51 protein-coding genes and 1 tRNA gene (2 of these 52 only partly in view) are annotated in these 56,523 nt (G+C 70.4%); 22 read left to right on the top strand and 30 right to left on the bottom strand.

Annotated elements, in window-relative coordinates:
* The 6 genes from nikE to AB4078_RS00525 all read right to left on the bottom strand — a co-directional run.
* Window positions 1-1,648 carry the 5' portion of a nickel ABC transporter ATP-binding protein NikE gene (gene nikE, locus AB4078_RS00550; RefSeq protein ID WP_441975536.1) on the bottom strand. The gene continues 38 nt to the left of window position 1, outside the view, so only the first 1,648 of its 1,686 coding nucleotides appear in the window; the start codon lies at window positions 1,646-1,648; its stop codon lies off the left edge, out of view.
* Window positions 1,645-2,508 carry an ABC transporter permease gene (locus tag AB4078_RS00545; protein ID WP_441975535.1) on the bottom strand — a complete coding sequence of 288 codons (864 nt, stop codon included), beginning with the start codon at window positions 2,506-2,508 and terminating at the stop codon, window positions 1,645-1,647. The genes nikE and AB4078_RS00545 overlap by 4 nt, the downstream gene beginning before the upstream one ends.
* A complete protein-coding gene (locus AB4078_RS00540) occupies window positions 2,505-3,452 on the bottom strand; it encodes an ABC transporter permease (protein WP_441975534.1) in 948 nt (315 codons plus the stop codon). The genes AB4078_RS00545 and AB4078_RS00540 overlap by 4 nt, the downstream gene beginning before the upstream one ends.
* A 34-nt stretch (window positions 3,453-3,486) precedes the next feature.
* Window positions 3,487-4,968 (bottom strand): ABC transporter substrate-binding protein, encoded by a 1,482-nt coding sequence (locus tag AB4078_RS00535; protein ID WP_441975533.1) that lies wholly within the window; start codon window positions 4,966-4,968, stop codon window positions 3,487-3,489.
* Between the two features lie 274 nt (window positions 4,969-5,242).
* Complete coding sequence (locus AB4078_RS00530) at window positions 5,243-5,710, bottom strand: DUF3237 domain-containing protein (protein ID WP_441975532.1); 468 nt, start codon at window positions 5,708-5,710, stop codon at window positions 5,243-5,245.
* The gene (locus AB4078_RS00525) at window positions 5,707-7,368 is read right to left on the bottom strand and encodes a CocE/NonD family hydrolase (RefSeq protein WP_441975531.1); all 1,662 of its coding nucleotides are present in this window, start codon (window positions 7,366-7,368) and stop codon (window positions 5,707-5,709) included. The genes AB4078_RS00530 and AB4078_RS00525 overlap by 4 nt, the downstream gene beginning before the upstream one ends.
* Before the next feature lie 192 nt (window positions 7,369-7,560).
* Here AB4078_RS00525 and AB4078_RS00520 point away from each other — a divergent pair, with 192 nt between their 5' ends.
* The 6 genes from AB4078_RS00520 to hrpB all read left to right on the top strand — a co-directional run bounded on the left by AB4078_RS00520 (window position 7,561) and on the right by hrpB (window position 14,779).
* A complete protein-coding gene (locus tag AB4078_RS00520) occupies window positions 7,561-8,139 on the top strand; it encodes a TetR/AcrR family transcriptional regulator (RefSeq protein WP_441975530.1) in 579 nt (192 codons plus the stop codon).
* A 255-nt stretch (window positions 8,140-8,394) separates the two neighbouring features.
* Window positions 8,395-8,823, top strand: coding sequence for a MarR family winged helix-turn-helix transcriptional regulator (locus tag AB4078_RS00515; protein ID WP_441975529.1), 429 nt, complete (start codon window positions 8,395-8,397; stop codon window positions 8,821-8,823).
* A 128-nt stretch (window positions 8,824-8,951) separates the two neighbouring features.
* Window positions 8,952-9,644 carry a DUF222 domain-containing protein gene (locus AB4078_RS00510; protein WP_441975528.1) on the top strand — a complete coding sequence of 231 codons (693 nt, stop codon included), beginning with the start codon at window positions 8,952-8,954 and terminating at the stop codon, window positions 9,642-9,644.
* A 141-nt stretch (window positions 9,645-9,785) separates the two neighbouring features.
* Window positions 9,786-10,289 (top strand): HNH endonuclease, encoded by a 504-nt coding sequence (locus AB4078_RS00505; RefSeq protein ID WP_441975527.1) that lies wholly within the window; start codon window positions 9,786-9,788, stop codon window positions 10,287-10,289.
* Between the two features lie 197 nt (window positions 10,290-10,486).
* Window positions 10,487-12,103, top strand: coding sequence for a flotillin domain-containing protein (locus tag AB4078_RS00500; RefSeq protein WP_441975526.1), 1,617 nt, complete (start codon window positions 10,487-10,489; stop codon window positions 12,101-12,103).
* A gap of 72 nt (window positions 12,104-12,175) precedes the next feature.
* Window positions 12,176-14,779 (top strand): ATP-dependent helicase HrpB, encoded by a 2,604-nt coding sequence (gene hrpB, locus AB4078_RS00495; RefSeq protein ID WP_441975525.1) that lies wholly within the window; start codon window positions 12,176-12,178, stop codon window positions 14,777-14,779.
* Here the strand turns inward: hrpB and AB4078_RS00490 are convergent.
* The 9 genes from AB4078_RS00490 to mmuM all read right to left on the bottom strand — a co-directional run bounded on the left by AB4078_RS00490 (window position 14,776) and on the right by mmuM (window position 25,444).
* Window positions 14,776-15,510, bottom strand: coding sequence for an ABC transporter permease (locus AB4078_RS00490; RefSeq protein WP_441975524.1), 735 nt, complete (start codon window positions 15,508-15,510; stop codon window positions 14,776-14,778). The two genes, hrpB and AB4078_RS00490, sit on opposite strands and share 4 nt — an antisense overlap.
* A complete protein-coding gene (locus AB4078_RS00485) occupies window positions 15,507-16,280 on the bottom strand; it encodes an ABC transporter ATP-binding protein (protein ID WP_440735066.1) in 774 nt (257 codons plus the stop codon). The genes AB4078_RS00490 and AB4078_RS00485 overlap by 4 nt, the downstream gene beginning before the upstream one ends.
* A 204-nt stretch (window positions 16,281-16,484) precedes the next feature.
* On the bottom strand, window positions 16,485-17,072 hold the full coding sequence (locus AB4078_RS00480) for a TetR/AcrR family transcriptional regulator (RefSeq protein ID WP_441975523.1): 588 nt from the start codon (window positions 17,070-17,072) through the stop codon (window positions 16,485-16,487).
* A gap of 54 nt (window positions 17,073-17,126) precedes the next feature.
* On the bottom strand, window positions 17,127-18,629 hold the full coding sequence (locus tag AB4078_RS00475) for an L-serine ammonia-lyase, iron-sulfur-dependent, subunit alpha (protein ID WP_441975522.1): 1,503 nt from the start codon (window positions 18,627-18,629) through the stop codon (window positions 17,127-17,129).
* Complete coding sequence (locus tag AB4078_RS00470; RefSeq protein WP_441975521.1) at window positions 18,626-20,194, bottom strand: sensor histidine kinase; 1,569 nt, start codon at window positions 20,192-20,194, stop codon at window positions 18,626-18,628. The genes AB4078_RS00475 and AB4078_RS00470 overlap by 4 nt, the downstream gene beginning before the upstream one ends.
* Window positions 20,191-21,048 carry a response regulator transcription factor gene (locus AB4078_RS00465; RefSeq protein ID WP_441975520.1) on the bottom strand — a complete coding sequence of 286 codons (858 nt, stop codon included), beginning with the start codon at window positions 21,046-21,048 and terminating at the stop codon, window positions 20,191-20,193. Before AB4078_RS00465 ends, AB4078_RS00470 begins: the two co-directional genes overlap by 4 nt.
* A 27-nt stretch (window positions 21,049-21,075) precedes the next feature.
* A complete protein-coding gene (locus tag AB4078_RS00460) occupies window positions 21,076-23,157 on the bottom strand; it encodes a glycosyltransferase family 39 protein (protein ID WP_441975519.1) in 2,082 nt (693 codons plus the stop codon).
* Window positions 23,154-24,431, bottom strand: coding sequence for a glycosyltransferase (locus AB4078_RS00455; RefSeq protein ID WP_441975518.1), 1,278 nt, complete (start codon window positions 24,429-24,431; stop codon window positions 23,154-23,156). Before AB4078_RS00455 ends, AB4078_RS00460 begins: the two co-directional genes overlap by 4 nt.
* Window positions 24,432-24,487: 56 nt before the next feature.
* Window positions 24,488-25,444 carry a homocysteine S-methyltransferase gene (mmuM, locus tag AB4078_RS00450; RefSeq protein WP_441975517.1) on the bottom strand — a complete coding sequence of 319 codons (957 nt, stop codon included), beginning with the start codon at window positions 25,442-25,444 and terminating at the stop codon, window positions 24,488-24,490.
* A gap of 62 nt (window positions 25,445-25,506) precedes the next feature.
* Here mmuM and AB4078_RS00445 point away from each other — a divergent pair, with 62 nt between their 5' ends.
* Complete coding sequence (locus AB4078_RS00445; RefSeq protein WP_441975516.1) at window positions 25,507-26,316, top strand: IclR family transcriptional regulator; 810 nt, start codon at window positions 25,507-25,509, stop codon at window positions 26,314-26,316.
* Here AB4078_RS00445 and AB4078_RS00440 read toward each other — a convergent pair.
* The 3 genes from AB4078_RS00440 to AB4078_RS00430 all read right to left on the bottom strand — a co-directional run bounded on the left by AB4078_RS00440 (window position 26,310) and on the right by AB4078_RS00430 (window position 29,781).
* Entirely contained in the window at window positions 26,310-27,059 is a 750-nt protein-coding gene (locus AB4078_RS00440; RefSeq protein WP_440735057.1) for an IclR family transcriptional regulator domain-containing protein, read from the bottom strand. The two genes, AB4078_RS00445 and AB4078_RS00440, sit on opposite strands and share 7 nt — an antisense overlap.
* A gap of 74 nt (window positions 27,060-27,133) precedes the next feature.
* Window positions 27,134-28,261 (bottom strand): alanine racemase, encoded by a 1,128-nt coding sequence (alr, locus tag AB4078_RS00435; RefSeq protein WP_440735056.1) that lies wholly within the window; start codon window positions 28,259-28,261, stop codon window positions 27,134-27,136.
* On the bottom strand, window positions 28,258-29,781 hold the full coding sequence (locus AB4078_RS00430) for an amino acid permease (protein WP_440735055.1): 1,524 nt from the start codon (window positions 29,779-29,781) through the stop codon (window positions 28,258-28,260). The genes alr and AB4078_RS00430 overlap by 4 nt, the downstream gene beginning before the upstream one ends.
* A gap of 288 nt (window positions 29,782-30,069) precedes the next feature.
* On the opposite strand from AB4078_RS00430, the gene AB4078_RS00425 reads away from it, so the two are divergent.
* Entirely contained in the window at window positions 30,070-31,125 is a 1,056-nt protein-coding gene (locus tag AB4078_RS00425) for a homoserine dehydrogenase (RefSeq protein ID WP_441975515.1), read from the top strand.
* Window positions 31,122-32,537 carry an aldehyde dehydrogenase family protein gene (locus AB4078_RS00420; RefSeq protein ID WP_441975514.1) on the top strand — a complete coding sequence of 472 codons (1,416 nt, stop codon included), beginning with the start codon at window positions 31,122-31,124 and terminating at the stop codon, window positions 32,535-32,537. Before AB4078_RS00425 ends, AB4078_RS00420 begins: the two co-directional genes overlap by 4 nt.
* Before the next feature lie 34 nt (window positions 32,538-32,571).
* On the opposite strand, the gene AB4078_RS00415 is transcribed toward AB4078_RS00420, so the two are convergent.
* A complete protein-coding gene (locus tag AB4078_RS00415) occupies window positions 32,572-33,000 on the bottom strand; it encodes an Lrp/AsnC family transcriptional regulator (protein ID WP_440735052.1) in 429 nt (142 codons plus the stop codon).
* A gap of 104 nt (window positions 33,001-33,104) precedes the next feature.
* Between AB4078_RS00415 and AB4078_RS00410 the strand changes: the two genes are divergently transcribed.
* Window positions 33,105-34,304, top strand: coding sequence for a trans-sulfuration enzyme family protein (locus tag AB4078_RS00410; protein WP_441975513.1), 1,200 nt, complete (start codon window positions 33,105-33,107; stop codon window positions 34,302-34,304).
* A gap of 149 nt (window positions 34,305-34,453) precedes the next feature.
* On the opposite strand, the gene AB4078_RS00405 is transcribed toward AB4078_RS00410, so the two are convergent.
* The 3 genes from AB4078_RS00405 to AB4078_RS00395 form a co-directional block, all read right to left on the bottom strand.
* Complete coding sequence (locus AB4078_RS00405) at window positions 34,454-34,729, bottom strand: hypothetical protein (protein WP_441975512.1); 276 nt, start codon at window positions 34,727-34,729, stop codon at window positions 34,454-34,456.
* Between the two features lie 244 nt (window positions 34,730-34,973).
* Window positions 34,974-35,046 (bottom strand) — tRNA-Arg (locus tag AB4078_RS00400).
* A gap of 114 nt (window positions 35,047-35,160) precedes the next feature.
* Window positions 35,161-35,814, bottom strand: coding sequence for an asparagine synthase (locus AB4078_RS00395; protein WP_441975511.1), 654 nt, complete (start codon window positions 35,812-35,814; stop codon window positions 35,161-35,163).
* 135 nt (window positions 35,815-35,949) lie between these two features.
* Between AB4078_RS00395 and AB4078_RS00390 the strand changes: the two genes are divergently transcribed.
* Window positions 35,950-36,801 (top strand): SDR family NAD(P)-dependent oxidoreductase, encoded by an 852-nt coding sequence (locus tag AB4078_RS00390; protein ID WP_441975510.1) that lies wholly within the window; start codon window positions 35,950-35,952, stop codon window positions 36,799-36,801.
* 4 nt (window positions 36,802-36,805) lie between these two features.
* Here the strand turns inward: AB4078_RS00390 and AB4078_RS00385 are convergent, their stop codons facing one another.
* The 3 genes from AB4078_RS00385 to AB4078_RS00375 all read right to left on the bottom strand — a co-directional run bounded on the left by AB4078_RS00385 (window position 36,806) and on the right by AB4078_RS00375 (window position 39,609).
* On the bottom strand, window positions 36,806-37,516 hold the full coding sequence (locus AB4078_RS00385; RefSeq protein WP_440735046.1) for a GntR family transcriptional regulator: 711 nt from the start codon (window positions 37,514-37,516) through the stop codon (window positions 36,806-36,808).
* A gap of 89 nt (window positions 37,517-37,605) precedes the next feature.
* A complete protein-coding gene (locus tag AB4078_RS00380) occupies window positions 37,606-38,136 on the bottom strand; it encodes a gluconokinase (protein ID WP_441975509.1) in 531 nt (176 codons plus the stop codon).
* 15 nt (window positions 38,137-38,151) lie between these two features.
* Window positions 38,152-39,609 carry a GntP family permease gene (locus tag AB4078_RS00375; RefSeq protein WP_441975700.1) on the bottom strand — a complete coding sequence of 486 codons (1,458 nt, stop codon included), beginning with the start codon at window positions 39,607-39,609 and terminating at the stop codon, window positions 38,152-38,154.
* Between the two features lie 143 nt (window positions 39,610-39,752).
* On the opposite strand from AB4078_RS00375, the gene AB4078_RS00370 reads away from it, so the two are divergent.
* From AB4078_RS00370 to AB4078_RS00360, 3 genes are all read left to right on the top strand, one after another.
* Complete coding sequence (locus tag AB4078_RS00370) at window positions 39,753-40,475, top strand: FadR/GntR family transcriptional regulator (RefSeq protein WP_441975508.1); 723 nt, start codon at window positions 39,753-39,755, stop codon at window positions 40,473-40,475.
* A gap of 240 nt (window positions 40,476-40,715) precedes the next feature.
* A complete protein-coding gene (locus AB4078_RS00365) occupies window positions 40,716-41,999 on the top strand; it encodes an alpha/beta fold hydrolase (protein ID WP_441975507.1) in 1,284 nt (427 codons plus the stop codon).
* A 111-nt stretch (window positions 42,000-42,110) separates the two neighbouring features.
* The gene (locus AB4078_RS00360) at window positions 42,111-42,941 is read left to right on the top strand and encodes a VOC family protein (protein ID WP_441975699.1); all 831 of its coding nucleotides are present in this window, start codon (window positions 42,111-42,113) and stop codon (window positions 42,939-42,941) included.
* Window positions 42,942-42,966: 25 nt separating this feature from the next.
* On the opposite strand, the gene AB4078_RS00355 is transcribed toward AB4078_RS00360, so the two are convergent.
* The 3 genes from AB4078_RS00355 to AB4078_RS00345 are packed head-to-tail and all read right to left on the bottom strand — an operon-like array spanning window position 42,967 to window position 48,139.
* Window positions 42,967-44,952: a DUF2264 domain-containing protein gene (locus tag AB4078_RS00355; protein ID WP_441975506.1), complete on the bottom strand. Its 1,986-nt coding sequence runs from the start codon at window positions 44,950-44,952 to the stop codon at window positions 42,967-42,969.
* Entirely contained in the window at window positions 44,949-46,121 is a 1,173-nt protein-coding gene (locus AB4078_RS00350; RefSeq protein ID WP_441975505.1) for a substrate-binding domain-containing protein, read from the bottom strand. Before AB4078_RS00350 ends, AB4078_RS00355 begins: the two co-directional genes overlap by 4 nt.
* Window positions 46,118-48,139 carry a heparinase II/III domain-containing protein gene (locus AB4078_RS00345; RefSeq protein WP_441975504.1) on the bottom strand — a complete coding sequence of 674 codons (2,022 nt, stop codon included), beginning with the start codon at window positions 48,137-48,139 and terminating at the stop codon, window positions 46,118-46,120. Before AB4078_RS00345 ends, AB4078_RS00350 begins: the two co-directional genes overlap by 4 nt.
* A gap of 143 nt (window positions 48,140-48,282) precedes the next feature.
* Here AB4078_RS00345 and AB4078_RS00340 point away from each other — a divergent pair, with 143 nt between their 5' ends.
* The 8 genes from AB4078_RS00340 (at window position 48,283) to AB4078_RS00305 (ending at window position 55,153) form a co-directional block, all read left to right on the top strand.
* On the top strand, window positions 48,283-49,302 hold the full coding sequence (locus AB4078_RS00340; protein WP_441975503.1) for a hydroxyacid dehydrogenase: 1,020 nt from the start codon (window positions 48,283-48,285) through the stop codon (window positions 49,300-49,302).
* 66 nt (window positions 49,303-49,368) lie between these two features.
* Window positions 49,369-50,643 carry an ABC transporter substrate-binding protein gene (locus AB4078_RS00335; RefSeq protein ID WP_441975502.1) on the top strand — a complete coding sequence of 425 codons (1,275 nt, stop codon included), beginning with the start codon at window positions 49,369-49,371 and terminating at the stop codon, window positions 50,641-50,643.
* A gap of 93 nt (window positions 50,644-50,736) precedes the next feature.
* Window positions 50,737-51,663 carry a carbohydrate ABC transporter permease gene (locus AB4078_RS00330; RefSeq protein ID WP_441975501.1) on the top strand — a complete coding sequence of 309 codons (927 nt, stop codon included), beginning with the start codon at window positions 50,737-50,739 and terminating at the stop codon, window positions 51,661-51,663.
* Window positions 51,663-52,571, top strand: coding sequence for a carbohydrate ABC transporter permease (locus AB4078_RS00325; RefSeq protein WP_441975500.1), 909 nt, complete (start codon window positions 51,663-51,665; stop codon window positions 52,569-52,571). Before AB4078_RS00330 ends, AB4078_RS00325 begins: the two co-directional genes overlap by 1 nt.
* Window positions 52,568-53,284 (top strand): DUF624 domain-containing protein, encoded by a 717-nt coding sequence (locus tag AB4078_RS00320; protein ID WP_441975499.1) that lies wholly within the window; start codon window positions 52,568-52,570, stop codon window positions 53,282-53,284. The genes AB4078_RS00325 and AB4078_RS00320 overlap by 4 nt, the downstream gene beginning before the upstream one ends.
* A 76-nt stretch (window positions 53,285-53,360) precedes the next feature.
* Complete coding sequence (locus AB4078_RS00315; protein ID WP_441975498.1) at window positions 53,361-53,756, top strand: VOC family protein; 396 nt, start codon at window positions 53,361-53,363, stop codon at window positions 53,754-53,756.
* Between the two features lie 51 nt (window positions 53,757-53,807).
* Window positions 53,808-54,188 (top strand): MerR family transcriptional regulator, encoded by a 381-nt coding sequence (locus tag AB4078_RS00310; RefSeq protein ID WP_440735033.1) that lies wholly within the window; start codon window positions 53,808-53,810, stop codon window positions 54,186-54,188.
* Window positions 54,185-55,153: an aldo/keto reductase gene (locus tag AB4078_RS00305; protein WP_440735032.1), complete on the top strand. Its 969-nt coding sequence runs from the start codon at window positions 54,185-54,187 to the stop codon at window positions 55,151-55,153. The genes AB4078_RS00310 and AB4078_RS00305 overlap by 4 nt, the downstream gene beginning before the upstream one ends.
* 64 nt (window positions 55,154-55,217) lie before the next feature.
* Here AB4078_RS00305 and AB4078_RS00300 read toward each other — a convergent pair whose 3' ends face one another.
* The gene (locus AB4078_RS00300; RefSeq protein ID WP_441975497.1) at window positions 55,218-56,024 is read right to left on the bottom strand and encodes an isocitrate lyase/PEP mutase family protein; all 807 of its coding nucleotides are present in this window, start codon (window positions 56,022-56,024) and stop codon (window positions 55,218-55,220) included.
* Window positions 56,025-56,137: 113 nt separating this feature from the next.
* On the bottom strand, window positions 56,138-56,523 hold the final stretch of the coding sequence (locus tag AB4078_RS00295; RefSeq protein ID WP_441975496.1) for an FUSC family protein. 724 nt of this gene lie beyond the right edge of the window; only the last 386 of its 1,110 coding nucleotides appear in the window; its start codon lies beyond the right edge, outside the window; it ends in the stop codon at window positions 56,138-56,140.

Raw genomic sequence — 56,523 nt, 5'->3', positions numbered from 1 at the left:
CAGGAAGGGCCGCGGTGCGGGCGGTAATCCGGCGGCGGGGCTTCCACCCTTCCCTCGGGATCGAGTCGAGGAGGACCCGCGTGTACTCGGCCCGTGGATCGTCGAGCACATCATCGACCGGCCCGCGCTCCACGACACGGCCATCGCGCATGACGATGACCTCGTCGCACAACCGGCGGATGACGGTGAGGTCATGAGTGATCATCAGCAGGGCGACGCCCGTTGTGAGCCGGATGCGTTCGAGGAGCGTGAGGATCTCCACCTGGGTTGTCCGGTCCAGTGCCGAGACGGCTTCGTCCAGGACGAGGATTCGTGGCTCCGCAGCGAGTGCGCGAGCAATGGCGACGCGCTGCCGCTGGCCCCCGGAGAGCGAGCGGGGACGGGAATCGAGGAGCGCCTCGTCCAGCCGCACCGCTGACATCAGTTCCGCGATGCGCCGCCGGATCGCAGCGTCATCATCACCGGGGCGGTGCACGCGCAGGGTCTCCGTGAGCGCTTGCCGTATGCTTTGCCGGCGGTCGAGCGATTGATACGGATCTTGGAAGACCATCTGCACGACCTGGGCGCGAGCACGCCGCTCGGCTGCACTGCGAGCAGGGGCGCTCCAGTCTCGCCCCTCGACCTCGACGGAACCAGCATCCGCCGCCTCGAGGCCGCAGATAATGCGAGCGGTGGTGGATTTGCCGGAACCGGATTCTCCGACGATGCCCAGGGACGCTCCGGGGGCGAGTGACAGACTCACATCATCGACAGCCTGCAGGGTCTCGTGTCCGCGACCGCGCGCGGTCCGCACCTGATAGGACTTCCCGAGACCGTCCACGACGAGGAGCGGAGCCGCGTCGCTGTCCGTCTCCGCGGGCCGTGCGTCGTCCAATGAGGCCGACAGGAGGGTACGGGTGTAGTCCTCTCGTGCATCGGCGCGCATTGTCGCGGCATGCAGCGTCTCGATTGTCGTGCCTTCGTTCATCACGACGATCCGGTCGCACACCGCGGAAGCCAAGGCGAGATCGTGCGTGATGAAGAGCAGGGCGAGGTCACGATGGCGACGCAGATCGCCGATGACCGCCATCACTTCCTCTTGAGTGGTGACATCCAGCGCAGTGGTGATCTCGTCTGCAAGCAAGAGCACAGGATCCATGGCGAGGGTGGCTGCGATCATGACGCGCTGCAACAATCCCCCGGACAGTTCCCCGGGATGTTGCCGGAGCCGACGCTCTGGTGAGGTCACACCGACCTCATCGAGCAGTTCGACCGCGCGACGTTCCGCGTCATCGCGGCGCACCCCGGCGACGGTCACAAGCGCCTCGGTGAGGAAGTCGCCGATCGTGCGCAACGGGTTCAGATGTGCGCGAGGCGTCTGGAACACCATGCCGATACGCCGGGCGCGGAGCTCCCGAAGGTCCCGCGCGCCCAGTCCGGCGAGGTCCTGTCCTTCCACGCTGATGGTGCCGGTGGTGACGAACCTCTCGGGAAGCAGGCCCGCGATGGCGCGCACGCTCAGCGACTTCCCGGAACCGGACTCGCCGACGAGTCCGACCGCTTCACCAGCTGCGACGGAGAGCGTGCAGTTACGCACGAGCGGTTGCAGGCCATCTGGGCCGGGCATGGCTACACCAAGCCCCTGGAGCTCCAGGACAGCAGCGGTCATCGTTCCTTCTCCTCTGCCCAGATGGTGGCCCGGGCGCCGAGCACCCCGACGGCCAGGACCGTGACGACGATCAGCGCCGCCGGGAACACGGACTGTTCAGGGGCACCTTGCAGCAGCCCGGGTTGACCACCGGCGATCATGGCCCCCCAGTCGGCCGAGGGTGGCTGTGCGCCGAGGCCGAGAAACGAGATCGCAGCGAGGTCGAGCATGGCATAGCCGAATCCGACCGTGGCCTGCGCTGCGATCACGGGTATCAGGGCGGGGACCAGGTGTCGAAAACAGATCGCGGCATTGGACACGCCCTGGATTCTCAGTGCGGCGATATATGGCAGAGCCAGTTCCCGGGACGCGGCAGTTTGAGTGAGACGAGCGACGACGGGTATGTACGCGACCGAGAGTGCGAGAATCGGGGCGAACTGGCCCTTGCCGAACATCGCCACCGCGAGCACCGCGAGGACGAGCCCCGGAATCGCGAAGATCACATCGACGAGCCGGGCGACCGCGCCGCGGACAACACCACCGAACCATGCGGCCGTGATCGAGAGCGTCACGCCAAGAACCGTCGACAGCAGGACCACGACGACAGGGCCGAAAAGGCTGGGCGCCGCCCCGACCAGAACCCGGGAGAAGATGTCCCGGCCGAGATCGTCGGTGCCGAACAGGTTTGCCGCGGTTGTGGGTCCGTCGATCGGTCCCGCATGGAGCATGTCCGGCGGGTAGGGGGCGATCCAGGGGCCTGCCACGGCGCCGATCACGATGACTCCGAAGACGACGAGCGCGGCGATGGCGAGGGGATTGCGACGGGCGGTACGGCGCGCCGTCGCGGGAACGCGCCCGCGGGTGAGTTGTCCGACGCTCATGCTGACCTCCTGGTTCCGACCGAGTCGGGATCGATGGCGGCGCTGAGCAGATCCGCGATGGCGTTGAGGACAACGAACACGGTCACGAGCAGGAGCGAGACGATCTGCACGACGGGCAGGTCTTTACGGGCGGCGGCTTCGGTGAGCAGCGAGCCGATCCCGCCGAGCCCGAACGCCTGCTCGGCGATGGCCGAGGCCGCGAACAACCCTGCGATGGTGGTTCCGGAGATCGCCAGGATCTGCGGTGACGCGTTCCGGAAGACATGGATCCGGAAGACACGCCCACGCGGGATGCCGCGCACCGTCGCGGTCTCGACATGCTCGGAGTGCATCTGCGCGACCAGTGCCCCACGTGTGACCCGACTCACATACGCGATGAACATGACAGCCAGGGACAATGCTGGCAGCAGCAGGTGCGCTAGACGGTCCAGACCCTCGGAGCCCGCACCGAAACTGGGCAACCAGCCGAGCGACGTGGCGAACACCCAGATCAGCAGGATAGCCACGACGAAGGTCGGCAGCGCCATCCCCAGCGACGTCAGCACAGACACGACCGCGTCGGTGCCACGGCCGCGCACAGCGGCGAGGATGCCGCTGCCCATGCCGAGGACAACGATGAACAACGTGGTCAGCAAGACGAGTTGCAGGGTGATCCCGAACCGGGAGGCCACCAGCGTCGCGACATCGGTCTTGTACACGAAGGAGTGTCCGAAGTCGCCGGTGAGCACGCCGCCCAGCCAGTGCACATATCGCAGCCACGCCGGATCGTCGAGCCGGTATTGCTCCCGGATTTGGGCGATCAATTCCGGTGTCGGCCGAGCCCCCCCGGCGATCGCCGCGACGGGATCGCCGGGGGTCGCCAGGAGGGCGGCGAAGATCACGACGCTCGCGAGGAACAGGGTGAGCGCCAGCCCGCCCAGCTTCCGGAGCACGGATCCGATCATGTCATCGCCTTTCGTTCAGCCGGCCGGGCCCGGACTACTTCGCGCCGAGCTTCAGCGCCCACGGAGAGCTGTACATCGCTACGGACGTGACGACCCCGGTGAGCTTGGACGACAGGTACGTGAGCTGGTAGGCCCCGGCAAGGGTGATCTGGAGCTGGTCCGGGGCGAATGCCTCCTGCGCTTTGACAAAAGCCTCGGCCGCGGTCTTCGGATCGGTCGCCGTGCGCGCCGCCTGCAGATTGGAGGTCACGGTGGGGTTGGAGTAATCCGTCCAGTTGAACACGCCACCCATTTCCGCGGGGAGCATGAACAACTGCGGATAGCCGAGCACGCCAGGAGTCTCCAAGTAGCCCGTGGTTGCGACGAAGTCGACCCCTGCCCTTGTAGAGGCGTCGAAGAACAGCGCTCCGAAGTCGGCGGGCTGACGCTCGTCGATGGTCACGGTCAGGCCGATCTGCTTGGCCGCCGACTGGATGATCGCGGCCGTCTGTGACAGCTCCTTCGATCCCGCCGGGATCGCCAGCACGAGCGGCTTGGAGGTGTCGACGCCGCTGGAGGCTACGAGCTTCTTGGCCGCGGCGATGTCCACCTTCTGCTCCGGGAGCGCGTCGTAGGCCTTCTGGTAGATATCTTTCGCGTCCATGTTGGCCCAGACGAAAGGGGGCACGATCGTCTTCTGGGGGTAGCCGTAGCCCTGGACGACGGTGTGGATGTAGTCCTTCCGGTCGATCGCGAGGCTGAGAGCCTGCCGGATCTTCGGGTTGGCCGCGGCGCTGGTGGACGAGGCGGGCCCGAAACTGTACGACGCGGTCGAAGGTCCGACAACGAGGCGGCCAGCGCCCTTTCCGCTGAGCGCGTCGCGCGATCCCGGCGGGACGTTGAACGCACCATCGATCTCGCCGCCGGTGAGCGCGGTGGTCAGGGTGGAGCCGTCGGTGACGAACACGAACGAGATGTTCTTCGTTTTCGCTGCACCGTCCCAATAGTGCGTGTTCGCGATCACGTCGATCTCGGAGCCGGGTTTCCAGGTGCCGAGCTCGTACGGGCCACTGCACATCAGGCCGGTGCCGGAGGTGCCGAGCGCGTCCCCTGCCTTGTCACCGAAAGCCTTGCTCATGACAGCGCCGCCAGCACCGCTGAGCGCGTCACGGAACGTCGTGTCGGGAGCGCTGAAGTGCACGCGCACGGTGTCGTCACCGGCGACTTCGATGTTCTGGATCAGTGCGAAGGACGCATACCACTGCGACTTCGGGTTGCGGTTTCGTTCGAGACTGTAGGCCACATCGGCGGCGGTCACCGGGGTGCCGTCCCAGAAGGTGACGCCGGAGCGGACCTTGATCTCGAAGGTGACGGGATCTGCCCAATCGGCCTTCTCAGCGACCCCGGCGGAGATCGAGAAGTCAGGGTTGAGCTTCAGCAGGTTGTCGCAGAGGTTCGGGGTGATCACATTCGCCGACGATGCGGGGTCGAGCGTCGCAGGCTCGCCCTCAACGACGGCCCACGTCACCTTGTTCACGGATTTCGTCGCTGCGGGAAGGGACGAGACGAGCGTGTCCGCGCCGACAGGCGGAGTGCTCGAATCGCCATTCGCCGTTCGCGGCGCGCAAGCGGTGATGACGAGCAAGGTGGCGGCGGTCATCATGACTGCCGTGGCGAGCCGCACGCTACGTGCGGATGGGGTGCGCTGCATGGTTCGGGGCCTCTCGGGTCTTCGGGCGGTCGTCATCGGCCGCCCGCGGGTTGCGCTTCGCTGCGCAGGGTGGTGTTTGCAGTGTTCGGGCAGAGGGGAGTCAGCGGACGACGAAGACCCTGATGCGGATCTGCTGGTCTTCGTCCCGAGCGAGGCCGAGGAACTGGTGCTCGGCGAGCCAGCGATGTGCGGGAGCGTCGGTCTGGAACACGGGCGCGGTGCGGAAGTACGGGCTGTCTGGGTTCTCGGTCTCCCGGTAGTAGCCGCGGTTCAGGATGTCGATTGTCGCGCCGTCGTCGGTGCGGAGAAGATACCGCGCCTCGAGCTGGAACGTATCGTCGCGCTGGACGGACCAGTCTCCGCCGCCGGCGAGGACCTCGCCGCGCAGCAGCGGGCCGTCCACGGTGCCCCCGGTGATCGGCGTGAAAGCGAGCCGCTCGTTCGCGCCGCGGCCCACGTGCAGGTCGGCCGCGACGTCGACGCGGATCTCGAAGGCGAACTCCAGCAGCGGTTCCCGCAGGGGGTCACGCTCGGTCGTCTGTGGCGGGTGCTCGGGGTTCGGGGTCATGCGAGCTCTCCTTGCAGGATCGAGACGGTGAGGCGAAGGCCGTCAGGCCCACCGAGGAAGACCGTCTGCAGGTTGCGCGCGGTCGCGCCGCCCTGCCACGGGTCGCCTCCGGTGCCGGTCTGGGGGATGAACTCCGGGTAGTCGCTGCTGGATACGTGCAGCCGGAGGCGATGCCCGGCGCGGAGTCGGTAGCCAGCCTGTCCCAGGTCGATCTCGAGATCCCCTGGGTCGTAGGCCTGCTGCAGCTGCCGCTGCCCCCGCGCGATCCGCAGGGCAGAGCCGTCGGGCCGGAGGTCCAGGAGCCGGAGGAACAGATCCATGACGGGACCATCCGAAGACACCCGGGCCCGAGCCGTGACCGGCCCGACAAGGTCGACGTCTTGCGTGACGGGGTCTGATGTGAAGACGATCACGTCGTCACGGTCACCGATCGGTGCCTCGTCGGGCAGCTCCCGCAAGAACGAGAACGCGTCTTCCGCGCTGGACGGCACCAGGTCGGCGGGGTCGTGGATCCACGTCTTGGTGCTCGGCGGCTCGTCCACGTTCGCCGCGATCCGCAGAGTGCCGTCTGCGATGGCGACCAGCGCGGTTTCGCGGACGCCTTGCGGCGGCCAGGTGTCGCTGACTCGTTGCTCGTGTGTTCCGGCAAGGTTCCAGCTCACTCGTGGGATCGAAGCGATGTCCCCATTGCCGCGTACGTAGATCTCGAAGAACGCCAGGGCGGGATCCAGCGTGCGCGGCAGCAGTGCACGCACCTGATCCTCGCTGCGCTCCGAGACTCGATCGCTGTCGGGCTCGAGCAGCTCGTGTCCCTCATGGTCGATGGACTCGATCCGGAGATGGTGGTGTGCGGCCCAGGCCGGGTGCTTCTCGACCTCGGCGACGTCGGCCCAGCTCAACGGCGCACAGTTGTCCCACCAGCCGATCGTGTGCAGAACCGGAACGGAACGTGCGGCGAACGGGGTGCCCTGGGGGAAGCGTGGCAGGAGCACGGGCCGGGGATACCACTGGTCATACGAGATCGAGCGCTCGCCCACCTCTGTGAGGAACTGCTCGACCTGCGTCGCGAATTCACGCCGACTCCAGTCAGGCTCCCACAGATACGTGTCGTTCCCGTGGAAATGGCTCACGGGATACAGGTACGTCACGGCCCACTCCACACCACCGGCGCGTTCGTCGGCTCGTCGGCGCACCGGCTCGCCGAGCAGCGTGCCCGTCACTCGGGGCGCGATGGCCTTGAGTGCCGGGTGACCGCTCGCGGCTGCCGCCCACTGGGTGTAGCCGTAGTAGCTGTCACCCCACATCGCAACACGACCATTGGACCACGGCTGACGCACGATCCAGTCGAGAGTGTCCTCCCCGTCACGCACCTCGTTGACGAACAGCAGCGCCTCACCTTCGGAACGGAACTTGCCCCGGACATCCTGTGCGACGACACGGTAGCCGTGCGCCATGAAGTACTCGGCCACGAGGTGGATGAACGCGTAGTCACCGCTCTTGTCGTAAGGCAGACGGATCAGGATCGCATCACCCGGCACCGCGTCGCCGCCTGGGACGTACACATCGGTCGCGAGCCGAACGCCATCACGCATGCTCACCTGCTCCGGTCGAGCGAGCGGGCTCACCGGTGCCGGTGCGATGCGAGTGAAACGAACCATGTCTCTCCTTCGGGACGAAGCGGTTGCGGACGTCGGCATGCAGCCTTCGGGTGGGTCGTCCGGAGCGATGCGCGGGCTGTGAGAGTGACGATATGAGCGAAATCTAACTTAGTCAAGTCCGACTAGACTAGAAACATCGGAATCATAGGGATATTCTGCGAAGGTCGATCTCCCGAAGGCGAAAGGACCCGCATGGCACGTCCGACCGTCGCCGCCGAGCGCCGCGACCAGATCATCGAAGCGACGATGCAGGCACTGGCACAGCACGGCGTTGCCGGCGCTTCGCTGGACCGCATCGCGGAGGCCGCCGGGATGTCTCGAGGGCACGTACGCCATTTCGTCGGCAACCGAGACCAGCTGCTCGCAGAGACCGCGAGGCATGTGTTCAGCGACGAGGACGGGCAGCCCACGATCCTCCCGCGAACAGTCGCGACTTTTCGCGGCGCCCTTGACTTCCTATTCGGCGAAGAATTCACAAGATCCGACGCGGAGAACGCTATCGTCCTCGGCTTCGTCGAGCTGTCACGGAAGCAACCAGCAATCGCTGAGATCCTCTCCGAAGCGTATGCGCGGACTCGTCAGCAACTTTCGGACCTCGCTGCGGAGGAGTTTCCAGATGCCGGGCCCGACCGCCGCGCGTCCGTGGCCGATGGGACGCTTTCCGCTGCGCTCGGAAACGTCTTCATGGGCGACTTCGACCCGGACGCCGGACGAACGATGCGGGTTCGATCGGCAGTCGAAGTCCTCGTGGCGACACTCCTCGTCATGTGAGCGCCGGGGAGCATCCGCCAGCAAGGCCGAATACATCGAATCCGTTCTTATGAATCCACCCAGACCGTGACCAAACCGTTGCATTCGTTACCCCGCCGTTATAGATTGATCGCACGGTGAAAGTTTGCTGTGGCTCTCATCGCATGTGATTGCAGGACACTCTTGGTGCAAGGGACAAAGGCCGGTCGGAAGCCTCTCCGACCGGCCTTTACTGCGCTCGCGCCCGACGTCCCCGCCGGCGGATATCCTGAGGCGATGAGCGACCGGAAGCTGGCCCTGGCCGCGTGGGAGACCCTCTTCCGCGCCCAGCACGAGATCTTCACCGAGATGTCGACCGACTTCGAGGGCGCCGAGCTCTCGGCGGCCGAATACGACGTGCTGCTCACCGTCACCCGCTGCGCGTCGCACACGGCACGCCTGCGCGAGGTCACGGCGAACATGCTGATCAGCCAGCCCAGTGTCTCGCGACTCGTCGATCGGATGGTCGCCCGCGGACTGCTCGAGAAGTGCCCGGATCCGGAGGACGGACGCGGATCCCTCGTGCACGCGACCGAGACGGGAAGGCGCGCCTTCCGCCAGCTGGCCACCGCGCACGGCCGTTCGATCGCCGAGCGCATGTCGACCCTGGACGACGAGGAACTGCGCACGCTGACGACGCTGGCGGAGAAGCTGCGCCGACGATGAATACGGACGGATCTATGAAAGTCGCCGTCGATCGCCTTCGTTCCGTCACAGTTGTCATTCTAGGAAAGTTCTCCACAACTTTCGTAGATATGTTTGAATGTCGAGGACGTGCGGCGTAGAATCGGGGCATGACCGGACATCTCCATCCCCTGCATGAGGCGCTGCAGCGTCTCGATGAGGTGTGGGGCGGAGCCGGCGACGCGGGTGAGCTCTCCCGCACGCAGCTGATGGCCGCGACGGAGGCGCTCGGGCTCCTGCATCGCCGGTCCGGAGCGATGATCGCCGAGGTCGCCGCCTGCGTGGCACACGAGTCCCGCACCGAACTGGGAGCGGACTCGCTCGCGAAGGAGCAAGGATTCCGCAACGCCGCGCAGCTGATCGCCACAACGACGGGTGCTACCGCCGGCGACGCGTCGCGGCTGGTCAAGGTCGGCGAGGCCACGGCCCCGCGCACCAACCTGATCGGGGAGCCCGTGCCGGCGAAGTATCCGGCGGCTCAGCGAGCCCTCTCCTCAGGCGCGCTGAGCGCTCAGGCGGCCGCAGTGATCATCGCTCTGCTCGACCGGGTACGCCTGAAGATCGGCGCGGCGCGGACCGCCGAGGCCGAGCGGCTGCTGGTGGACAAGGCGGCGGGCCTGTCGCACGACGACGTGCGTCGGCTGGTGACCCGCGCCGAGGCGTGGCTGGATCCGGACGGGGTCGCCCCGCGAGAGCAGGATCAGCGCGACCGCCAGTCGCTTCCATCTACGAGTGCGACGGGCACATCCATCTCGACGGCGACTTCGACGCCGCGCACGGCGCCCCCATCGTCGCTGCGGTGAACGGATACGTGTCGGCGCTGTTCGCCGCGCAGAAGAACCAGCTCGACCCGGACGCACCCGATGCCGACCATCGTTCCGTCGCCGCGCTGCGCGCCGAGGCGCTCAGCGAGCTTTGCGCGCACGCCCTCGGCTGCGAGAACGATGCGCCAGCTCTGGACCGTGGTGGTGCGCGTCGACCTGAAGGACCTCGCCGACGGCACCGGATACGCCACGATCGACGGATCCGACCTCCCGCTCAGCATCGGCGCCGCCCGGCAGCTCGCCGCCAGCGGCGGCGTCATCCCCTGCGTGCTCGGTACAGACAGCGAGATCCTCGACTACGGACGCCGGCTGCGGTTCTTCACCACCGCGCAGCGCCTCGCCCTCGCCGAACGCGACGGCGGCTGTGCGATGTGCGGACTGCCGCCGTCGATGACCCGCGCTCATCACATCCGCTGGTGGAGACGCGACGCCGGGCCTACGAACCTCGAGAACGGGATCCTGCTCTGCGAGAGCTGCCACCATCGCATACACGACAACGCCTGGGAGATCCGGATCGAGGGCAAGGGCAGGCGCAGTCGGGTCTGGTTCATCCCACCCCTGCACGTCGATCCCCTCCGCACGCCGCGGCTCGGGGGCAGAGCACGGTACGAGCTCGCGGCCTGAGATCGGGGCGGTACGCCAGAGTGCCACGGCGGGGGCGTGTGTTCGCCAGCGGCGGGGGCTGATCCTGACGCCCCAGAGTTCCTCGTGCGCGCATGGCTGCAGGATGCAGCGTCGCTCACGGCTGCTTCATAGCTTCTGGCATAGTCGTTCCTGACGCCCTCCTGACGGGCGACCGGAGAACACACACAGGAGTGCATATGGACCCCGCCGCCCTCGTCGGGTTGCTCATCATCATCGGGGCCGCGATCGTCGGCGTCGTCATCGTCCTTCTCGTCGTGCTGCTGCTCGCGCGCAGCTGGATCAAGGTCGCCCGCGCCGATGAGGCGCTGGTGATCTCGGGCCGCAAGCAGAAGGTGCAGCGCGCCACCCTGCTGCCCGACGGATCCACGAGCTCCGAGATGTCCGAGTCGCCGGTCACCGTCATCGTGAACGGCAAGTCGCTGGTCAACCCGATCACGCAGCGCCACGAGATCATCTCCCTGCGTTCGCGCCAGGTGCTGCTGAACGCCGAGGCGCAGTCGCTCGACAGCGTCACGCTGAACGTCGATGGCGTCGCGATCGTGAAGATCGGATCTGACCCCCTGTTCGTGCGCCGCGCCGCCGAGCGCTTCGCTTCTCAGGACAAGGCCATCGAGCAGTTCACCACCGAGCAGCTCGAGGGCGCCCTCCGCGGCATCGTCGCGACCCTCTCGGTCGTCGAGCTCATGCGCGAGCGCAAGAAGTTCTCCGATCAGATCGCCGCCGACGTCTCGCAGGAGCTCGCCGAGCAGGGCCTGATTCTCGACTCGTTCCAGATCAAGGGCATCACCGACAAGGTCGGCTACATCCAGTCGCTCGGCGCGCCGGAGATCCAGGCGAAGCGACAGGCCGCCGAGATCGCGCAGACGAACGCCGACCGCGCGATCAATCAGAAGCTCATCTCCAACCAGGAGGCGAACCTCGTCGAGCAGACCGCTCTCGACACCAACACCGCCAATGCCGCCGCCGGAGTCGGCCGGGCGCGCGCCGAGGCGGAGCAGGCGGAGCAGCTCGCCCGCGCGCAGGCCGAGCAGGCGGTCCTGCAGCAGCAGGCCGAGAACAAGCAGGCCCAGCTCGACGCCGACGTCAAGCGCGTCGCCGACGCCCAGCGCTACGAGGCGGAGACCCGCGCCCAGGCCGAGCTCTACACGCGCGAGCGCGCCGCCGAGGCCGCCGCGATCGAGCAGATCAAGCAGGCCGAGGCGTCCACCCGCATCGCCGAGCAGCAGGCGCAGTCCGACAAGGCCCGCGCCGACGGCGAGGCGGCCGCCGCGATCGCCAAGGCCACCGGTGAAGCCACGTCTCTGCGCGCGCAGGCCGATGCGCAGGCGGAGGCCCGCCGCGTGCGCGCCACCGCCGAAGCCGACGCGATCCGCGCCGAGGGCGAGGCGAAGGCCGCCGCCGTCGAGGCCGAGGCGAAGGCCATCGCGTCCAACCAGGAGGCGTTCCTCTCGCAGCGCGTGCTCGAGGTGCTGCCGTCGATCATGGCCGAGTTCGCCAAGGGCTACTCCACGATCGGCAATGTGTCGATCATCGGCGGGTCCGGTGACGACGGCGCATCCAGCGTCGTCGGCGGCGACAGTGCCAAGGCGCTGCGCAGCGTGTTCGACAGCGTGCACGCCGCGACCGGGCTCGATCTCGCCGGCATCATCCAGGGCCAGGCCGTGGGCCGCGGCTTCGGTGCCGGTCTCGCCCAGTCCGAGACGCACCACTCGGCCGCGCACGCGGGCGGCGCCGCAGTGAGGGCGACCGCGCCCGCCACGCGCGCGGCGAAGGAAGACGAGACCGCGGAGTAACGCCACTCCACGAACGGCGCTCGGATCCTTCGGGGTCCGGGCGCCGTGCTCGTTTCGCGGCAGACTGGACGGATGACCTCTGCGCCCTTCGACCTCGGTTCGATCGGCACGGGGCTGTCCTTCGCCGCGGCCCTCGACGAGGTCACCGCGGCGCTCGACGCCGGCACGGCTCTCGTCATCAGCGCACCGCCCGGAACCGGCAAGACCACGCTGATCCCGCCTCTGCTTGCCTCCCGCGCTCCGGGCCGCGTGATCGTCACCCAGCCGCGCCGCGTCGCGGCCAGGGCGGCGGCGCGCCGGCTCGCGCAGCTCGACGGCTCGCCACTCGGCACCCGGGTCGGCTTCACCGTGCGCGGTGAGCGCTCCGTGAGCCGCGACACCCGCGTCGAGTTCGTGACCGCGGGCGTGCTGCTGCGTCGCATGCTCGACGATCCCGGCCTCGACGGCGTGGATGCGGTCGTCATCGACGAGGTGCATGAACGCGCCCTCGAGACGGACCTCCTGATCGGACTGCTCGGCGAGGTGCGCGAACTGCGTGACGACCTGACCCTCGTCGCGATGTCGGCGACGCTCGACGCCGCGCGGATCGCCGCTGCGCTCGGAAGCGACACCGTGCCGGCGCAGATCGTCGAGCACACGGTCCCGGCGCATCCGCTCACCGAGCGCTGGGCGCCGAGCCCCGTCCCCCGGCTGGATGAGAGGGGCGTCACCTGGGGATTCCTCGATCACGTGGCGCGGACCGCGGCGTCCGCCGCCGGTGACCTCATCCGTGAGGACCCCACCGCCGACGTGCTGGTCTTCGCACCGGGGGCGCGCGAGGTCGCCGAGATCGCACGCCGCCTGCGTGACGACGGCCGAGAGTTCGACGTCCGCGAGCTGCACGGGCGGATCCCGGCGGCGGAGCAGGATGCGGTGATCCGCGGGCGCCGCGCATCCGACCCGCCGCGCATCATCGTCACCACCTCCCTTGCCGAGTCGTCGCTCACCGTGCCGGGCGTGCGCCTCGTGGTCGACAGCGGCCTGTCCCGGTTCCCGCAGCGCGACACGGCACGCGGCATGAGCGGACTGGTGACCGCCGCCGCCGCCCGCTCCTCCGCGGTGCAGCGCGCAGGACGCGCCACACGACAGGGCCCTGGCACGGTCATCCGCTGCCTCGACGAGCGCACCTTCGCGGCAGCGCCGGCCCGGCCGGCGCCCGAGATCGCGACCGCGGACCTCGCCGACGCCGCACTGCTCCTGGCCTGCTGGGGCGCACCGGGCGGCACGGGGCTGCGGCTGATCGATCCACTCCCCGCCGACTCCCTCGCCGAGGCCCAGCGCGTGCTGCACGATCTCGGCGCGACCGATGCCGACGGCCGCGCGACCGCCGAAGGACGGGTGCTGGCCCGGATCCCGGTCGACCCCCGCCTCGCCCGCGCCCTGATCGAGGGCAGCCGACTCGTGGGCGCCCGGCTGGCCGCAGAGGTCGTCGCCCTGCTCGGCGGGGACCTGCGCGTGCCCGATGCGGACGTCGCCGGCGCGATCGTCGCCCTGCGGAACGGCCGAGCACCGGACGCCCGCCGCTGGGCACAGGAGGCCGAACGGCTGCGGCGCTTCATCCCGCCCCCGTCCCGGTCACCGCAGTCGCCGCTGCCGCCGCAGCCGCCCGCCCAAGGCGGGGTCGGTGAGGCAGGACTCGTGATCGCCCTCGCGTTCCCCGCGCGCGTGGCGCGGCGGGTCGAACGCACCGCGGACGGAGCGACGTTCCTGCTGGCCTCCGGAACCCGTGCCGGCGTACGGCCGCCGCTCGCGGACGTGGAATGGCTCGCCGTCGCCGACGTCGCGCGCGCCTCCGGGCGGGTGGCGGGCGCATCAGGGGCCGTGATCCGGGCCGCCGCCGCGATCACAGAGACGCAGGTGGAGCGGGCCGCCGATCATCTGATCACGGACCAGGTCGAGGCGCAGTTCGTGAGCGGCAAGGTCGCCGCCCGGCGAGAGCGCCGGGTGGGCGCGATCGTGCGCTCATCCGTGCCGATCCGGCCGAGCGCACAGGAGGGCCATGACGCGGTGCGACGCGCCCTGCGAGCAGACGGTCTCGAGGTCTTCACCTGGTCCGAGGGCGCGGATCAGCTGCGCCGCCGGATGGCCCTGTTGCGGCACGCACTCGGATCCGGATGGCCTGACGTCTCCGACGACGCACTGACCGCGGCGCTTGACGACTGGCTCGGCCCCGAGATCGACGCTCTCGCATCGGGCACACCGACGGCGCGGATCGGCCTCGCCCCGGCGCTGCGCCGGCTGCTGCCGTGGCCCGCCGCCGCGGAGTTCGACACGCTCGCGCCGGAGCGTCTGGAAGTGCCGAGCGGATCCCGGATCCGGATCGAGTATCCGCCCCATGACGACGCGACGGCCCGCCCGGTGGTCGCGGTGAAGCTGCAGGAGTGCTTCGGCTGGGCCGAGACTCCGCGGCTGGCCGGAGGGCGCGTCCCCGTGCTCTTCCACCTGCTCTCCCCCGCCGGGCGCCCGCTGGCCGTCACCGACGATCTCGCGTCGTTCTGGTCGGGCCCGTACGCCCAGGTGCGCGCCGAGATGCGCGGGCGCTATCCGAAGCACCCCTGGCCGGAGGACCCCTGGCAGGCCGCGCCGACCCGGCACACGAAGAACCGGGCCGGGCGCGACCAGCCCGCGCGCGACTAGGAGGTGCGCCGGCGCAGCGTGAGCGGCGCGAGAACGAGGAACGCCACGGCGAAGCACGCCACGATCAGCACCGGACGCCACAAGTCCCAGTGACCGGTGCCCGCCGTCACCGCCTGGATCGCATCGATCGCGTGGCTGAGCGGCAGCCAGTCGGAGATGGCGTACAGCACATCGGGCATCTTGTCGCGCGGCATGAACAGCCCGCCCAGGATGATCTGCGGGAACACCAGCAGCGGCATGAACTGCACCGCCTGGAACTCGGTCTGTGCGAACGCGCTCGCGAGCAGTCCGAGCGAGGTGCCCAGCACGGCGTCCACGACCGCGACCAGACCGAGCTGCCAGAGGGGCCCGTCCACAGTGAGCCCGCAGACGTACACCGCGAATGCGACCGTGACGACGGCCTGCAGCACCGCCATCAGCCCGAACGCGAGCGCGTATCCCAGCACGAAGTCGGCCTTGCCGAGCGGAGTGGTCATGAGTCGCTCGAGCGTCCCCGACCGCCGTTCGCGCAGGGTCGTGATCGAGCTCACGAGGAACATCACGATGAACGGGAACAGCGCCAGGATCGCGCCGCCGAACTTGTCGAACACGCCGCTCGAGTCCGTGAAGAGCCAGGCGAACAGCCCGACCAGCAGGCTCGGCGCGATCACCATGAGTGCGATCGAGCGCGGGTCGTGCCGCAGCTGCGTGAGCACCCGGCCCGCCGTCGCGAACAGCCGGCGCGGATTCATGATGCCGCCGCCTCACGCTGCTGCCGGCGGGTATGCGGCTGCGCACCGCTCTCCGCGGCCTCGTCCCGGGCGATGAGCACGAGGAACGCCTGCTCCGGATCGGTCTTGCCGGTGTCCGCCAGCAGCTCGGCCGGCGTCGTGTCGGACACGATCCGCCCCTCGCGCATGAGCAGCAGCCGGTCGCAGCGCAGCGCCTCGTCCATCACGTGGCTCGAGACGACCATCGTCGTGCCGGCCTCGGCGATCCTGCGGAACAGATCCCACAGCTCCGAACGCAGCACGGGGTCCAGGCCCACGGTCGGCTCGTCGAGCACCACGAGCTCGGGCGACCCCAGCAGCGCCACCCCGAGCGACACCCGGTTCGCCTGCCCGCCGCTGAGCGCCGACACCTGCTGCCCGGCATACGGCGTCAGCCCGACCTGCTCCATGACGCGGTCGGCGTCGGCGTGGCCGACCCCGAGAACGGCGGCGAAGTAGCGCAGATTCTGCCGCACCGTGAGGTCGGAGTACACGGCGGCGCCCTGGGTGCCATAGGCGACGCGGTGGCGCAGGGCAGCGGATCCCGCGGGCAGCCCGAGCACCTCGACTTTCCCGGAGCGGATCCGCTGCACGCCCACGATCGCGCGCATGAGCGTCGTCTTGCCGCAGCCGGACGGGCCGAGCAGCCCCGTCACCTCGCCGCGGGGAATGGTCAGCGCGAGCCCGTCGAACACGTCGTGCCGGCCGCGCCGCACATGCAGCCCGTCGATCACCACCGCGTTATTCATCATGTGATGAATTATGGATCCGCGCAGATCGGGGGTCAAGGGGCCATGAGGTCGTTGAGCGACACTTCGACTCGCTGACGCTCGCCCAGCGCGGGTCTTCGCGAGACGAAACGGAGTGCCCTGGCGAGGTGCCGGTCCCTGAGGGCGCTCCGCGTCTCGGTCGCGCTGCGCGCGTCCTCGCTCAACGACCAGACAAGGCCGGGCGCGTCAATCGAACAGGTAGCGCTGGATCGTCGGTCCGATGCGCGCGACGAGCTCGTCGATCGGGGCGTCGGCGATCGGCTGCAGCCTCACCACGTACCGCGTCACGATCAGCCCGGCCATCTGAGAGGCGACGAGCGTGGCCCGCAGCGCGGCATCGGGCACCTCGAGAAGCGCCGTGATCCGGCCGATCAGCTCACGTGCGAGGAAGCCGACCAGCACGGGCGACATCGCCTTGGATCCGAGCGCGACGCGGATCATCGTCACCCCGCGGCGACGCACCTCGGGGCGCTCGAACGCCTCCAGCACGTAGCGCACCACCCGCTCGCCGACCTCGTCGCGCGGCCCCTGCACGATCGCCGGCACGTCCACGTCGGGTCGCAGCGGGATGCCGACGACCTCCGCGAACAGATCCGCCTTGGTGCCGAAGTAGTGGTGCACCAGTGCCGAGTCCACTTCCGCGCGGCCCGCGATCGCGCGGATCGTGGCGCCGTCGTAGCCGTTCTCGCCGAACTCGTGCTCGGCGGCGGCGACGATCCGGCCCCGGGATCCGGATTCGCCCCGCGGGCGTCCGCGGCGACGCGTCGTGCTCATCTGCTCACCCTACGACGGGTGCGCCCAGGGTGCGCCCCGGGTGCAGAACTCGACTCAGCACTCGATGACGTTCACCGCGAGGCCGCCCTCGCTCGTCTCCTTGTACTTCGTCGACATGTCCAGGCCGGTCTGGCGCATCGTCTCGACGACGGCGTCGAGGGAGACGTAATGCTGTCCGTCGCCGCGCAGCGCGAGCCGGGCCGCGGTCACGGCCGTCGAGGCCGCGATCGCGTTGCGCTCGATGCACGGGATCTGCACGAGCCCGCCGATCGGGTCGCAGGTGAGCCCGAGGTGGTGCTCCATCGCGATCTCGGCGGCGTTCTCGATCTGGCGGTTCGTGCCGCCCATCACGGCGGTCAGTCCACCCGCGGCCATCGCGCACGCGGATCCGACCTCGGCTTGGCAGCCGCCCTCGGCGCCGGAGATCGACGCGTTCGCCTTGAACAGCGATCCGAGCGCGGTCGCGGTGAGCAGGAACCGGCGGATGCCGCGCCGGCGGTTGGCCTCGGCGAGCTCCTCGGGGTCTTCGAGCGCGCCGACCGCGACGAGCGATGCCTCCGCCCCGAAGCCGAGCAGGGCGCTGCCGACCAGCTCCCCGTACGGCGTGACGGCGTTGCCCGCGCCGAGACCGGAGTCGGCGAGGAAGCGCCACCAGTACATCGCCACGGCGGGAAGGATCCCCGCCGCGCCGTTGGTGGGGGCGGTGACCACCCGCCCGCCCGCGGCGTTCTCCTCGTTGACGGCGAGCGCGAACGCGCCCAACCACTCGCCGGGGATGGCGGGGTGACCCTCGGACTCGACCTCGTCCAGCTGCTCGCGGATCGCACCGGCGCGACGCTTGACCTTGAGGATGCCGGGCAGCGTTCCCTCGGCGTGCAGGCCCGCATCGACGCAGGCGGACATGGCGTTCCAGATCGCGTCGAGCCCGGCCGCGACCTCCTCCTCGCTGCGCAGCGCGGTCTCGTTGAGCCGCGCGAGTTCGGCGATCGTCAGCCCGTTCTCGTCGCAGAGCTCGAGCAGCGAGGCGGCGTCGGCGTACCCGAAGGGGAAGGCCGCCTTCTGCAGGGAATGTCCGGCCTCCTCCCCGTCGCGACGGATGAAGCCGCCGCCGATCGAGTAGTAGGTCTCCTGTGCGAGATGGATCCCGTCCGCGTCGAGGGCACGCAGGGTCATCGCGTTGGGGTGGCCGGGCAGGCGTGTGCGCGGTTCGAACGTGATGTCGTCCTTCTCGAAGACGATGTCGTGCGTGCCGTTCAGCGCGAGCGAGGATCCGTCGGTCCAATCGGCCCAGGCGCGGCGCACGTCCGCGGGATCGCAGGTCTCGGGCGTGAGGCCGCGCAAGCCCGCCACGACCGCGTCGGGCGTGCCGTGGCCGAGACCGGTGGCGCCGAGGGATCCGTAGAGCGAGCATGTGACGCGGGCCACCTGCTCGAGAGTGCCGTTCGCGGCGAGCCGCGCGGCGAAGTCGACGCCGGCGCGCATCGGGCCCACGGTATGGGAGCTCGAAGGTCCTACACCGATGGAGAACAGATCGAAGGCCGAGACGTACGCAGTCACCCCTCCAGCGTAATCCGCCCCGAGCCTCCCGGATCCGCGTCCGGTCGCGCTGTCGGAAGCGTCACCACGAACGTCGCGCCAGGGCCCTCGCCGACCGCGATGGCACCGCCGTGGGCTTCGACCACGGCCTTCGCGATCGCCATGCCGAGACCGGTGCCGCCGCCCTCGCGGGAGCGCGAGGTCTCGCCCCGGGCGAAGCGCTCGAACACGGTCTCGCGCACCGCGTCGGGCAGGCCGGGTCCGTCGTCGGAGACCGTGAGGCGCACCGAGCCGGCCGTCTGCCCGGTCCGCACCTCGTCCAGCCGCACGCGCACGGTCGTCCCGGCCGGGGTGTGCACCCTGGCGTTGGCGAGGAGGTTGTCGACGACCCGACGCAGATCCGCCGCATCGCCGCGGACGAGTGCCGGATCCTCACCGAGCTCCATGACCCAGGCGTGCTCAGCGCCGGCGATGCGGGCGGCGAGCACCGCCTCGGCGACGAGCAGCCGCAGGTCGACCTCGTCGCGCGCCAGCTCGGGCAGCGCGTCGAGGCGCGCGAGCAGGAGCAGCTGGTCGATGAGCGCGCCCATCCGCACACCCTCGACATCGATGAGCGCCGCGTTGCCGCGGACCTCCCGTTCCTCGGCGTCGGACCTCTCGGAGAGCTGGGCGTACGCGCGGATCGTGGCGAGCGGGGTGCGCAGTTCGTGGCTGGCATCCGCGACGAAGCGTCGCATCGTCGACTCGCTGGCCTCGCGCTGGGCGAGCGCGCTCTCCACGTGATCGAGCATGTCGTTCAGGGCCGTGCCGACCTGGCCGACCTCGGCGGTCGAGGCGATGTCACTCGCGTCGACGCGCTCGGCGAGCCGTACCTCACCCCGATCCAGCGGCACCGCCGTGACCGCCGCCGCCGTGTGCGCGACGCGTCGCAGCGGACGCAGCGCTCGGCCCATCGCGACCGCCGCGGCCGCCATCGCGAGTACGAAGCAGGCGGCGCCCACCAGCACCACCACGAGCGTCAGCCGCCCGGTCACCGCCGCCACCGAGTCCAGCGGCAGCGCCGTGACGACGCCCACACCGCTGGGCGTCGTGCGCCCGGCCACGCGGTATTCGCCGAGCGAGCCGCCGAGGTCGAGGGTGACCGGCGCGGTGCGGTCCGCGGATCCGGTGGGCAGGCGCGCGGCGAGGAGCTTCTTCTGCGCGGCGGTGAGATCGTGCCGCACGCCGTCGGAGGCGATCCAGCCGCCGAGCTCGAACGCGCCATCGCGGAAGATCGCCGTGATCGTTCCCGCCGACTGGCCGGGCGCCCCGACCACGTCGTTGCGGCTGGGTCGCGGGGGCGGCGTGGGCGCCGGCGTGGCACCAGGGCTGGTCTGAGGCGTCGTCCCGGACGTAGGTCCCGGTCCCCGCCCACCCGCGATGTCGGCCCCGCGCGCGGCCGCGCCGTTCAGGCGGGCATCCACCTGCCCCAGCATGTAGTCGTGCAACGACAGCACCGCGACCACACCGACGACGATGCTCACCGCCGCGACCAGGGCCGAGGCGATGAGCACCACCTGCAGGCGGAGGCTGCGAGGGCGTCTCATGCGCCTCCCCCGGAACCGGATTCAGAACCTGGTCCAGAGCCGGATCCGGATCCGGATCCGTCGACCCGAACGGATCCACTGCCCGCACCGTCCGCGACGCGCAGCACGTAGCCGACCAGCCGCACGGTCTCCAGGCTCAGCGCCGTCGATGCCGCGAGCTTGCGGCGCAGGCTCGACACGTAGACCTCGACGAGGTTCGACTCCGTGCCGAAGTCGTATCCCCAGACCGCCTCGAGGATCTGCGCCCGGCGCAGCACGCGCCCGGCATTGTTGGCGAGCAGGAGCAGCAGCTCGAACTCGGTCGGGGTGAGCTCGAGCGGCGATCCGGCGAGCACGGCCGTGGCCTCGCCCTTGTCCACCGCGAGGTCGCCGACCCGCAGCTGCGCCTCGGAGGGCCGCCCGATCGCCGCAGCGGTGCGGGCCAGCACCCGCACTCTCGCCTGCAGCTCGGCGATCGCGAAGGGCTTCGTGAGATAGTCGTCCCCGCCTGCGCGGAGCCCCGCGATGCGGTCGTCGTGGCTGTCCAGCGCGGTGAGGAACAGCACCCGGATCTCGGGCCGGATCGCACGGATCCGCTCCAGGGTGTCCAGCCCGTCGATGTCCGGCATCATGATGTCGAGCACGACCACGTCCGGCTGGAACTCGCGCACCGCGATGAGGGCGCTCCGGCCGCGGTGCTCCACCCGCACCTCCCAGCCGTCGGCGCCCAGCGACCCGCCGACCGCCGCGGCGAGCGCCTGCTCGTCGTCGACCACGAGCGCCCGCGCCGGAGATCCGTCGGCCCGCACGATCGGCGGCAGGCCGAGGGGCATCGAAGCCGCGGCGGCCTCGGGGTCGGTCGTGATGTCAGCCATGATCTGCTCCCCCTCGCCCCTGCCGGTTCAATTCTGCGCCGTCAGGTTGTAGACCGTCACGCCGTCGACGGTCTTCGCCGTGAAGTTCGCCTCGACCCACTGCTGGATCTGGGCGGACACGTCGCTGCCGCCGTTCGATCCTCCCATCCGCCCGCCGGCGATGAAGTAGTGGATCCGTCCCGATGCCACGTAGGCCTGGAACTGGGCGAGCGTCGGTGAGGGATCGCTGCCGTTGAAGCCGCCGATCGGCATCACGGCCGCCCCCGTGCCCAGCTGGTACCCGGCCGCGGTCTGAGAGCCGATCGCCGCCGCGGCCCAGGTGTAACTCGAGGCGTCGGCCGTGAGGAGCGTCTTCATGGCGGAGCTGACCGTGGAGGCCTCGAGCAGCCCGCCCGCGCCGCCCGCGCCACGCCCACCCGCTACGGCGCCGCCCTGTGCTCCCGTGCCTCCCGGCATTCCCGTGCCACCTTGCGTTCCCGTGCCGGTCTGGCCTCCGGGGAACCCGTTGCCACCGGGTGCGCGGCCTCCGAAGCCGCCGTTGCCACCCGGCGCACCACCGGTGAAGCCGCGCCCGCCGAATCCGCCCATGCCGCCCTGGACCGTCGGCCCCGCGGTCACGATCGAGCCGGAGTGGGCCGCGCCGACCGTTTCGATCGTGTACGCGGCAGGGGCGAGGAGTGCCCCCACGAGCAGCGCGGAGAGTGTCGCGGCGGTGAGGACCCGAGACCGCGGCGGGATGAGGGCGAGCAGCGCACCGGCCGCCGAGACGATCAGCACGACGACCTTCAGCCACGGCAGCCAGGAGACCGCGCGGTCCAGCAGCACCCAGGCCCAGGCGGCGGTGACGACCGCGGACACCGCGAGCAGGATGCGCACCCACAGCCGGCCCCGGTGCCGGAACAGGACGGCGCCGGATGCCCCGACGAGCCCGGCGAGCGGCGCGGCCAGCGCGACCGTGTAGTAGGCGTGGAAGATCCCGGCCATGAAGCTGAACGCGAGCATCGTGACGACGAGCCAGCTCGCGAACACGACGATCAGGATGCGGCGAGGATCCCGACGGGGCGCCCGGCCGATGAGCACGAGGGCCCCGGCGCAGAGGATCAGGGCCGCGGGGATCAGCCAGGAGATCTGCCCGCCGATCTCGTTCTCGAAGAGGCGGAACAGGCCGGTGGATCCCCACATCCCGCCACCGCCGGCCGCGGCCGTGCCACCACCTCCGGTGACGCTTCCGGTCTCGTTCCCGGTGAGCCGGCCGAGGCCGTTGTAGCCGAAGGTGAGCTCCAGGAAGCTGTTCGTCTGCGAGCCCCCGATGTAGGGCCGTGCCGATGCCGGGACGAGCTCGACCACGGCGACCCACCAGCCCGCCGAGACGATCACGGCGCCCAGCGCGGCCAGCAGATGCCAGAGCCGCTTCAGGATCGGGACACCCGCGAACGCGGCGTACAGACCGGCGAGCACCGGCAGCACGAGGAACGCCTGCAGCTGCTTGGTCAAGAACCCGAAGCCGACCGCGACCCCGGCGAGCAGCAGCCAGCGCAGCCGATTCCGGTCGATCGCGCGCAGGGTCATCGCCACCGATGCGGTCAGCAGCAGCAGGAGCAGCGCATCCGGGTTGTTGAACCGGAACATGAGCGCGGCGACCGGGGTCAGCGCGAAGACGCCCGTCGACACCAGCGCCGCGGCCGCGCCGAACCGGCGCCGCACGGTGAACAGGATGATCGCGGCGGTCGCCACACCCATGAGCGCCTCGGGAACGAGGATGCTCCACGAGCTGAGCCCGAAGATCCTCGCCGACAGTTCCATCACCCACAGGCTCGCCGGCGGCTTGTCCACCGTGATGGAGTTGCCGGCATCGCTGGATCCGTAGAAGAACGCGACCCAGTTCTGCGTGCCGGCCTGCACGGCGGCGGAGTAGAACGCGTTGGCCCAGCCGCTCGAGGCGAGGTTCCAGACGTACAGGATCCCGGTCAGCAGAAGCGCGCCGGCATAGGCGGGCGCCTCCCAGCGGGACCGCCGGGTCGCGAGGACGGCGCTGTTCGCCACAACCGGGTGCGATCCGGTCGGCGGGTGGGTGGGCAGAGCGGGCGCGACGGCCACGGATGCGTTCATGATCGGTTCGCCTCCTGAGCGAGAGTGGTGAGGTGGTGCCGGGTGGACAGCGGTTCGACGAGTTCGGCGGGTGCAGTGCCGGCGCGTCTGCGCGCCGGCTCGCGGAACACCCAGACCTTCAGCAGCGCGAATCGCAGCAGCGTGGCGACGAGGTTCGCGAGGGTGAGCACGCCCACCTCCGCGAAGGCGCCCGGATGCGGATCCGCCGAGTGCAGCAGGACGAGGGATCCGCTCGTGAGCGCCCAGGCCATCCCGAAGACCACGAGGCCCTGCAGATGATGCGTCGTGGCACCGGCTCTGCCGCGGATGCCGAAGGTGAAGCGGCGATTCGCGGCGGTATTGGCGATCGCGGTGACGAGCAGCGCCAGGAAGTTCGCGGTCTGCGCAGGCATCATCACCTGGAGAACCAGGTAGACCAACGCGTAGGCGATCGTGGAGAGCACTCCGATCACGCCGAAGCGCGAGACCTGGGCGATCAGGGGCGTCCGCGGCTGGGCGATCGGGTGCCGCCCGATGTCTCGATAGAGGTCGTCGACGGGGATCCGACCACGCGCGAGACCGGCGCCGACACGCACCATCCCCTTGAGGTCGGCGGTCGCGGTCGCGACGATGTCGACCGAGCTGTGCGGGTCGTCGATCCAATCGACGGGCACCTCGTGGATCCGCAGCCCAGCACGCTCCGCGAGGATCAGCAGCTCGGTGTCGAAGAACCAGCCGGTGTCCTCGACATACGGCAGCAGACGACGCGCGACATCGGCGCGGATCGCCTTGAACCCGCACTGTGCGTCACTGAACCGCACGCCGAACGTGCCGCGCAGCAGCGCGTTGTAGGAGCGCGAGACGAACTCGCGCTTGCCGCCGCGCACGATGCGTGACGCGATCGCCAGGCGGGATCCGATCGCGAGGTCGGAATGGCCGCTGAGCAGCGGGGCGACCAGCGGCAGCAGTGCGCGCAGATCGGTGGACAGGTCCTCGTCGAGGTAGACGAGCACCCGGGCCGGCGATGTCGACCAGGCCGCCTTGAGCGCGCGACCCCGTCCCTTCTCCGCCAGGTGCACCACCACCACGCGATCGAGCCGCTCGGCCAGCCCATCGGCGATCGCCGCCGTGCCGTCGGTGCTGGCGTTGTCGGCGATCGTGATCCGCCAGGAGCCCGGCGCCTCGGCGCTGAGGTGCTCGTGCAGCAGCGCGATGCTCTGCTCGAGCGTGTCCTGCTCGTTGTGCACGGGTACGACGAGGTCGAGGTCGAGGTCGAGAGTCGGATCCTGGGTCATGGGATCCATGCTCGACAGCGCCCCGGGACGAGCGCTTTGCCACCGCTATGGACGGGCTAAGGCTCGCGCAGCAGCCCTGGCGGCACGGCAGCGGGATCGCGTCGGTCGAGGCGCTGCGCCAGTGCAGCGACGTCGCCGGGGCCGTAGCCGCAGCAGCCGCCGATGTAGCGGGCGCCGGCGGCGATCCAGGCGTCCACGAGGTCGAGGTCGAGGGGACGCGCCCGCGACCAGGTCTTCGTCGCGCTGTCCCACACGCCGCCGTGGTTCGGATAGGCGACCGCGGGCAGCCCGGTCTCCGTCACCGCCGTCTCGACCGCGCCCAGCACGTCGTTCTCGTCCGAGCAGTTGACGCCCGCAGCGATCACCATGCGTGCGCCGGCGAGCGCGGCATAGGCATCGGCGAGCGGCTGCTCGGCGCAGGTATCGTCGCCGCGCACGGAGTAGCTGAACCAGGCCGGCACACCGAGGTCGTCGAGCAGCGCAGCGATCACCACGGCCTCCTCGAGGTCAGGGATGGTCTCGACCGCGAACAGATCAGGACCGGCGGCGGCGAGCGCCTCGAGACGCGGACCATGGAAGTCACGCAGCTGCCGCGCGGCGACGCCGTACCGGCCCCGGTACTCGGAGCCGTCGCCGAGCACGGCGCCATAGGGGCCCACCGACGCCGCCACGCGGAGCCCCGGCCTGGAGACGGCGCACTCGTCTCGCGCCTCCCGCGCGATCGTCACCCCGCGCGCCACGAGCGCCCGAGCCTCGGCGGCATCCAGGCCGGCTGCGACGAACCCGCGCTCGCTCGCCTGGTAGGTCGCGGTCGTCGCGACCTGGGCTCCGGCCTCGAAGAACGCGCGGTGGGCGCGGGCGATCCGCTCCGGCTCGTCGGCGAGCAGGCGCGCCGTCCACAGCGCGCCGCCCACCTCGATCCCCTGCTGCTCGAGGGCGGTCGACATCCCGCCGTCCAGGATCGTGAGCGCGATGGACTCGCTCTCGCGATCGACGTGCGTCGATACGGTCATCGTCCCGCCCTTCCTCTGCTCGATCCGCCGGACGGAGCCCGGCGGTCGAGTACGCTCATGCCATGCCGTTCGCCGAGGATCTCGACCCGCCCCGGACGAGCATGGGACGTGGCTTCGACGTGCTCTCCACACTCGCCGCGTTGTCGGCCGACGACCCGGACGGCGTCTCCGTCCGCGACGTCGCGCTCGCCCTCGAACGGGAGCGCTCGCAGGTGTCCCGCACTCTGTCCGCCCTCGCCGACCGCGACCTCGTCGTGCGCGGTGAGGACCACCGCTACCGGCTGGCATGGAGCTGGTACGCCACCGCGCAGGACCTCACGGATCGCCGCTTGCGCACCGCGGGACTGCAGGTGCTCGACGAGCTCGCCGAGACCGTCGGCGAGGCCTGCTTCCTCGGCGTCCTGCAGGGCGACAGCACCCTGACCATCGTGGAGAGCATCCCCCGGGAGTCCGGGATGATCGGATCCTGGGTCGGCCGCGCCTATCCCGCCTTCTGCAGCGACGCCGGGCGTGCCGTGCTCTGGGACGCGTCCGACGAGGAGGTGCGTGCGGTCTTCGCCCGGACCGCGTTCACGAGTCCGGGACCGAACGCGCCGGCCTCCGCAGAGGATTTCCTCGACCGGCTGCGGGAGGCGCGCACCCTCGGGTATGCGCTCGTCGATCAGGAAGCCGAGCCCGGACTGTACTCCGTCTCGGCCCCCGTCTGGGACTTCCGCGACGAGGTGGCCGCGGGTGTGCAGATCGTCGGGGAGCGAAGCACCCTGCAACCGCGCACCGCCCAGCTCGCGGAGGCGTGCGTCGCTGCAGCCGAGGCGCTGTCGGCCGCGCTCGGCGCGCCCGACGGACGCCGCAGAGACCGCGCCGCTCACTGACCGGTCGCCAGGGCGCTCAGTCGATCGCGCGCCGCCGCCAGCGCGGCGCGGGCCGTGCGAATCCGCCCGTCACTCCGCAGCGCACCGCTCAGGGCGATCGACGCCACGATCTCCCCCCGCGCCCGGATCGGCAGGGCGATCTCCGTCACGCCTTCCGCGTACTCGTCCGCGGCCACGATGAGCCCGTCCGCGCGGTCGCGCTCCATGAGGTCGTGCACCTCGTCCGTCGTACGCGCGGCAGCCGGACCGCCGATGCCGACGAACCGCACCTCTCGCAGCCTCTCCCCCAGATCCGGCCGGGAATCGTCCCACAGCAGGGCCCTCCCGGCACCCGTGCACCAGATCGGCACGATCCCGTAGGGCGCGGCGGCGTCGGCCGAACCCACGCCGGTCGCGGAGCGCAGCAGCAGCGCTCGAGGACCGTCCGCGGCCACGAGCAGGGCTGTCATCCTCAGTGTCGAGGCCAGGATCCGCAGCTCGCTCCGGGCGGCACGCAGCCACGGCTGCTCGAGCGCCGCGGCCGTCCGGAAGTAGGCGTCGCCGGCGCTGAGCACTCCGGCGTCGTCGCGTTCGAGGAAGTGCAGCGCCCGCAGCTCCGTGGTCAACCGGGACACGCGGCTCCGCTCGATGCCGGACGTGTCCGCGAGTCGGGAGGCGTTGTAGCCGGCCCGGCCGGAGCGCTCGCGCTCGACCGCGGATTCGAGCAGCGTCAGCCCCTGGGACAGCGATGAGGGAGCGGACATCCTGCTTCCCCCTTCGACCGGCAGCGTCCGGAGCGACCCGGATCCGGCCAGCCTACCCGGGGCCTTCGCGCCGCTCACGACGGCGTCCCGCTGCGCACGCGGCGGGGCAGCAGGCGGCCCCACGCGGTGTAGAGGTCGGCGGCGATCTGGCCCGAGGCCTGTTCCAGATCCTGCATCGTGATCTCCTCGTCCCCCTGCGCGCCGGCGAGCACCACCTCGTCCCCGACCTGCACCCCGGGGTGGTCCGTGACATCGACGATGAGGGTGTTCATCGCGTGCCGATCGACCACCGGCGCCCGTCGCCCGCCCACGAGCACCTCGGCACGACCGCCGAGCACGCGGTGGAAGCCATCGGCATACCCGAGCGGGACGACGGCGAGGCGGGAGGTCCGCGCCGTCCGATGCGTCCGGTCGTAGCCGACGGTGCTGCCCGTCGGATAGACGTTGACGGCGGCGACCCGCGAGAGCAGACGCAGTGCCGGTCGCAGCAGGCCGGGCCGCGCCGAGGTGTCTCCGTAGAGCGCGGCCCCCACGCGCGCCCGATCGAACCTCGATGCCGGCACGGTCAGCGCCGCGAACGAGGTCGCGCAATGCCGCTCGACGCGCCGGACCGTGTCCGGCCCGAGCAGAGCGACCGCCTCGGCGGACTGCGAACGGAAGGCCTCCGCGCCCTCGGCGACGTCGCGCTCATCCTCGCAGGGGAAGTGCGCGCAGACGCCGATCGGATGCAGGCCGGGCAGGGCGCCGATGGCACTCACCTCGTCGCGACCGCCCGCACGACCCAGGTCGACCCCGTCACGGCTGAGCCCGGTGGCGTTGATCGAGACGTGTGCTGGAATCCGGCGACCGATCATCCGTGCGGCCGCGTCGATCTCGCGGGCGTGGGCGAGGCCGCCCACCCACTCCTCGACGCGCGCCGAGGCCGCGTCCTCGATCTCCTCGCGCAACGCGGGGCGCACGCGCAGGATCCGGCCGCGGAATCCGAGCCGCCGCGCGCTGTGCGCCTCCTCGTTCGCGGTGACGCCGATCATGTCGACGCCCGCCGCCATGAGGACCGGGAGGACGAGATCGACGCCGTGGCCATACGCATCGGCCTTGACCACCCCGCACAGCGGCGTGGGGCCGAGCTCGTGCAGAACCGTCGCGACGTTGTACGCGATCGCGTCGACGTCGACCTCGATCCATCCCGGTCCGCGGGTCATCGTCCGATGCCGGCGATGGGCTCCTCCGCCGCCGGATCCTCCGCGCGGTCGACCGGCGCTTCCTCCGAGACGACCTCGACGCGTGCGGCGCCGCGCCGCCCGTACCGCCACCAGAAGTACAGGTAGCACAGGCCCACGAACGGCACGCCGAAGTACAGCGCGGCGACCTGGTTCGGGTCGAACGCGATCGCGATGACGGAGATCAGCAGCAGCACGAACGCGAGGATCGGCACCACCGGGTACAGCGGCGTGCGGTAGGGCAGCGTCGCCAGGTCGCCGCCCCCGCGCAGGAACGCCCTGCGGTGGAAGAACTGCGCCGCGACGATCGACATCCACACGGCCACGACCGCGAAGCCCGCGATCGACACGAGGACGAGGTAGACGGTCTCGGCGGCGATCACGCTGGACAGCAGCGAGACCAGTCCGAGCACCATGCTCACGCTGAGCGCGACGATCGGGATGCCGCGCCGGGTGAGCCGGGTGAACGCCTTCGGGGCGTGCCCCTCCTCCGCGAGCGAGAACAGCATGCGCGCGCACGAGAACAGCCCGCTGTTGCCCGCCGACAGCAGCGCCGTGATGATGACGAAGTTCATGATGTCGGGCGCGAACGGCACCCCGACGTACTGGAACACGTCGACGAACGGGCTGCTGGTCACGCCCGCCTTGTCGTAGGGCAGGATCGCGGCGATCACGGTGATGGATCCCACGAAGAGCACGAGCAGGCGCAGCACTGTGGAGCGCAGCGCGCGCGGGATGTTGCGGCCGGGATCCTTCGTCTCGCCCGCGGCGACGCCGATGAGCTCGGATCCGCTGAACGCGTAGAACACGGCGAGCGAGGTCATCAGCACGCCGCCGACGCCACCCGGGAAGAGTCCGTGGGGCGTGTCGAAGTTGCGGAACAGCAGCGCGGCCGGGTGCTCAGCCGACAGCGGCGTGAACCCGAAGATGGCGGCGGCGCCGAGCACGATGAGCACCACGATGGCGAGCACCTTGATGAGCGAGAACCAGAACTCGGTCTCGCCGAACACGCGGGCGGAGATCGCGTTGATCGTGAACAGCACGGCCGCGAAGATGAGGCACCATACCCAGACCGGCACGGCCGGGAACCAGCGCTGCATGAGGATGCCCGCCGCCGTGAACTCGGACCCGAGGGCGACCACCCAGCACAGCCAGTACAGCCAGGCGGTCGTGAAGCCGGTGGCCGGGCCGATCGAGCGGGAGGCGTAGATGTGGAACGCGCCGGACACCGGGTAGGCGGTGGCGAGCTCGCCCAGGCACGCCATCACGAGGTAGACCACGAAGGCGCCGATCAGGTAGGCGATGATCGCACCGAGCGGGCCGGCCTGGCTGATCGTGTAGCCCGAGCTGAGGAACAGGCCGGATCCGATCACACCGCCCAGGGCGATCATGATCAGGTGGCGCGCATCCATCGAACGCTGCAGTCGGCGCAGCGGTACCTGGGTCGCGGTGGTGCGGGGCAGGGCGTTGGGGAGTTCTTTCTCCCCGGGCAGTGGGCTCATGAGGTCTCGCATTCAAGGTTCGGGTGGGGCTGAGACGAAAGGCTTCGTGCTATATCACCACAGCTGTGTGTCGATGTCGCACGAATTGTTTCGGGACATTACCCGGCGCCGCACCCCCGCACAAGCGCCGGCGCAGCGGAGACCGCCGCTTGCCGCAGGTCCGGACAGATCGTCGGACGGACCGCCGCAACGGCAGTCCCCGCCGCCACTCGGGCAGGCGCGCCCCGCCACCCCGCGCCTCGAGGATGGGGGCCGCAGTATCCATCCACTCTCTCGAAGGAGTCCGCCGTGCATCGTCACGACCTCGCCCTCATCGGCTTCGGCGGCGTCAACCGCGCCCTCGCCGAGATCATCCATACCCGTGGAACGGCGCTCGCCGACGATCTCGGTTTCGAACTCCGCGTCGTCGCGATCACCGACCTCCGGCTCGGCTCGCTCATGCGCGCCGACGGAATCGACCTGGACGCGGTGTTCGCGATGCCCGAGGGCGCCACATTCGCAGGCATGCCCGGAGGCGCTGCGGTGCCGCAGAACGACTTCATCATCCGCAACACCACCGCGGACATCGTCGTGGAGGCCACGTTCACGAATCCGGTCGACGGAGAGCCTGCCGTGTCGCACGTGCGCGCGGCGCTCGAGAGCGGGAAGAGCGTCACGACCACGAACAAGGGCCCGGTCGCGCTCGCCGGCGCCGAACTGCACCGCATCGCCGCCGACCACGGCGTGCGGTTCGCGCACGAGGGCGCGGTGATGAGCGGAACCCCCGTGCTCCGCTTCGCGTCGGACATGCTCCGCGGCACGCGCATCTCGGGGGTCGAGGGGATCCTGAACGGTACGAGCAACTTCGTCCTCGGACGGATGGAGGCCGGCGCGACGCTCGCCGACGCCGTCGCCGAGGCGCAGGCGCTGGGTTATGCCGAGGCGGATCCGAGCGCCGACATCGAGGGATCCGACGTGCAGCTCAAGGTCGTGATCCTCGCCAACGAGATCCTGGGCGCCGGAATCACGACCGCGGACGTCGTTCGTCGCGGGATCTCCGCCATCACACCGGAGGACATCGCCACGGCGGCCGCCGAGGGCCGGCGCTGGAAGCTGATCGGATCGGCCACCCGCACCTCGGACGGCGAGGTCGTCGCATCGGTGGAGCCGGTCGCGCTGCCGCTCGCGCACCCGCTGGCGGGCGTGTCCGGAGCCACCAACGCAGTCTCGTTCGACACCGACATGCTCGGCGCCGTGACCGTGTCGGGCCCGGGCGCCGGCCGCATCGAGACGGCGTACGCGCTGCTGTCCGACATCATCGCGATCGACGCGCACCAGCGCGCCCTGGCGGAGACGGCACGATGAGCACCGCCCCCACCGAGACGCGCCACTCCGACGTGAGTCGCGACGAGCTGCTCGTCCACGATGCCTACGACGGCCAGGTGATCGGAGCGGTGCCGCGCAGCACTCCCGCAGACCTGGAGTCCATCCTCGCGCGCGCCACAGCGGGCTTCGCGATCGCGCGAGGGCTCACCCGATTCGAGCGCCACGGCATCCTCGATCGCGCCGCCGCGCTGCTGCGCTCCCGGTCCGACGAGGCCGCCGGGCTGATCGTCCGGGAGGCGGGCAAGACCATCCGCCAGGCCCGCAAGGAGGTGCGCCGCGCCGTGACGACCCTGTCGCTGTCGGCAGAGGCGGCCCGCTCGAACGCGGGCGAGGTGATCCCGTTCGACGCGTTCGAGGGATCCGCCGACCGGCGCGGCTGGTTCACCCGCGAACCGCTCGGCCTGGTCGTCGCGATCACGCCGTACAACGACGCCCTCAACCTGGTCGCGCACAAGCTGGGTCCTGCGCTGGCCGCCGGGGATGCGGTGATCCTGAAGCCGTCTCCTTTCACGCCGATTACCGCTCGCTTCCTCGTCGGCCTGCTCATCGAGGCGGGGATGCCGCCCGAGGTCGTCACCGTCGTGCACGGCGACCGCGAGCTCGCGCAGGCGCTCATCGCCGCGCGGGACGTGCGTCTGGTGTCGTTCACGGGCGGCTTCGCGACCGGCGAGGCGATCGCCCGCGGCGCCGGGCTCAAGCGGCTCGCGATGGAGCTCGGCGGCAACGCCCCGGTCATCGTGTTCTCGGACGCGGACGTCCCCGCTGCCGTCGAGGCCTGCGTCTCGGGCGCGTTCTGGGCAGCCGGTCAGAACTGCGTCGGCGCGCAGCGGATCCTCGTGCAGCGCGAGGTGCACGAGGAGTTCCGAGCCGCCTTCGTGGCGCGCACGCAGGAACTGATCGCCGGAGACCCCTCCGACGAACGCACCGACGTGGGGCCGATGATCTCGCACGCCGCCGCCGAACGCGCCGAGCGCCTCGTGGACGACGCGGTCGCCGTGGGGGCGCGGGTGCTCGCCGGGCACCGCCGGGAAGGATCCGTGTACTGGCCCACGGTGGTCGAGGACGTGCCGTTCTCCTGCGCCCTGTGGTGCGACGAGGCATTCGCGCCGATCGCCGTGCTCTCGCCGTTCGACACCGAGGACGAGGCCGTCGCCCAAGCCGACGAGATCGAGTACGCGCTGCACGCCGGTGTCTTCACCTCTGACCTCTCACGCGCGCTGCGCGTGTCGGAGCGGATCGAGGCCGGCGGCGTGATGATCAACGACTCCTCGGACTACCGGGTCGACAGCATGCCGTTCGGCGGCGCCAAATACGGCAGCATGGGACGTGAGGGCGTCCGCTTCGCCTTCGAGGAGATGACGCAGCCGAAGGTGGTCTGCCTCACGATCTGACCGGATCGAGGGGCGGCGCGGCGAGCGACGCCCCTCACGGATGATCGATGACCTGCGCGAGCGAAATCGACGTCACCGTGTTCGCCACTCCAGGAAGCGCGGCGATGTGCTCCCAGATCTCGCCGATCCGATCCATGCCGTCCGCCTGCACGATGGCGAGCAGATCGAACTCGCCGGACAGGACATCGCAGCGCACGATCTCGGGAATACGGGAGAGCTCTGTCACGACGTGCGCCCCGCGCATGCGGTCCTCCCGGTAGACCAGCACGATCGCGGTCGTCCTCCGGGACGCCGCCTCACCGGGCACGACGGTGTAGCCGCCGATGACGCCGTCGCGCTCCATCCGCTCGATGCGCTGCTTCACGGCGTTGCGGGAGAGATGCACGCGCGAGGCGAGAGCGACGAGGGGTGTGCGCGCGTCCGCCGTCAGCTCCGCGAGGATCCTGTGGTCCGTCCCGTCCATCTTGACCCTTCGTAATTCGTGCAATATAAACAACTGAAGATGCAGATATAACACACCAAGTATGAGGGCCGCCACCGTCGGCGGCCCCAGCCCAGGAGGATCGCATGCCCGAACGTCCCGACCGCACCCAGCCCGGCACCCTGTCCGATTCGAGCCTTGCCGTGCACGGCGGAATCCATGTCGATTCGACCCTGGCGCTGCGCACCCCGCTCGTCATGGCGAACTCGTACCAGCTGCCCGACGACCCCAGCGAGATCAGCTGGTCGGCCAATGCGCCGGGCCTCTACACCCGCAACACGGGCGTGAACCAGCAGGCCCTGCAGGAGAAGCTCGCCGCCCTGGACGGCGGGGAGGACGCGGTGGCGCTCGCATCGGGCGTGGCCGCCCTGCACGCCGTGTTCTTCACGTACGTGCGCGCGGGAGACCACGTCGTCGTCAGCGACGTGGTCTACGAGGCCACGTGGCGCCTGTGGTCGGAGCTGCTGCCGCAGCGCTACGGCATCGAGGCGACGTTCGTCGACATCACCGACTTCGACGCCGTCCGCGCGGCCATGCGCCCGAACACCCGGCTGGTCTGCGTCGAGGCGATCGCGAACCCCACGACCCAGGTCACCGACGTCGCCGCGATCGCCGAGATCGCGCACGAGGCGGGCGCCCTCCTCATGGTCGACTCCACCTTCACCCCGCCGCCCGTCTACCGCCCGCTGCGGGACGGGGCCGACCTCGTCGTGCACTCGCTCTCCAAGTACATCAACGGTCACGGCGACGCCATGGCCGGCGCGGTCGTCGGGCGTCGCGAGCTCATCGATCCGATCAAGGCCGACGCCATGGTCGACGTCGGCGGCATCATCTCGCCCTTCAACGCCTGGCTGATCACGCGCGGCTCCGTGACGCTGCCGATGCGCATGCGCCAGCACGGAGAGTCGGCGCAGGCGATCGCCGAGTTCCTCGACGCGGATCCGCGCGTCGCGTACGTCTGCTATCCGGGGCTTCCGTCGCACCCGCAGCACGACCTCGCCGTCCGCCAGTTCGATCGCGGCTTCGGCGGGATGATGTCGTTCGCCGTCGACGGCGACCCGGCGACGCAGAACCGGTTCGTGGCGAACCTGCGCCTGATCACCTCGGGCTTCTCCCTGGGCCATGACGACTCGCTGATCGTGCACACCGGCACCGAGGGAGGGCGGGTCGCCGCCTACCCCGAGCCGTTCCGCAGGTTGGGTCACCTGCGCCTCTCGGTCGGTCTCGAGGACACGGCGGATCTCCTCGCCGACCTGCGGGCAGCCCTCGACGAGACGTTCGCCTGAGGATCCGACTCGGCCGACGCGGCACGCCCGTGCCGGCCGAGTCCCCGCACACACCCCGGTAACAGCGAAACGGCCAAGCCATTTCTCTCCGGCTACTCATGAGACCCCGTACTGACACAAGAGTCGGGGCGGAACCGACGACAGGATCGTCAGTCCTGTTTCGACTCCTCGTGCCACACTTTGAAATTCCGAGAACGGTTCAAGGAAGTCAGAGCCGCCGCTCCGAAGAGAAACAGCGCCAGCACGCTGGGAGCCGTCGGAAGGGGTAGTCCTACTCCGGCGCAGATCACCATGGCGCCGATGACCGCGACGGTCAGGCCGGAGAACAAGATGCCCAAGAAGCGGAACAGGCGCCATCTCCTCAGCAAGTGATCGGCTTCACTCATCGAGCCCAAGAGCGCCTCCCTCTCCTTTTCCACGGCCAATTCGCGTCCTAGGATGTGAAGCACTCAACTGGGCCGATCGGAATGCCCATTCGCGGACTCACGGGCCTCCCCGTCGAGATCAGGTCCCGTATGGCGCCGCATCCGGCGTTCGGAGGGCTCGCGTTGGCGTGATCAAGCTGGTCACCCTGTCGCCGCCGCGACGGCACGCCCCTGTGCCGCACATCCCCGGAAACAGCGAAACGGCCCGCCGAAGCGGGCCGTTTCTTACTGTCTCAACACAGTGTGCGCCTGGAGGGACTCGAACCCCCAACCTTCTGATCCGTAGTCAGATGCTCTATCCATTGAGCTACAGGCGCATCCGGTCTTTCACAAGACCGCCCGCTCTCGCGGGCCTCGTCAACAATACCCCAGAGGCGGGGCGGAACGCGAATCGAGAGCGCCGCGAACGGTACCGCCGGGCGTGGCGGGGATCAGAGCATCTGGCGAGCGGCGCGCTTCTCCTCGCGCTCCGCCGCCTTCGCGGCCGCTTTGCCGGCCTTCTCCGCGGCCTTCTCCGCAGCCTTGTCGGCCTTCTCGCGGTTCTTGCGGCGCGCGCGCTGGTCCGAGGCGAGCGCCTGCAGGTCGACGAGCCGCAGCGCCTGCATCCGCGCCTCGCGCATCGTGGCGTAGTCCGGATCCTCGTCCGGCCGCATCGCCTCGACCGTGAGCCGGCTCTGCAGGTTCCCTGCGACGTCGCTCCAGGCGGCGGCACGCGCCGCCTCCACGAGGAACCGCAGCGTCTCGGGGTCGTCGGCCATCTCGCGCAGCCGGTCGGCCACGGCGGAGGACTGCTTGGCGCGCTTCTTGAGGTTTCGCACGTCGCGGTCGCGGTAGTCGTGCGTGCCGTGCGGATCGGAGTACCGGCCGTGGGCGCGCTTGCGCAGCTTGTTGGCGAGCTCCGCCGCCTCGTCCGACTCCGCGGCGAGTGCGAGCAGCGCCTCGTGCGCGTCGTTCATGTACTTGGCGACGTCGAAGGATCCGCCCTGCGCGATCGTGCCCACGAGGATGTGGTTCTTGACGGTCAGCCGGGCGGCGGATGTGGCGATCGCCACGCCCTCGGCAATGACGTCCGCACTCTTTCCCACTCCGACCTCCTCCTCGCATCCACCGTACCGGTTCCCGTTCCGCAACAGCAGGGCGATGCGGCAGGATGGGACAAGCGTCTGCGCCCACCCGACGCATGCGACGAAGCGTGCGAGGGCGCAGCGGTAGGAGGAGCGTTGCCCGTTCTCGACGCATCAGGGCGCAGCAGTGCCATCACCGGCGCCGCCAACGGCATCGGCGCCGACACCGCGAGAGCGCTCGCGCGCCGCGGCGCGGCTTTGGCCCTCATCGACCGGGACCGGGTCGGCCTGGCCCGCATCGCGGACGAATTGCGCGCCACCGGCACCACCGTGACGGTGCATCCGGTCGACCTGCGCGACGACGACGCCGTGGCCGCCGTCGGCGAAGACGTCGAAGCCGCGCACCCCGAGCTGCAGACGCTCATCACGTGCGCCGGATCCTCGATGCTCGGATCCCTCGACCAACTCTCCATGGAGGAGATGCGCTGGCTGATGGATGTGAACCTCTGGGGCACGGTCTCGATCACCAAGGCGCTGCTGCCGGCCCTGCGTCGCGCCCCCGCTGCGCACATCACGCACATCGCCAGCATCTACGCGATCGCCTCGCCCGGCGGGCGGATCCCCTACTCCATGACGAAGTTCGCGGTGCGCGCGTTCTCCGAGGCGCTCATGCACGAGCTCGAGGGATCGACGGTCACGGTCGGTGCGATCTACCCTTCGGGGGTGCGCACGGGCATCATCCTGCACGGGCGCTACGCCTCGTCGATCGACCCCGGGGTCGCCGGCCGCGCCGCCGCCGCACAGGCCGCGATGTACCACATGGAGCCCGCGGACGCGGCCGAGCGCATCGTGCGCGCCACGCTGCGGCGCAGGGCTCGCACGCTGATCGGGCGGGAGACCCGCCTCGTGGATGCGCTGGTGCGGCTCGCACCGGTGCGCTACTGGGGGCCGATGCGGCACCCGCTGCGCGAGGCGATCGACACGACGACCCCGATGTCGCCGCGCTGATCGGTCACTCGCCGGCGACGGAGGCCTCCTGGCGGGCCGCGGCGCGCGCACGGATCGCGGCCGTCTCTGCGTTGTACTCGGCGAGCTTGCGCAGGGCCGTCTCGGTGCCCGCCCTCAGATGACGCTGCACGCGCAGTCGCAGCGTCGCCGTGTCGCGCGCCGCGAACGACTCGAAGATGCGCGCGTGGTCCTCCGCCATGGCGATCAGGTCGTCGTGGTCGCGGAACAGCAGCAGCAGGCGCCCGCGCATCATGCTCAGGATCTCGTTGACCGTGGCGTTGTCGGCGAGCTCCGCCATGATCAGGTGGAACTCCGCCGCTGCGGCATGCGCCGCCTCGGCGTCGCCGACCCCCGCGGCGGCGTACTCGCGCTTGAGCGCCGCCTCGACCTTCGCGATCCCGTCCGACGTGTGCCGGAGCGCCGCGATCTCGAACACGAGGACCTCCAGCACGTCACGCACCTGCGCGATGTCGCGCACGTCGTCCTCGGTGAACTGACGGACCACGGCCCAGGAGCGCGGGCGTGCGGTGAGCATCCCCTCGGCGAGCAGTTGCCGGATCGCCTCGCGCACCGGCAGCCGGCTCACGGCGAGCTCCTCGGCGATGTCCCGTTCGATGAGCCGGTCGCCGGATCGGCGCTGCCCGGACAGGATCGAGTCGCGCAGGAGCCGGACCACCCTGGCCGACTCGAGCTCCACGCTGCCCGCGTTCCCCATGGGGCCATTGTGGCACCGTCGGAGCCGGCTGCGCTTTGTCGGACCGGGTCCATCAACACCGACCCGGCCCGACACGCGTGCCGACCGGGTCAGGGCCGGGTCGGCGTCCCGTGCTCGTCGAGCCAGTCGAGCACCTGCTGCGCCGCGTCCTGCACCGGCAGCGCCGCGTCCACGACGAAGCCGGCTTCACCGGACGCGAGCGGCTCCAGGGTGTCCAGCTGCGAATCCAGCAGCGACGCCGGCATGAAGTGCCCGAGCCGGCGCCCGAGGCGCTCCGCGAGGTCGTGCTTGGTGCCCTTCAGGTGCACGAACTCCACTCCGGGCCGGGCCAGGATCTCGCGATAGCTGCGTCGCAGCGCCGAACAGGTCACCACGCCGGGCTGCCCCGCCTCCTGCTTCGCCACGATCCAGTCACGGATCAGTTCGAGCCATGGGCGGCGGTCCTCGTCGGTGAGCGGGATGCCGGCCTCCATCTTCGCGACGTTCGCCGCGGGATGCAGGTCATCCCCCTCCTGCAGCGCCCAGCCCAGGCGCCCGGCCAGCACTCCGGCCAGCGTGCTCTTGCCGGATCCGGAGACCCCCATGACCACGAGGATCGTCGGCGGTGTGTTCTGCGACATCAGCGACTCCTCCGGTCAGCCTACGAAGGCGCCGATGATCAGGACGCCGACGAGGCCCGTGACCGAGATCAGGCACTCCATGATCGACCACGACTTCAGCGTCTGCGGGATGCTCAGGCCGAAGTATTCCTTGATCAGCCAGAAGCCTGCATCGTTGACGTGCGAGAGGAACAGCGAACCGGCTCCGATCGCCAGGACCAGAAGAGCGGATCCGCCCGCCGACATGTGCAGGTCGTGCACCAGCGGCTGCATGATCCCGGCGGCGGTGATCGTCGCGACGGTGGCGGATCCGGTGGCGACGCGGATCAGCACCGCGACCAGCCAGGCGAAGAACAGCACCACCGGCAGCGCGCCGCCGACGTCCGAGATCGCGTGTGCGATCACCGTGCCGATCGTGGAGTCGACGAGCACCTGCTTGAAGCCGCCGCCCGCACCCACGATGAGCAGGATTCCCGCGATCGCCGGCAGCGAGGACGACACCGAGGCGCCGACCTCCTTGGAGCTCATGCCGCCGCCGCGACCCAGCACGACCATGCCGACGAGCACGGCGATGAGCAGCGCGATGATGGGCTTGCCGAGGAAGTCGATGATGCCCTTCACGGCCGAGGTGTCGGTCGGAGCGACGATGTCGACGATCGCGGCGAGCAGCATTAGGATCACCGGCAGCAGGATGCTGAACAGCGTCGCACCGAAGCTGGGCCGCCTGCGGGCCTGGACCGCCGCGGTGTCACCGGGCTGCGCGGTGTCCTCCGCCGTCTCGAACAGCGCCGGCACGGGCACATCCACCCAGCGGGCGGCGAGGCGGCCGAACAGCGGGCCGGCGATGATCACGGTCGGGATCGCGATGAGCACGCCGAACGCGAGGGTGACGCCGAGGTTCGCGCCGATCAGGCCGATCGCGGCGAGCGGCCCGGGGTGCGGCGGCACCAGACCGTGCATGGCGGACAGGCCCGCGAGCGTCGGGATCGCGATCTTCATGAGCGAGACGCCGGAGCGGCGGGCGACCAGGATGATGACCGGCACGAGCAGCACGAGGCCGACCTCGAAGAACATCGGCAGGCCGATCAGCGCACCCACCAGACCCATGACCCAGGGCAGCGCCGCGGCGCTCGCCTTCGAGATCAGGGTGTCCACGATCCGATCCGCGCCACCCGAGTCGGCCAGCAGCTTGCCGTAGATCGCACCAAGGGCGATCAGCACGCCGACGCCTCCGGCGGTGGATCCGAAGCCGTTGGTGAAGCTCAGCACCGTTTGCGTGGCGGACATGCCCGCGACGAGACCGGTGACGAGTGCGCCGATCACGAGGGAGAGGAACGGATGCAGCTTGACCCAGGTGATGAGCACCACGATCGTCGCGATGCCGATGAGCGCAGCGAGGATCAGCACCCACTCCGGGGCGGTCGTGGTGGGGGGAACGGGATCGGCGGCCGAGAGGAGAGTCCCGGGGACGGCGGCGAGCAGGTTCGATGACATGGCCATGAGCTTCCTTGGTCTGGCGGAGAGATTTCGCTTCAGCGTAAATGATAAGTAGGACTTAATCAAGCAGAGGTCCTCAATAAGCCCTTCTACAGTTCATTCGCACGTCATCTTGCCGGGCTATCGCCATAATGGGCTTCATGGCAGAAGGGACCCGCGAGGCGGCCTCCGCGCAGCACCGCCGGCTGCTCGACACGATCGGTGCGCGCATCGTGGAGGGACACCTGGCGCCCGGCGCCCGGCTGCTGACCGCAGAGGTCGCCGCCGAGTTCGGCGCGTCCCGGTCCGCGATGCGCGAGGTGGTGCGCGTGCTCGAGACCATGGGCATGGTCGAGGTGCGCCGCCGCGCCGGGGTAGAGGTGCTGCCCGCCGATCGGTGGAGCCCGTACGCCCCCGAGGTGATCCGCTGGCGGCTGGACGGATCCGGCCGGCTCCGCGCCCTGCACGAGCTCAGCCAGCTGCGCTCCGCGATCGAGCCGCTCGCCGCCCGACTCGCCGCCGCCCAGGCCGGTCCGGAGCACCGTGCCGCGCTCGTGAAGGCGGTGCTCGGGATGGTCGAGCACGGCGACAGGGCCGACGAGCCCGTCTACCTGCAACACGACATCGACTTCCATGCGGCTGTGCTGCGCGGCTCGGGCAACCCCTACCTCGCCGGTCTCGCCGACGTCGTCGCCGAGCTGCTGCACGGACGCACCGCGCACGCGCTGATGCCGCACCGCGCGGACGAGACCGCCCTGCGGCTGCATCAGGACGTCGCGGCCGCGATCACCTCACGCGACCCCGAGGCTGCAGCGACGGCGATGGCCGCGATCGTGACCGAGGCCGACGACGCCGTGGAGGCGATGGGGAAGCCCGGAGCCTGAGTCACGCCCGGTCGCTGAGCCTGTCGAAGCGCCCGGTCGCCTCGGTCGCGTCCCGCTCGGTGGTCGCGTATTGCGGTTATTGCACTCGGGGAACCGCAATCTGCGACCACTGAGCGCGTCGGGAACGTCCTCCTCGGGGACGGATCCTCGCGTCGGCCCGTGTCCGCCCCGAGGGTTGCCTTAGCCCACGGATAGGTTCCGGCCAGCGCCCGCCTACACACACCCGCGCATAATCGAGGCATGGCGACGGTGAAGAACGAGGCGGGGCGCAGGACGCGGGCTCCCAGCGCGCTGCCGCGCCTGCTCGCCGCCTCCATGCGAGAAGTGCACCGCGTGCGCCGCCCCGCGACGCCGACCGCGCCCGCATTCGACCTGGCGTATGTGCGCACCGGACCGCGTTCGTCCCTGCCGATCGTCGTGATCCCGGGCGGACCCGGGCTCGGATCCGTGCTCCCCTATCGACGCTTCCGGCGGCGGGCCGCGGCTCTCGGGCTCGACGTCATCATGATGGAGCACCGTGGCGTGGGGCTGTCCCGCGCCGACCTCGACGGGCACAGCCTGCCGCTGTCGGCGATGCGCATGGTCGACGTGATCGACGACCTCGCCGCCGTGCTGGATGCGGAGGGCGTGCGCCGCGCCTACATCTCAGGATCCTCCTACGGCAGCTACGTCGCGGCCGGGTTCGGCGCCCGTCACCCGGAGCACGTGGCCGGGATGCTGCTGGACTCCGCCCTGCAGTCGGTCGCGGATCGCGATGCCGAGCGGGCGATGATCCGCGAGCTGTTCGTCGACGGGGACGCCCGGATCGCCGCGTCGGTGCGCGAGCTGCTGGACGACGGATCGGATCCGCGGATCCTCCTCGGCGTGCTGCGCGCGGCCTACGAGCTGGGCGGCGAGGGGCTGCTCGAGCCGCTGCTGCGTCAGCGCGTGCGCGGCGCACGGCGCGCCGGCGACAGCGGTGGTCGGCCCGGTCGAGGCTCCTCCGGACGCGGCTCGGTGTGGTCTGCGCTCGAGGCGTACGTCGACAAGGGCGAGTCCGAGGCGCACGTGCCCGGGTTCTACGAGTTCGATCTCGTCGGCGCGATCGCGTTCCGCGAGCTGGGATTCGGTCCGGATCCGGACGGATCCGTCCTCGACCCCTCCCTCACCTACGCGTCGATCGCCGACCAGTTCCCCCGGTTCACCGGCGAGCCCTTCGACCTGACCGCCGCGGCGGCGGACTTCGACTGGCCGACCGTGCTGCTGACTGGATCCCGTGACCTGCGCACCCCGGCCGCCGTGGCGCAGCGCGTGGCCGAGGCCGCGCCGGACACGGTGCTCGTCGAGATCGAGAACGGGCACAGCGCCCTCGAATCGCACCCGCTCGCCCTGCTGCACGCGCTGCAGCGGCTGAGCCGTGGCGAGCAGCGGCGCCTGCCCGCCGAGAGCGCGATGATGAGCGCGCTCCCCCGCCGCGGGTTCGTGGCCGGCCTGCCCCGGCTGCTCGCCACGGGCACGCGCTGGGAGGCCGCGCTCCGGTCGTGACCGCGCGGTGCGCGCCCGGTGATCGGTCCATACCGGAATGGATCCCCGGTCCATTCGGTTGCATAGACAGTGACCTCCTCCCGCTCCGATCTCCTCGCCGCCGACACCGCGATGGGCGCCGTGACCCTGCTCGTCGCCGACCTCGACGCCATGACCGCGTACTACCGCGACGCGGTCACGCTGCGGGTGCTGTCGGCCGAAGGCGACCGAGTGGTGCTGGGTCGCGGAACCACGCCGGTGGTGATCCTGCAGCACAGCCCCGAACTGAGGCACGCGGCACCGCGCGCCGCCGGCCTGTTCCATACCGCGATCCTGTTCGAGACGCAGGCGGCACTGGCCGCTGCGCTGTACTCGGTCGCGCAGCGCGCCCCCGGGACCTTCACCGGCAGCGCCGATCATCTGGTGAGCCAGGCCTTCTACTTCACGGATCCCGAGGGCAACGGCGTCGAGCTGTACTGGGATCGCGATCGCACGCAATGGAGCTGGGCGCACGGCCGGATCGAGATGGACACCCTGTACCTGGATCCGAACGCCTTCCTGAGTGAGCACCTCACCGAGTCCGCCGCCGAGGATCCGGTGATCGGCGGCGCGACCGTGGGCCACGTGCACCTCTCGGTCGGCGACGTGACCTCCGCACGCGAGTTCTATGTGCAGCGGCTCGGGTTCGAGACGACGGCGGAGCTCGGCGGATCCGCACTGTTCGTGAGCGCCGGCGGCTACCACCACCACATGGCGATGAACACGTGGAACAGCGCGGGTGCCGGCCGGCGCTCCCCGGCCTTGGGCCTCGGACGCGTGGACATCGTGCTGCCCACCGCGGACGACCTCGGATCCGTCGCCGAGCGAATGACGCATTTCGGCGTCGCCGCGCGCGACGACGGGCGCACGCTCGCCTTCGAGGATCCCTGGGCGAACGCGATCCGCCTCACGACCGCGGGCTGACCGGACCGTCGACCGCCGCGGGCTCTCAGCCGATCCGCACTGCGCTCACCGCGCCGTCGGGCCAGCTCACCTCGAGGATCGCGTCGCCGCCGTCGGTCGCGACCGCACGCGCCGAGGGCGCCTGCTCTGATCCGCGACCCAGGCGGACCGCCACGATCACGACGTCACCCTCGCCCACCACCCCGAAGTCGAGCCGCGGGATCGACACGACTTCGCCGATCGGTGAGACGCCGGTCTCCGTGCGCACCGACGCGGCGACCGCACCGCCGCCGATCCCCGCGAGCGGCCACAGCTCGGAGCGCAGCCCGTCCAGGTCGAGCGCGATCGCGGCGTCGTCCCGCTCCACGACCGCCTCGGTCGAACCGGTCAGCGGCCAGCCGCTCACGCGCACCGGGAGCGGCGCCGCAGCGACGCCCTCGCGCGGCAGCCGCCGGGTCGCGCGCACCTCCCACGAGCCGCGGACCGCGCTCGCCGTCGCGAGCAGCGGTCCGTCGGTGACGACCCCCGCGCGCCCGGATCCGTGGTCGTACCCGGCGCCGTCGGCGCTCGAGTCCACCCAGTGCGCGTCAGCCACGGACGTCGCGAACGCCGCGATGCCGTCGTCGCCGATCGCACCGGGGGCGAACCCGGTGCGATGCGTGGAGCGCCCTGCGGCATCGAGGGCGCCCACCATGTTGTCGGCGGGGTCGTCGATGGTCGCGCCGGTGAGCGGCGGCAGCGTCGCGCTGGAGTAGCCGAACCGGGCGTACAGCGCCGAGTCGCCGGTGCGGTCCCCCTCGAAGGCATGGTCCGCGCCATGGTTGATCAGGCGCACGATACCGTCGGCCGCGGTGCCGCTGACCAGCCAGCCGGCCGGCCGGATCACGCGGCGCACGTCGCCCTGCTCGATCGGCAGCGGCTCCTCCACGGCCGTCCAGACCTCGTGGTCCGCGGGCAGGGCCAGTCCGAGGAAGCCCTTCGACGCCCAATACGGCGACCCCGCGCCGGAGTACGTCTGCGCCATCGCGGGCCATTCGCCGAACAGCCCCATCGTGAGCAGGCCGCGCTCATCGATCGCCCCGCGCTCCACGAAGGTGCGCAGCTCACCCGAGGCCGCCCGGCGCAGCAGTCCTGGCGGCAGCCGGGTGGCGCCGGAGACCGCGCCCATCCACAGCGGCGCGGCGGTCGCGAACCGGTAGATGAGGCTGCGTCCCTGCAGCACCGGCATCCCGTCCGCCCCGATGAGCGCCGCGTAGTCGTCGAGGAATTCGGTGAGCCGGGCCTTGAAGACGGGCGCGAGCGCGCTGGATCCGAACCTGTCAGACCCTTCGGATCCCGCCCAGAGCAGCGGATACAGATGCATCGCCCAGCCGCAGTAGTAGTCGTAGGCGCGCCACGTGCCATCGGCCCACCACCCGTCGGCCTGGTAGTAGTCCTCGATGCGGGCGAGGTCGGCCGCGATGCGCGCGGGCTCGTGCGGTCCGCCGACCGAGGCGAGGAACGTCTCGACCGTGATCCGGAACCACAGCCAGTTGTTGTCCGGGTACCAGCCCACCGGGTTGAGGGCCAGCCAGTCGATGATGCGCTGCTGTGCGGTGGCGTCGAGCGTGTCCCACAGCCACTGCCGGGTGAGCTGCAGTCCGAGCGCGATCGAGGCCGCCTCGACCTCGGCCTGCGCCTGCTCGGCGGGCAGGATCCAGCGCTCCGGATTCGACGGGTCGGTGCCGGCGACCAGCCCGTCGCGGTACCAGTCCAGGAAGCCGTGCGGATCCTCCCCGCGCTCCCCGGCGAGGCGGAAGGCGAAGAGCATGAACGAGCGCGCGAAGCCCTCCAGGCCGTCGCTGTCCGCGCCGCTGCTGCTGGTCTGCCCTGGCAGGCGCACCTGGCTGCGTGTGGGCGTGAAGTACGGCCGCAGCGACAGCAGCAGATGGTCGGCGATGGCCGCCCAGTGATCGCGCGTCCAGCCGGTGCGCGGCGACAGCGCGCGGTCCTCGGGCGGCAGGATCAGGCGGGCGGGGTCGAACGCGGTCACAAGGTCTCCTTCGTGCGGGCGGCGGTCGGTGCGGGTGCGAGCGGGACGGGATCTGCCGGCGCCGCGATGCTCGGCCGCAGCGAGGACTCGCGCACATGCAGTTCAGGGCTGAGCTTCACCCGGAAAGCGGGACGGCCGCTCCCGGCCTCGAGCCGGGCGATGAGCAGGTTCACGGCCTCGCGACCGACGTGCTGCTTGGGCGGACGCACGGCAGTGATCGCGGGGTCGCCGAAGCGGGCCACATCGTCGTCGTAGGCCACGATCGCCAGGTCGTGCGGCACCCGGATCCCCCGGTCCAGCGCATGCTGCTCGAGGGCGAGGGCCTGCGGATCCGGAAGCACGATGACGGCCGTGGTGCCGGTGTCCGTGATGACCTGCAGTGCGTCGTCCATCGCGCGCTCACGGCCCGCGGTGTCGAACCGCACGCCGTTGATGCAGGCGGCATCGGTCGGCAGCCCCAGCGAACGCAGGGTGCTCTCCCACCCGCGCCGCACGTAGCGGCCGGTGGGGCGTTCGGTCTCGGTGATCAGCCCGATCCGCTCGTGGCCCTGCTCGTGCAGGTGCCGCACGGCGAGCGCGGCGCCCGCGGTGTGGTCCGACACGACCGAGTCCAGATGCGGCGCCGCGGCCGCGGAGCGCACTCGGCGCTCCGCGAGCACGACGGGCACCGGCAGCGCGTCGAGCCACTCCAGCATCTCGATCGCCTGCTCCCCGAACGTATCGGGGGCGACGATGAGCCCGTGCAGGCCCGGGGTGTTCAGCAGCGCCTCGACCTGGCGGCGGTTGTCGCGCAGCTCGTACGTCGATGCGCGCAGGAGCAGCCGGGCACGCAGCTGTGCGGCCTGGGCCCTCGCGCCGTGCACGATGGGCGGCCAGTAGTAGTCGAGAGAGGGCACGACCATGCCGATCGTGTAGCGGGTGACGGCCGGGTCGTGTCCGGCGAGCACGGGGCTGAGCCCGGGTTCGAGGCTGCTGCGCAGGGTCGCTCCGCCGTGCACGCGCGTGACGAGGCCCTGCTGGGCGAGGGTGTTGATGTCGCGCCGGATCGTGAGCTCGCTCACACCCAGGTGCGCCGCGATCGTGGAGACGCTGACGGAGCCGTGCTCGCGGATCTCGTCCATGATCCGCTCCCGGCGCTGCAGCGCGAACAGCGGATCCCGCCCGCTCACGACAGCTCCTCGATCACGGTCGTGAACGAGCCGGCCCGTCCGCCGACGTCGTAGACGAGGCGGGTCAGCCACGGACCCCACACGGCGATGAGCTCGGGATCGTCCAGCTCCCATACCTCGAGCGAGGGCGCGACCGGTGCGTTCCCGTCGTCCGCGGCGATGCGGATCCGGTGTCCGTCGGCGGCGACCTCGACGGCGTCGCCGGACGGCGTGACCACTCCCGCCGCGATGACGTGGATCCGGTGCGCGCCGTCCTCGCTCAGCCGCCACCGGTCGGCGACCTCGATGCGCTCCGTCCCGCCGGCGGATCCTGATGCGTCGAAGCGGAACGTCCGCCGCCAGGAGTCGCCCGCTGCGAGCGGGTAGGCGCCCGCGAGCTCCAGTTCGAGCACGGTGGCCTCGCCCACGGGCGGGATCGGGCCCGGTTCACCCTGCGGCGCGGTGATCACCTGCGCTGTGAACGCCGGCCCCTCACCCTGCTCCAGGCCGTAGGGGGCGGGCGCGCTGTGCCAGCCGCTCTGCATCGCGCGGACCCGGTACCGCTCGGCGCTGAAGGTCTGCGCGGTGTAGGTGGGTTTGCCGACGTCGACGAGCAGTTGCCGGCCGCCCGCGGCGACGAGGAAGGATCCGAGGTCCTTGTGGTTGTGGTTCTCGTCATTCGTGCCGCCCTTCGCGGCAAGCGCGAGCCCGGCGGCCGAGCCGGCCTCGGCACGGCGCACCAGCACCTGCACGGACCCGAGCCAGACCGCGGCCGGAAGCGGTGCAGCAGCGGGCACGGCGTCCCGCCACGCGGTGTCGACGAGCGCGCGGACCAGTCGCGGCAGCCCGCCTGCGACCTCCGCCACCGGCTGCCCCGGCCGGCGTGCGGCCCGCGCCCACGCGGTCACCCTCGCGTCGCCGGTGAGAGTCCCCCAGCGGAACGGGAGCTGCCACGGCTCGTGCCCGCGGGAGCGCGCCCAGCCGTCGGCCACGTTCACGTACCAGTCCCCGCCGAGGTGCATGCGCGTCGGGAACCGCAGCGTCTCGCCGACGACGGGGATCCGGGTGGCGTCGAGCCCGCCGTCGGTGATCGCGGCCACGGTGTCGAGCATCTCGAGCATGCGCCCCGCGCCGTTCCACCAGTACGCGACGCCCTCGTCGATGGCCCCGTCAGCGGGCAGCTCGGCGACGTAGCGGTCGAGGCTGTCCAGAGCCCGCGCGAGGATGCACGCCACGCGCTCGGGGTCGTCGAGCAGCAGCAGGGCGGCGAGCAGCACGTTGCCGAGGATCCACGGGTTCCAGTTGTTGACCTCGCGCCAGTACCCCAACCACCACAGGTCGTCGCGGGTCTCGAACGGGGTGAACACGCGCGCCTCGGCCTCGTGCCGGATGCGCTCACGCAGCCCGGGCCAGCTCTCGTCCCAGCACGGGCCGAGCACCCGGTCCGCGACCGCCAACTGCGCCACGATCTCACCCGCGACGAGGTCCAGATAGGGCGCGGCGACGTCGGGCAGCACGAAGCCGCGCCGGGCGTGCGCGTCGTCGTGCGCCGGAAGCGACCAGGTGCTCTGCTCGCAGAGCACCACGGCACCGTCGGCCGCCTCGTCGATCCACATCGGGTCATCGGTCACCGCGGCGGCGATCACCGCACGGGTGAGTCGCTCCTGCCGCTCCGACACCGCACGCTCGTACGTCGCGCGATCGCCGTCCCGCACGTAGCGCGCGAACAGAGAGCCGAGCGCATCGGCCCAGGGGCGGCTGTGGGTCTCCGCGGCCGCGACGCTGATGCGTTCGATCGTGATCGGATCCACGTCCTCCCACACGTCGCGGCGCTCGATCGAGGGGATTCCGACTCGTTCGCGCAGTGCCTCGGCAGTGAGCTCACCGACACTCCCGCGCAACGCCTCTGCGCGCATCGCCGGACCCCACTCCGCATACAGCGGACCGCGGAATTCCGCGGTCCGCACGGCCGTGCCGTACGGCGGCACGGCGTGCGCGCTGACCCGGGAGAGGGCGTCCATGTCGGGGCTGCGCGTCATGATTTCAACCTTCGCTTGTGCTTGTATCTGTTCGACTCTGAACGTTTGGTTTCGTCTCGAACGAGTCCGAGTATCTACTGAGTTCAGCGACGACGCAATGCCCTGCTTCGTCGGGATCTGACGAAGGACGGAACCCCCTGGGAATGACCGCAACGACCACCCCCAACGCTCTCGTCGTCATGTCGCGCGAGGTATTCGAGCGGCAGTTCGATGCCGCGCGCATCGCCCGCCTGCGCCGCCTCGCGACCGTGCCGGAACCGGTCTTCACGGACGACCTCGACGACCCGGCACTGGCCGAGCGGCTGGCCGAGGTCGAGGTGCTCCTGACCGGCTGGGGTGCGCCGCGCCTCGACGCGGCCCGGCTCGATCGGATGCCGAAGCTGCGCGCGATGCTGCACTGCGCCGGGTCCATCCGCGCGCAGGTGAGCGACGAGTTCTGGCGGCGCGGCATCCGTGCCGCGTCCGTCGCGGAGGTCAACGCCGTGCCCGTGGCGGAGTTCACCCTCGCGGCGGTCATCTTCGCCGGCAAGAAGGCGCCGTTCATCGCCGCCGACCCCGAGACCCGCCGCCAGAGCGGGCTGCGCGCGGAGCGGTTCGGCCGGCTCGGCAACCTCGGCCTCACGATCGGCGTCGTCGGATTCAGTCGCGTGGGCCGCCGCGTCGTCGACATCCTGCAGCAGCTCGCGGACGTCACCGTCCTCGTCGCGGATCCCTACGCGGATCCGGCCGAGATCGCTGCGGCGGGTGGCGTGCACACCACCCTCGAAGACCTGCTCCCCCGCGTCGACGTGCTGTCGCTGCACGCACCGGAGCTGCCGTCCACCCGGCACATGATCGGCCCGGCGCAGCTGGCCGCTCTGCAGGATCACACGACCGTGATCAACACCGCGCGCGGCAGTGTGATCGACACCGCAGCGCTCGAGCGCGAGTGCGCGAGCGGTCGCCTGAACGCGATGCTCGACGTGACCGACCCCGAGCCGCTCCCCGCGGACTCGCCGCTGTACCGCCTGCCGAACGTCATGATCACGCCGCATCTGGCCGGGTCGCTCGGCTCTGAGCTGTACCGCATGACCGACGCCGCGCTGGACGAGCTCGAGCGCCTCACCGCCGGCCTGCCCCTGCTCGAAGAGGTCACCGTCGACGCCCTGCAGCTCAGCGCCTGACCCGCCCTCGCACTCCTCCGCCCGCCCCGCACCCACCCTTCATCCATTTTCAAAGGAGAACCTCGCATGAAGCGATCCCTCATCGCCGTCGGCACCGTCGCCGCGGCGGCCCTCGCCCTCGCCGGCTGCGCCGGCACGTCAACGCCGGCCTCCACGCCCTCGGGCGGAAAGACGACGCTGCGCATCTCGGTGTGGAACTACGCACAGACGCCCGAGTTCAAGGCGCTCTTCGACGCGTTCCACGAGGCGAACCCTGACATCACGATCGAGCCCGTCGACATCCTGGCCGCGAACTACGAGGACAAGGTCACGACGATGCTCGCCGGCGGCGACACGACCGACATCATCACGGTCAAGAACCTCACCGACTTCGGCGGCTACGCGCAGAAGAAGCAGTTCGTCGGGGTGAACGACCTGGTCAAGGCGCTCCCCGCCGACAAGATCCCGGCACTGGACGAGTACAAGGCCGGCGGCACCTACTACGCGGTCCCGTACCGCCAGGACTTCAGCGTGCTCTTCTACAACAAGAAGATGTTCAAGGACGCCGGCGTCGCCGATCCCTCCAGCCTCACCTGGGACGAGTTCGCCGCCGACGCGAAGAAGCTCACGAAGGGCGATGGCGCGGACAAGGTGCACGGCGCCTACATCCACACCTGGAACTCGATGGTGCAGGGCTACGCGTCCGCCCAGCAGGACAAGGGCTTCGACAAGCCCGACTACTCCTGGATGAAGGATCAGTACGACCTCACCCTCGGCATGCAGAAGGACGGCACGATCCTCGACTGGGGCACCGCGAAGAGCCAGCAGGCCCAGTACAAGACCGTCTTCGAGACCGGCAAGGCCGCCATGGTGCCGATGGGCACCTGGCTCATCTCGCCGCTGCTCGCCGATGCGGCCGCCGGCACCACGTCGGTGGACTGGGGCATCGCTCCGATCCCGCAGATCAAGAGCGGATCGAAGGTGACCACGATGGGCGGCCCGACCGGCTTCGGCATCAGCAAGAACTCGAAGAACCAGGATGCGGCGAAGAAGTTCCTGTCGTTCGCGGCGGGAGCAGACGGCGCGAAGGCCGTCGCGTCGATCGGCATCGTGCCCGCGTACCACAGCGACGAGATCACGAAGCAGTACTTCGGACTGAAGGGCATGCCGCAGGACGCGACCTCGAAGAAGGCCTTCACGCCCGACACGATCCGCCCCGACGGCGCGACCGGCACCCTCGCTGCGCAGCTGCAGGGCGTGCTGGACCAGGAGCACCAGCTCATCATGACCGGCAGCAAGTCGGTGGACGACGGCATCGCCGAGATGGAGAGCCGCGTCACCTCCGAGGTGCTGAACCAGTAGCTCCGGTCCGCGCCGGATCCGGCCCCTGAGCTCGTCGAAGGGGTCGGATCCGGCGCACCAGGCATCCCTCCCCGCACCGGATCAAGGAAGATCATGACCACCCTCACCGACCGGCCGTCCGCGGCCCCGCCGCGCTCGGTGGCGAGCCGCCGGATGCGCCGACGCAGCATCCTCATCGGCTGGAGCTTCATCCTGCCGAACTTCCTCGGGTTCGCACTGTTCACCCTGGTGCCCGTGCTCGCCGCGTTCGTGCTGGCGTTCATGAACTGGGACGCGTACAACCCGCCCACGTTCGCCGGGATCAAGAACTTCACCCGCCTCTTCGGCGACCAGAACTTCCACGTGGCGCTGGGTAACACCCTGATCTACGCGATCGGCCATGTGCCGCTCACCCTGGTGTGCTCGCTCGGTCTCGCGATCCTGCTCAACCAGAAGCTGCGTGGCATCGCGTTCTTCCGCGTGGCGATCTTCTTCCCGTACATCACCTCGCTGGTCGCCATCGCGATCGTGTGGAACATGCTCTTCGACCCGGTGAACGGGCCGATCAACCAGTTCCTGCATCTGCTCGGCATCGCGAACCCTCCGGGATGGACCTCGAGCACCGGGTGGGCGCTGCCCGCGGTGATCATCACCAGCGTGTGGCGCGACATGGGCTACTACATGGTGCTGTTCCTCGCGGGCCTGCAGGCGATCCCGCAGGAGTACTACGAGGCGGCGGCCATGGACGGCGCCGGGCGCTGGCGCACCTTCTGGAACATCACGCTGCCGTCGCTGCGGCCCACGACCTTCCTCGTGCTCGTGCTGCTGAGCGTGTCGAGCTTCAAGGTCTTCGATCTCATCTTCGTGATGACCGGCGGCGGGCCGGGGCGCGCGACGCTCGTGCTCTCGCAGCTCATCTATCAGGACGGAATCCTGAACGGCCAGTTCGGATACTCCTCGGCGATCTCGCTCGTCCTGTTCCTGATCGTCCTGGTCGTGACCGTGTTCCAGTTCCGGATCCAGCAGAGAAGGGAGCGCTGATGTCGACCCTCACCTCCGACCTCGCCCAGGAGCTCGACGGCGGGCGCGCACTGCCGCCCGTCCCGGCGCGACGCGGCAGCCGGCGGATCCGCTCGCGTCTCGGCCGCATCGCGATGTACGTGCTGCTGGTCCTGCTGCTGACCGTCGTGCTGCTGCCGTTCCTGTGGATGCTGTCCTCGTCGTTCAAGCACGACGACGAAGTGCTCACGGTGCCCGTGCAGTGGCTGCCGACGAGCTTCGTGTGGAGCAACTACGCGCAGATCTGGACCCAGATCCCGATGGCCGGCTACCTCGCGAACTCCGCCTTCCTCGCGATCGTCATCACGATCCTGCAAGTGCTCACCGGCAGCTTCGCCGCCTACGGCTTCGCCAAGGTGCGCTTCCCCGGGCGGGATGCCCTGTTCCTCGCCTACATCGCGACGATCGCGGTGCCGTGGCAGGCGTACATGATCCCGCAGTACATGATGATGCAGAAGGCGGGCCTGACGAACACGTTCACGGCGCTCATCCTGCTGCAGGCGTTCGGCGCGTTCGGGGTGTTCCTGATGCGGCAGTACTACATGACCATCCCCGACGAGCTCAACGAGGCCGCGCGGATCGACGGCCTCAGCGACTACGGCATCTGGGCGCGGATCATCCTGCCGCTGTCGAAGCCCGCGCTCGCCTCGCTCGCCCTGCTCACGTTCGTGAACACCTGGAACGACTACATGGGGCCGTTCATCTACCTCTCCAGCAACGAGCTGTGGACGGTGCAGATCGGGCTGAAGTCGTTCATCGGCCAGTACTCCGCGCAGTACGCGCTGATCATGACCGGATCCGTGATCTCGATCGTCCCGATCCTGGTCATCTTCCTCGCCGGGCAGCGCTACTTCATCAGCGGCATCGCGACGAGCGGGATGAAGGGGTGAGCACCGTGACCGACGATCTCACCGTGCCGCCGCGGCGGCGGATCCTGCACCTGCGGCACGAGACCATGGAGTCGATGTTCGCGTACGCGTACGCGATCCTGATGACGGATCTGCTGCTCGTGCTCGCGAACCTGCCCCTGGCCCTGCTGCTGTTCGTCGCGCGCGATGCACTGCAGGCCTGGCCGACCGTGCTGCTGCTCTCGCTCACGCTCGCCCCGTCGCTGGCCGGCGCGTTCGACGTGTTCCGCCGGATGCGCGGTGACGAGCCCCCGCGTCCGTTCGCGGCGTTCTGGCACGGCTACCGCACTCGCGGTGCGGCGGCCGCGCTGATGGGCCTCGCCACAGGGCTCGTCGTCGGGTTCGTGCTCTACGACGGCGCGGTCCTCACGGGCACCGTCTGGGCGCCCCTGCTCGCTCCGACGCTCGCGGTGGTCGCCGCCTGGGCTCTCGTCGCGTGCACCTCGTCGCTCGCCGGGCTCGTGCTGTATCCGCAGGCGTCGGCGCGCGCCATCGTGAAGGCCGCGGTCTACCTGTCCGTGCGGCGCTGGTACTTCAGCGTCTTCGCGCTCGTGCTGCTCGGGCTCTCTGCGGCCGCGGTGATCGTCCAGCCGGTGCTCGGCGCTCTCGTGCCGGGGCTGCTCCTGTACGTCGTCTTCGCGAACGCCGACTTCTCGTTCCGCGCGCTGCAGGCGGAGCGCACCGCTGCGGGCTGACCATCACGCCCGGCCACGATGCGGACGGCACGCCGCGCCCCTGGACGGGACGGCCCGAGGAGCGCATGCTGAGGGCATGACCGGCTTCCAGACCACGCACGCGTTCAGCGGGTTCAGCGTCGATGACATCGATGCCGCCCGGACCTTCTACGGCGAGATCCTCGGCATGGACGTCTCGACCAATCCGATGGGGTTCCTCGACATCCGGCTGCCTGAGGGCGGATCCGTTCTCGTCTACGCGAAACCGAACCACACCCCTGCGAGCTTCACGATCCTGAACTTCCCCGTCGAGGACGTCGAGGCGGCCGTGGACGACCTCAACGCCCGCGGCGTCGTGACGAAGATCTACACGGATCCGGACTTCGGCACCGACGAGAAGGGCATCGCGCACGGCGGGCCGGGCCGCGGACCGGACATCGCCTGGTTCACCGACCCGGCCGGCAACGTGCTGTCCGTGCTCGCCACCGTGTGATCTCCTCCTCGCCTTGACTTAGAGCGCGCTCGAAGTCGTAGCGTGGGGCGCATGCTGGAAACCACCACGACGCGCTCGATCTCCGAGGCGGCGCACGAGCTCGGGCTGACCGCGCACACGCTGCGCTACTACGAGCGGGAGGGGCTTCTGCTGACGCCCCTCGACCGGGAGTCGTCCGACCGCCGCCGGTACACCGACGGCGACATCGCCTGGCTCGGCTTCCTCCGCAAGCTCCGCTCCACCGCCATGCCGATCGCGACGCTCCGGCGCTACGTCGAGCTCGCGCGGGCCGGCGACGGCACCAGCGCGGACCGGCTGGCCCTCCTCCGCGAGCACCGCCAGACCGTGCTGACCCGGCGGGCGGAGCTGGACGACGCCCTCGGCGCCATCGACATCAAGATCGCTCTCTACTCCGAAAGGCTCTCCTCATGAAGCACGCGACTCTCGGCACCCTCTCCGTCGGCCGGCTCGGACTCGGCTGCATGGGCATGTCGGCCTTCTACTCCGGTGCGAACACGGACGAGGCCGAGTCCATCCGCACGATCCACCGTGCACTCGATCTCGGCGTCACCATGCTCGACACCGCTGAGATGTACGGCCCGCACACGAACGAGGAGCTGGTCGGCCGGGCGCTGGCGGGGCGACGCGACGGCGTCGTGATCGCCACGAAGTTCGGCATCCTCGCGGGATCGGATGGCGGCCGTCGGCTGGACGGCACCCCGGAGAACGTGCGCCGCTCGGTCGAGGGGTCGCTGCAGCGCCTCGGCACCGACCGGATCGATCTCTACTATCAGCACCGGATGGATCCCGAGACGCCGATCGAGGAGACCGTCGGGGCGCTCGCCGAGCTGGTCGCGGAGGGGAAGATCCTGCACTACGGACTCTCCGAAGCCGGCGAGGAGACGCTGCGCCGTGCTCACGCGGTGCATCCCGTGACCGCGCTGGAGACCGAGTACTCGCTGTGGACCAGGGAGCCCGCCGAGCAGCTGCTGCCGGTGCTGCGCGAGCTGGGCATCGGCCTCGTGCCGTACTCGCCGCTGGGCCGCGGCTTCCTCACCGGCGCGATCCGCTCCGCCGATTCTCTGGACGCCGGCGACTTCCGCCGGAGCAACCCGCGCTTCGTCGGAGAGAACCTCGACGCGAACCTGCGCATCGTCGATGCCGTCGAACAAGTCGCCATTGAGCTCGATGCGACACCCGCCCAGGTCGCCCTGGCGTGGGTGCTCGCGCAGGGCGATGACATCGCGCCGATCCCCGGCACGAAGCGGGTCTCGCGTCTCGAGGAGAACGTCGCGGCAGACGCGCTCGTGCTGACGGCGGAGCAGCTCGCCGCGCTCGAGGCGCTCCCGTCCGCCGCCGGCGACCGCTACGCCGACATGTCGAGCGTCGGACGCTGATCGGGCCCGGCGCGGGTCGGTCTCGGATCGGGCCGCCCGCGTCGGTCGCCGCGCCGGTTCGCCCTCAGCCGGCGAACCGGCGCTGCACTTCCGCGCACGGCAGCGCGCCGTCGAGGAAGCCGAGCGTGCCCGTGTCGAGCAGTTCGCGGCCGGCGCGTTCGAGCGCGGTGAGCGCGACGCGGGCGAGGCTGCCGCCGAGGCTCACCCGCTTCACACCGAGCGCGAAGAGCTGCGGCGCGGGGATGACGTGCGCGGCGAGGCCGGCCACGATGTTGAGCGGGACCGGGATCTCCGCGGCCAGGCGCCGGATCGTCTCCTCGTCGTTCACGCCCGGGACGAAGACGCAGTCCGCCCCCGCCTCGACATAGCGCTGCGCCCGCGCCACCGTCTCGGCGAAGGGATCGGCCGCGCCGGGGAAGAAATAGGCGTCGGTGCGCGCGTTCAGCACGAACGCGCCGCGCGGCGCCACCGCACGCGCGGCCGCGATCCGCTCAGCCGCCTCCTCCGCGTCGAACAGCAGGCCGTCGGCGGTGTCCTCGAGGTTGCCGCCGACCGCTCCGATCTCGATCGCACGCAGGACCGTGCGCGCGACGTCCTGCGGATCATCGCCGTATCCCGCCTCGAGGTCGGCGGTCACCGGCACGTCGACGGCGGCGACGATCGCCGCGACCTTCTCGAGCATGGTGTCGAGGTCCAGCGCGCCACCGTCCGGCACGCCGAGCGACCACGCGATGCCGGCGCTCGTCGTCGCGATCGCGAGGAAGCCGAGCTGCGCGAGCATTCGCGCGGATCCCGGATCCCACGCGTTCGGCAGCACGAAGCCGCCGCCGTGGTGCAGGGCGAGGAAAGCTGACGCGCGGTCGTCGGTCATGGTGACCTCCAGGTCGGGATCGTGCTCTGGCTCTACTCTGCCGCGTCCGGGGTGCGTCGAGCGAGGCCGCAGGAGGTTCGGAGCACGGTGGAGGCCCCGCCCGGCCGCGAACGTCACGAGCGGCGCAGGGCCGCGCGGGGATGGAAGATCCCCGTGGCGGCACCCAGCACGGCGCCGATCAGGGTGTCGACGATGCGCTCCAGGATCAGATCCCAGGGGATCCCGCCGCCGGCGCCCGCCGTGGAGGTGATGATGAACAGCACGAGCGGCGTGATGAAGACGAGCGCGAGCGCATAGTTGCGCACCACGAGGATCTCGACGGTGAACTGGAGGCCCGCCAGCAGGAACGGCAGCACAATCACCGGGATCGGAAGAGATCCCAGCAGCGCGAAGAGCCCCGCCCCGACGACGGTGCCGAGGAAGCGCTGGCTGCCCCGGATGAAGGCGACCCGCCGGCCGACGTTGACGCCGATCACGGCGATTCCGGCGCACACCGTCC

The sequence above is a fragment of the Microbacterium sp. 2MCAF23 genome (assembly GCF_052115565.1).
In the GTDB taxonomy this organism is placed as follows: domain Bacteria; phylum Actinomycetota; class Actinomycetes; order Actinomycetales; family Microbacteriaceae; genus Microbacterium.
This window is presented reverse-complemented; position numbering and strand designations above follow the sequence as displayed.

What these genes read in the sequence shown, in the direction of transcription:
- AB4078_RS00545 (WP_441975535.1), bottom strand. Translation starts at nt 2,508, where the DNA reads ATGAGCGTCGGACAACTCACCCGCGGGCGCGTTCCCGCGACGGCGCGC.
- AB4078_RS00540 (WP_441975534.1), bottom strand. Translation starts at nt 3,452, where the DNA reads ATGATCGGATCCGTGCTCCGGAAGCTGGGCGGGCTGGCGCTCACCCTG.
- AB4078_RS00530 (WP_441975532.1), bottom strand. Translation starts at nt 5,710, where the DNA reads ATGACCCCGAACCCCGAGCACCCGCCACAGACGACCGAGCGTGACCCC.
- AB4078_RS00525 (WP_441975531.1), bottom strand. Translation starts at nt 7,368, where the DNA reads ATGGTTCGTTTCACTCGCATCGCACCGGCACCGGTGAGCCCGCTCGCT.
- AB4078_RS00520 (WP_441975530.1), top strand. Translation starts at nt 7,561, where the DNA reads ATGGCACGTCCGACCGTCGCCGCCGAGCGCCGCGACCAGATCATCGAA.
- AB4078_RS00515 (WP_441975529.1), top strand. Translation starts at nt 8,395, where the DNA reads ATGAGCGACCGGAAGCTGGCCCTGGCCGCGTGGGAGACCCTCTTCCGC.
- AB4078_RS00510 (WP_441975528.1), top strand. Translation starts at nt 8,952, where the DNA reads ATGACCGGACATCTCCATCCCCTGCATGAGGCGCTGCAGCGTCTCGAT.
- AB4078_RS00505 (WP_441975527.1), top strand. Translation starts at nt 9,786, where the DNA reads ATGCGCCAGCTCTGGACCGTGGTGGTGCGCGTCGACCTGAAGGACCTC.
- AB4078_RS00500 (WP_441975526.1), top strand. Translation starts at nt 10,487, where the DNA reads ATGGACCCCGCCGCCCTCGTCGGGTTGCTCATCATCATCGGGGCCGCG.
- hrpB (WP_441975525.1), top strand. Translation starts at nt 12,176, where the DNA reads ATGACCTCTGCGCCCTTCGACCTCGGTTCGATCGGCACGGGGCTGTCC.
- AB4078_RS00490 (WP_441975524.1), bottom strand. Translation starts at nt 15,510, where the DNA reads ATGAATCCGCGCCGGCTGTTCGCGACGGCGGGCCGGGTGCTCACGCAG.
- AB4078_RS00485 (WP_440735066.1), bottom strand. Translation starts at nt 16,280, where the DNA reads ATGATGAATAACGCGGTGGTGATCGACGGGCTGCATGTGCGGCGCGGC.
- AB4078_RS00480 (WP_441975523.1), bottom strand. Translation starts at nt 17,072, where the DNA reads ATGAGCACGACGCGTCGCCGCGGACGCCCGCGGGGCGAATCCGGATCC.
- AB4078_RS00470 (WP_441975521.1), bottom strand. Translation starts at nt 20,194, where the DNA reads ATGAGACGCCCTCGCAGCCTCCGCCTGCAGGTGGTGCTCATCGCCTCG.
- AB4078_RS00465 (WP_441975520.1), bottom strand. Translation starts at nt 21,048, where the DNA reads ATGGCTGACATCACGACCGACCCCGAGGCCGCCGCGGCTTCGATGCCC.
- AB4078_RS00460 (WP_441975519.1), bottom strand. Translation starts at nt 23,157, where the DNA reads ATGAACGCATCCGTGGCCGTCGCGCCCGCTCTGCCCACCCACCCGCCG.
- AB4078_RS00455 (WP_441975518.1), bottom strand. Translation starts at nt 24,431, where the DNA reads ATGACCCAGGATCCGACTCTCGACCTCGACCTCGACCTCGTCGTACCC.
- mmuM (WP_441975517.1), bottom strand. Translation starts at nt 25,444, where the DNA reads ATGACCGTATCGACGCACGTCGATCGCGAGAGCGAGTCCATCGCGCTC.
- AB4078_RS00445 (WP_441975516.1), top strand. Translation starts at nt 25,507, where the DNA reads ATGCCGTTCGCCGAGGATCTCGACCCGCCCCGGACGAGCATGGGACGT.
- AB4078_RS00440 (WP_440735057.1), bottom strand. Translation starts at nt 27,059, where the DNA reads ATGTCCGCTCCCTCATCGCTGTCCCAGGGGCTGACGCTGCTCGAATCC.
- alr (WP_440735056.1), bottom strand. Translation starts at nt 28,261, where the DNA reads ATGACCCGCGGACCGGGATGGATCGAGGTCGACGTCGACGCGATCGCG.
- AB4078_RS00430 (WP_440735055.1), bottom strand. Translation starts at nt 29,781, where the DNA reads ATGAGCCCACTGCCCGGGGAGAAAGAACTCCCCAACGCCCTGCCCCGC.
- AB4078_RS00420 (WP_441975514.1), top strand. Translation starts at nt 31,122, where the DNA reads ATGAGCACCGCCCCCACCGAGACGCGCCACTCCGACGTGAGTCGCGAC.
- AB4078_RS00415 (WP_440735052.1), bottom strand. Translation starts at nt 33,000, where the DNA reads ATGGACGGGACGGACCACAGGATCCTCGCGGAGCTGACGGCGGACGCG.
- AB4078_RS00410 (WP_441975513.1), top strand. Translation starts at nt 33,105, where the DNA reads ATGCCCGAACGTCCCGACCGCACCCAGCCCGGCACCCTGTCCGATTCG.
- AB4078_RS00385 (WP_440735046.1), bottom strand. Translation starts at nt 37,516, where the DNA reads ATGGGGAACGCGGGCAGCGTGGAGCTCGAGTCGGCCAGGGTGGTCCGG.
- AB4078_RS00380 (WP_441975509.1), bottom strand. Translation starts at nt 38,136, where the DNA reads ATGTCGCAGAACACACCGCCGACGATCCTCGTGGTCATGGGGGTCTCC.
- AB4078_RS00375 (WP_441975700.1), bottom strand. Translation starts at nt 39,609, where the DNA reads ATGTCATCGAACCTGCTCGCCGCCGTCCCCGGGACTCTCCTCTCGGCC.
- AB4078_RS00370 (WP_441975508.1), top strand. Translation starts at nt 39,753, where the DNA reads ATGGCAGAAGGGACCCGCGAGGCGGCCTCCGCGCAGCACCGCCGGCTG.
- AB4078_RS00365 (WP_441975507.1), top strand. Translation starts at nt 40,716, where the DNA reads ATGGCGACGGTGAAGAACGAGGCGGGGCGCAGGACGCGGGCTCCCAGC.
- AB4078_RS00360 (WP_441975699.1), top strand. Translation starts at nt 42,111, where the DNA reads ATGGGCGCCGTGACCCTGCTCGTCGCCGACCTCGACGCCATGACCGCG.
- AB4078_RS00345 (WP_441975504.1), bottom strand. Translation starts at nt 48,139, where the DNA reads ATGACGCGCAGCCCCGACATGGACGCCCTCTCCCGGGTCAGCGCGCAC.
- AB4078_RS00340 (WP_441975503.1), top strand. Translation starts at nt 48,283, where the DNA reads ATGACCGCAACGACCACCCCCAACGCTCTCGTCGTCATGTCGCGCGAG.
- AB4078_RS00335 (WP_441975502.1), top strand. Translation starts at nt 49,369, where the DNA reads ATGAAGCGATCCCTCATCGCCGTCGGCACCGTCGCCGCGGCGGCCCTC.
- AB4078_RS00330 (WP_441975501.1), top strand. Translation starts at nt 50,737, where the DNA reads ATGACCACCCTCACCGACCGGCCGTCCGCGGCCCCGCCGCGCTCGGTG.
- AB4078_RS00325 (WP_441975500.1), top strand. Translation starts at nt 51,663, where the DNA reads ATGTCGACCCTCACCTCCGACCTCGCCCAGGAGCTCGACGGCGGGCGC.
- AB4078_RS00315 (WP_441975498.1), top strand. Translation starts at nt 53,361, where the DNA reads ATGACCGGCTTCCAGACCACGCACGCGTTCAGCGGGTTCAGCGTCGAT.
- AB4078_RS00310 (WP_440735033.1), top strand. Translation starts at nt 53,808, where the DNA reads ATGCTGGAAACCACCACGACGCGCTCGATCTCCGAGGCGGCGCACGAG.
- AB4078_RS00305 (WP_440735032.1), top strand. Translation starts at nt 54,185, where the DNA reads ATGAAGCACGCGACTCTCGGCACCCTCTCCGTCGGCCGGCTCGGACTC.
- AB4078_RS00300 (WP_441975497.1), bottom strand. Translation starts at nt 56,024, where the DNA reads ATGACCGACGACCGCGCGTCAGCTTTCCTCGCCCTGCACCACGGCGGC.